This window comes from Bacteroidales bacterium (assembly GCA_016707785.1).
Lineage (GTDB): Bacteria > Bacteroidota > Bacteroidia > Bacteroidales > UBA4417 > UBA4417.
This window is the reverse complement of the sequence record JADJGZ010000002.1, coordinates 288,357-346,027: the sequence shown is the minus strand read 5'-3', so window position 1 is coordinate 346,027 and position 57,671 is coordinate 288,357. Positions and strand designations below refer to the sequence as shown.

Annotated in this window: 42 protein-coding genes and 5 pseudogenes (2 of these 47 cut by a window edge); 19 read left to right on the top strand and 28 right to left on the bottom strand. The window is 41.5% G+C overall.

Going from position 1 to position 57,671, the window contains the following annotated elements; genetic code table 11:
* Nucleotides 1-1,986: pseudogene (locus tag IPH84_03150) on the top strand (methylmalonyl-CoA mutase family protein); it begins 1,408 nt to the left of the window's first position.
* 367 nt (nucleotides 1,987-2,353) lie between these two features.
* Here IPH84_03150 and IPH84_03145 read toward each other — a convergent pair.
* The gene (locus IPH84_03145) at nucleotides 2,354-4,054 is read right to left on the bottom strand and encodes a hypothetical protein (protein MBK7172233.1); all 1,701 of its coding nucleotides are present in this window, start codon (nucleotides 4,052-4,054) and stop codon (nucleotides 2,354-2,356) included.
* Between the two features lie 340 nt (nucleotides 4,055-4,394).
* On the opposite strand from IPH84_03145, the gene buk reads away from it, so the two are divergent.
* Together buk and IPH84_03135 are read left to right on the top strand one after the other, a co-directional pair.
* Entirely contained in the window at nucleotides 4,395-5,468 is a 1,074-nt protein-coding gene (gene buk / locus IPH84_03140; protein ID MBK7172232.1) for a butyrate kinase, read from the top strand.
* Between the two features lie 225 nt (nucleotides 5,469-5,693).
* Nucleotides 5,694-6,101 (top strand): DUF1761 domain-containing protein, encoded by a 408-nt coding sequence (locus tag IPH84_03135; protein MBK7172231.1) that lies wholly within the window; start codon nucleotides 5,694-5,696, stop codon nucleotides 6,099-6,101.
* 252 nt (nucleotides 6,102-6,353) lie between these two features.
* Here IPH84_03135 and IPH84_03130 read toward each other — a convergent pair whose 3' ends face one another.
* From IPH84_03130 to IPH84_03085, 10 genes are all read right to left on the bottom strand, one after another.
* Nucleotides 6,354-7,364, bottom strand: a complete 1,011-nt coding sequence (locus IPH84_03130) for a pyruvate carboxyltransferase (GenBank protein MBK7172230.1) — start codon at nucleotides 7,362-7,364, stop codon at nucleotides 6,354-6,356.
* A gap of 137 nt (nucleotides 7,365-7,501) precedes the next feature.
* The gene (locus IPH84_03125) at nucleotides 7,502-8,155 is read right to left on the bottom strand and encodes a CoA transferase subunit B (protein ID MBK7172229.1); all 654 of its coding nucleotides are present in this window, start codon (nucleotides 8,153-8,155) and stop codon (nucleotides 7,502-7,504) included.
* An 86-nt stretch (nucleotides 8,156-8,241) separates the two neighbouring features.
* On the bottom strand, nucleotides 8,242-8,934 hold the full coding sequence (locus tag IPH84_03120; protein MBK7172228.1) for a CoA transferase subunit A: 693 nt from the start codon (nucleotides 8,932-8,934) through the stop codon (nucleotides 8,242-8,244).
* 50 nt (nucleotides 8,935-8,984) lie between these two features.
* On the bottom strand, nucleotides 8,985-9,839 hold the full coding sequence (locus tag IPH84_03115; protein MBK7172227.1) for a hydroxymethylglutaryl-CoA lyase: 855 nt from the start codon (nucleotides 9,837-9,839) through the stop codon (nucleotides 8,985-8,987).
* Nucleotides 9,840-10,211: 372 nt separating this feature from the next.
* Nucleotides 10,212-11,357 (bottom strand): acyl-CoA dehydrogenase family protein, encoded by a 1,146-nt coding sequence (locus IPH84_03110; protein ID MBK7172226.1) that lies wholly within the window; start codon nucleotides 11,355-11,357, stop codon nucleotides 10,212-10,214.
* Between the two features lie 285 nt (nucleotides 11,358-11,642).
* Entirely contained in the window at nucleotides 11,643-13,628 is a 1,986-nt protein-coding gene (locus tag IPH84_03105; protein MBK7172225.1) for an acetyl-CoA carboxylase biotin carboxylase subunit, read from the bottom strand.
* 258 nt (nucleotides 13,629-13,886) lie between these two features.
* On the bottom strand, nucleotides 13,887-14,690 hold the full coding sequence (locus IPH84_03100) for an enoyl-CoA hydratase/isomerase family protein (GenBank protein ID MBK7172224.1): 804 nt from the start codon (nucleotides 14,688-14,690) through the stop codon (nucleotides 13,887-13,889).
* A gap of 13 nt (nucleotides 14,691-14,703) precedes the next feature.
* Nucleotides 14,704-15,087 carry a hypothetical protein gene (locus tag IPH84_03095; GenBank protein ID MBK7172223.1) on the bottom strand — a complete coding sequence of 128 codons (384 nt, stop codon included), beginning with the start codon at nucleotides 15,085-15,087 and terminating at the stop codon, nucleotides 14,704-14,706.
* Between the two features lie 64 nt (nucleotides 15,088-15,151).
* Nucleotides 15,152-16,855 carry a methylcrotonoyl-CoA carboxylase gene (locus IPH84_03090; GenBank protein MBK7172222.1) on the bottom strand — a complete coding sequence of 568 codons (1,704 nt, stop codon included), beginning with the start codon at nucleotides 16,853-16,855 and terminating at the stop codon, nucleotides 15,152-15,154.
* Entirely contained in the window at nucleotides 16,806-17,681 is an 876-nt protein-coding gene (locus IPH84_03085) for an MBL fold metallo-hydrolase (protein MBK7172221.1), read from the bottom strand. The genes IPH84_03090 and IPH84_03085 overlap by 50 nt, the downstream gene beginning before the upstream one ends.
* 199 nt (nucleotides 17,682-17,880) lie before the next feature.
* Here IPH84_03085 and IPH84_03080 point away from each other — a divergent pair.
* The 3 genes and pseudogenes from IPH84_03080 (at nucleotide 17,881) to IPH84_03070 (ending at nucleotide 21,406) form a co-directional block, all read left to right on the top strand.
* Nucleotides 17,881-19,279, top strand: a pseudogene (locus IPH84_03080) (cation:dicarboxylase symporter family transporter).
* Nucleotides 19,280-19,321: 42 nt separating this feature from the next.
* On the top strand, nucleotides 19,322-20,155 hold the full coding sequence (locus tag IPH84_03075; protein ID MBK7172220.1) for an MBL fold metallo-hydrolase: 834 nt from the start codon (nucleotides 19,322-19,324) through the stop codon (nucleotides 20,153-20,155).
* Nucleotides 20,156-20,269: 114 nt separating this feature from the next.
* On the top strand, nucleotides 20,270-21,406 hold the full coding sequence (locus tag IPH84_03070; GenBank protein MBK7172219.1) for an AlkZ family DNA glycosylase: 1,137 nt from the start codon (nucleotides 20,270-20,272) through the stop codon (nucleotides 21,404-21,406).
* Between the two features lie 89 nt (nucleotides 21,407-21,495).
* Here IPH84_03070 and IPH84_03065 read toward each other — a convergent pair.
* Together IPH84_03065 and IPH84_03060 are read right to left on the bottom strand one after the other, a co-directional pair.
* Nucleotides 21,496-23,538: pseudogene (locus IPH84_03065) on the bottom strand (hypothetical protein).
* The gene (locus IPH84_03060; protein ID MBK7172218.1) at nucleotides 23,535-24,188 is read right to left on the bottom strand and encodes a nitroreductase family protein; all 654 of its coding nucleotides are present in this window, start codon (nucleotides 24,186-24,188) and stop codon (nucleotides 23,535-23,537) included. The pseudogene IPH84_03065 and the gene IPH84_03060 overlap by 4 nt, the downstream one beginning before the upstream one ends.
* 139 nt (nucleotides 24,189-24,327) lie before the next feature.
* On the opposite strand from IPH84_03060, the gene amrB reads away from it, so the two are divergent.
* Both amrB and IPH84_03050 read left to right on the top strand, forming a co-directional pair.
* Nucleotides 24,328-25,788, top strand: a complete 1,461-nt coding sequence (gene amrB / locus IPH84_03055; protein ID MBK7172217.1) for an AmmeMemoRadiSam system protein B — start codon at nucleotides 24,328-24,330, stop codon at nucleotides 25,786-25,788.
* 193 nt (nucleotides 25,789-25,981) lie between these two features.
* On the top strand, nucleotides 25,982-26,680 hold the full coding sequence (locus tag IPH84_03050) for a ComF family protein (GenBank protein ID MBK7172216.1): 699 nt from the start codon (nucleotides 25,982-25,984) through the stop codon (nucleotides 26,678-26,680).
* A 62-nt stretch (nucleotides 26,681-26,742) separates the two neighbouring features.
* Here IPH84_03050 and IPH84_03045 read toward each other — a convergent pair whose 3' ends face one another.
* Nucleotides 26,743-29,340: a lamin tail domain-containing protein gene (locus IPH84_03045; protein ID MBK7172215.1), complete on the bottom strand. Its 2,598-nt coding sequence runs from the start codon at nucleotides 29,338-29,340 to the stop codon at nucleotides 26,743-26,745.
* 69 nt (nucleotides 29,341-29,409) lie between these two features.
* Here IPH84_03045 and IPH84_03040 point away from each other — a divergent pair, with 69 nt between their 5' ends.
* Entirely contained in the window at nucleotides 29,410-30,417 is a 1,008-nt protein-coding gene (locus tag IPH84_03040) for an aspartate-semialdehyde dehydrogenase (protein MBK7172214.1), read from the top strand.
* A 30-nt stretch (nucleotides 30,418-30,447) separates the two neighbouring features.
* Nucleotides 30,448-31,389, top strand: coding sequence for a bifunctional riboflavin kinase/FAD synthetase (locus IPH84_03035; protein MBK7172213.1), 942 nt, complete (start codon nucleotides 30,448-30,450; stop codon nucleotides 31,387-31,389).
* Between the two features lie 47 nt (nucleotides 31,390-31,436).
* On the opposite strand, the gene IPH84_03030 is transcribed toward IPH84_03035, so the two are convergent.
* The 3 genes from IPH84_03030 to IPH84_03020 form a co-directional block, all read right to left on the bottom strand.
* Nucleotides 31,437-31,910: a hypothetical protein gene (locus IPH84_03030; protein MBK7172212.1), complete on the bottom strand. Its 474-nt coding sequence runs from the start codon at nucleotides 31,908-31,910 to the stop codon at nucleotides 31,437-31,439.
* 37 nt (nucleotides 31,911-31,947) lie between these two features.
* Nucleotides 31,948-33,012, bottom strand: coding sequence for a tRNA 2-thiouridine(34) synthase MnmA (mnmA, locus tag IPH84_03025; protein ID MBK7172211.1), 1,065 nt, complete (start codon nucleotides 33,010-33,012; stop codon nucleotides 31,948-31,950).
* A gap of 118 nt (nucleotides 33,013-33,130) precedes the next feature.
* The gene (locus IPH84_03020; protein MBK7172210.1) at nucleotides 33,131-34,093 is read right to left on the bottom strand and encodes an NAD-dependent epimerase/dehydratase family protein; all 963 of its coding nucleotides are present in this window, start codon (nucleotides 34,091-34,093) and stop codon (nucleotides 33,131-33,133) included.
* A gap of 299 nt (nucleotides 34,094-34,392) precedes the next feature.
* Between IPH84_03020 and kbl the strand changes: the two are divergent.
* From kbl to IPH84_02980, 8 genes and pseudogenes are all read left to right on the top strand, one after another.
* Nucleotides 34,393-35,582 (top strand): annotated as a pseudogene (gene kbl, locus IPH84_03015) (glycine C-acetyltransferase).
* Nucleotides 35,583-35,819: 237 nt separating this feature from the next.
* Nucleotides 35,820-37,220: an MBL fold metallo-hydrolase gene (locus IPH84_03010; GenBank protein ID MBK7172209.1), complete on the top strand. Its 1,401-nt coding sequence runs from the start codon at nucleotides 35,820-35,822 to the stop codon at nucleotides 37,218-37,220.
* 68 nt (nucleotides 37,221-37,288) lie between these two features.
* Complete coding sequence (locus IPH84_03005; GenBank protein MBK7172208.1) at nucleotides 37,289-37,810, top strand: hypothetical protein; 522 nt, start codon at nucleotides 37,289-37,291, stop codon at nucleotides 37,808-37,810.
* Between the two features lie 163 nt (nucleotides 37,811-37,973).
* A complete protein-coding gene (locus IPH84_03000) occupies nucleotides 37,974-39,404 on the top strand; it encodes a carbon starvation protein A (protein MBK7172207.1) in 1,431 nt (476 codons plus the stop codon).
* A gap of 303 nt (nucleotides 39,405-39,707) precedes the next feature.
* The gene (locus IPH84_02995; protein MBK7172206.1) at nucleotides 39,708-41,111 is read left to right on the top strand and encodes a tail fiber domain-containing protein; all 1,404 of its coding nucleotides are present in this window, start codon (nucleotides 39,708-39,710) and stop codon (nucleotides 41,109-41,111) included.
* 40 nt (nucleotides 41,112-41,151) lie between these two features.
* Complete coding sequence (locus IPH84_02990) at nucleotides 41,152-42,621, top strand: cysteine--tRNA ligase (GenBank protein MBK7172205.1); 1,470 nt, start codon at nucleotides 41,152-41,154, stop codon at nucleotides 42,619-42,621.
* 71 nt (nucleotides 42,622-42,692) lie between these two features.
* Entirely contained in the window at nucleotides 42,693-43,559 is an 867-nt protein-coding gene (locus IPH84_02985; protein MBK7172204.1) for a M2 family metallopeptidase, read from the top strand.
* A gap of 41 nt (nucleotides 43,560-43,600) precedes the next feature.
* On the top strand, nucleotides 43,601-44,374 hold the full coding sequence (locus IPH84_02980) for a M2 family metallopeptidase (GenBank protein MBK7172203.1): 774 nt from the start codon (nucleotides 43,601-43,603) through the stop codon (nucleotides 44,372-44,374).
* A 192-nt stretch (nucleotides 44,375-44,566) separates the two neighbouring features.
* Here IPH84_02980 and IPH84_02975 read toward each other — a convergent pair whose 3' ends face one another.
* The 11 genes from IPH84_02975 to IPH84_02925 form a co-directional block, all read right to left on the bottom strand.
* Nucleotides 44,567-45,010: a DUF4440 domain-containing protein gene (locus tag IPH84_02975; GenBank protein ID MBK7172202.1), complete on the bottom strand. Its 444-nt coding sequence runs from the start codon at nucleotides 45,008-45,010 to the stop codon at nucleotides 44,567-44,569.
* A 50-nt stretch (nucleotides 45,011-45,060) separates the two neighbouring features.
* Nucleotides 45,061-46,146: a T9SS type A sorting domain-containing protein gene (locus IPH84_02970; protein ID MBK7172201.1), complete on the bottom strand. Its 1,086-nt coding sequence runs from the start codon at nucleotides 46,144-46,146 to the stop codon at nucleotides 45,061-45,063.
* 132 nt (nucleotides 46,147-46,278) lie between these two features.
* The gene (locus IPH84_02965; protein ID MBK7172200.1) at nucleotides 46,279-46,911 is read right to left on the bottom strand and encodes a response regulator transcription factor; all 633 of its coding nucleotides are present in this window, start codon (nucleotides 46,909-46,911) and stop codon (nucleotides 46,279-46,281) included.
* Between the two features lie 81 nt (nucleotides 46,912-46,992).
* Nucleotides 46,993-48,060 carry a hypothetical protein gene (locus tag IPH84_02960; protein MBK7172199.1) on the bottom strand — a complete coding sequence of 356 codons (1,068 nt, stop codon included), beginning with the start codon at nucleotides 48,058-48,060 and terminating at the stop codon, nucleotides 46,993-46,995.
* Nucleotides 48,061-48,098: 38 nt separating this feature from the next.
* Nucleotides 48,099-48,680, bottom strand: coding sequence for a hypothetical protein (locus IPH84_02955; protein ID MBK7172198.1), 582 nt, complete (start codon nucleotides 48,678-48,680; stop codon nucleotides 48,099-48,101).
* A gap of 115 nt (nucleotides 48,681-48,795) precedes the next feature.
* Nucleotides 48,796-49,980 carry a hypothetical protein gene (locus tag IPH84_02950; protein MBK7172197.1) on the bottom strand — a complete coding sequence of 395 codons (1,185 nt, stop codon included), beginning with the start codon at nucleotides 49,978-49,980 and terminating at the stop codon, nucleotides 48,796-48,798.
* 110 nt (nucleotides 49,981-50,090) lie between these two features.
* Nucleotides 50,091-50,534 carry a T9SS type A sorting domain-containing protein gene (locus tag IPH84_02945; GenBank protein MBK7172196.1) on the bottom strand — a complete coding sequence of 148 codons (444 nt, stop codon included), beginning with the start codon at nucleotides 50,532-50,534 and terminating at the stop codon, nucleotides 50,091-50,093.
* A gap of 409 nt (nucleotides 50,535-50,943) precedes the next feature.
* Entirely contained in the window at nucleotides 50,944-53,319 is a 2,376-nt protein-coding gene (locus IPH84_02940) for an Ig-like domain-containing protein (GenBank protein MBK7172195.1), read from the bottom strand.
* Nucleotides 53,320-53,493: 174 nt separating this feature from the next.
* Entirely contained in the window at nucleotides 53,494-54,372 is an 879-nt protein-coding gene (locus IPH84_02935) for a hypothetical protein (protein MBK7172194.1), read from the bottom strand.
* Nucleotides 54,373-54,374: 2 nt separating this feature from the next.
* Entirely contained in the window at nucleotides 54,375-55,295 is a 921-nt protein-coding gene (locus tag IPH84_02930) for a tetratricopeptide repeat protein (GenBank protein MBK7172193.1), read from the bottom strand.
* 108 nt (nucleotides 55,296-55,403) lie between these two features.
* Nucleotides 55,404-56,681 (bottom strand): tyrosine--tRNA ligase, encoded by a 1,278-nt coding sequence (locus IPH84_02925; GenBank protein ID MBK7172192.1) that lies wholly within the window; start codon nucleotides 56,679-56,681, stop codon nucleotides 55,404-55,406.
* A gap of 136 nt (nucleotides 56,682-56,817) precedes the next feature.
* Between IPH84_02925 and IPH84_02920 the strand changes: the two are divergent.
* Nucleotides 56,818-57,671 (top strand): annotated as a pseudogene (locus IPH84_02920) (SMP-30/gluconolactonase/LRE family protein); it runs 18 nt beyond the window's last position.

Genomic DNA, 57,671 nt, shown 5'->3' with positions numbered 1-57,671 from the left:
AATAAGCCGGAATTACAGAAACAACTGCTTGAACAACTCCATGAAGAGGAGAAAAAGCTGGAAACTGAAAACCGAAAAATCCTTGAGGGCTGGGAACAGAAAGTGAAATCTTTTCATAAGGATTTCTATACATATAAAGTTCGTGACAAAGAAATCAAGGTACAAACCTACTTTGAAAGTCTTTCACACCTAAGGATTCCCAGGATCAGTCTGCCCAGGTATCGTGACTGGGGCGATATTTTAAAATGGAACCTTAGGGAAAATATGCCCGGAGAGTTTCCATATGCTGCCGGGGTTTATCCATTCAAACGTGAAAATGAAGATCCAACCCGCATGTTTGCCGGGGAAGGCGGACCAGAAAGAACTAATAAGAGGTTTCATTATGTTTCGTTGGGGATGCCGGCCAAGAGATTATCTACGGCTTTTGACTCCGTCACCCTATATGGGGCAGACCCGGATATCAGGCCTGATATCTATGGTAAAATAGGAAATGCAGGTGTTTCTGTTGCCAGCCTTGATGATGCTAAGAAGCTCTATTCCGGGTTCGATCTATGTGACCCGGCAACGTCGGTTTCAATGACAATCAACGGTCCGGCTCCGGCGATGCTGGCTTATTTCATGAATGCTGCCATCGACCAGCAATGTGAGTTATACATCAGGGAACACGGACTTGAAAAAGAGGTAGAAAAGAAACTGGCTTCCATTTGGGATAAAGCAGGCCTGCCCAGGCCAAAATATGATTCTACCCTTGCAGATGGCGGCAGGAAAAATTCATACCCTAAGGGAAATAATGGACTTGGTCTGATGCTTTTAGGAATAACAGGAGACCATGTTTTACCGGCAAAGGTTTATGAAAAAATCAAAGCTGATACCATCTCTAAAGTAAGAGGCACCTTGCAGGCAGATATTCTGAAGGAAGACCAGGCACAGAATACCTGCATTTTCAGCACCGAATTCTCTCTCCGTTTGATGGGTGACGTACAGCAATATTTCATCCAGAATAATGTCAGGAATTTTTATTCTGTCTCTATTTCCGGCTACCATATTGCCGAAGCCGGGGCAAACCCTATCACCCAGCTGGCACTCACCCTTGCCAATGGATTTACCTACGTGGAATATTATGCCTCCAGGGGCATGGAAATTGATGCTTTTGCTCCCAATCTTTCTTTCTTCTTCTCCAATGGACTGGATCCTGAATATTCAGTGATGGGCAGAGTGGCACGTATCATTTGGGCAAAGGCGATGAAAGGACTTTATAAGGCAGGACCCCGTTCGCAGATGCTGAAATATCATATTCAGACCTCCGGCCGTTCCCTTCATGCCCAGGAAATTGATTTCAACGACATCCGAACAACCTTACAGGCCTTATACGCCATTTATGACAATTGTAATTCATTGCACACAAACGCCTATGATGAAGCTATAACCACTCCAACCGAGGAATCGGTGCGTCGGGCTATGGCAATACAACTCATCATTAACCATGAATTAGGACTGGCAAAAAATCAGAATCCTTTACAGGGCTCATTTATTATTGAAGAGCTCACAGAACTTGTGGAAGAGGCTGTTCTTGCTGAATTTGACCGGATTACTGAGCGTGGAGGCGTATTGGGTGCCATGGAAACTATGTACCAACGAAGTAAAATACAGGAAGAATCATTGTATTATGAGCATCAAAAGCATTCCGGAAAACTCCCGATTATGGGAGTGAATACCTTTCTTTCTTCAAAAGGGTCACCGACGAATGTTCCGGGAGAAGTGATCCGTTCAACCGAAGCAGAGAAGCAATACCAGGTAGCCATGCTGGCCAACCTCCACAATGCCTGGCAGAAAGAGAGCCGTCAACATATGGAACGACTGAAAGAAGCTGCTATTTTGGGATCAAACCTTTTTGAAGCACTCATTGATGCTGCAAAATACTGTTCTCTGGGACAAATCTCCCAGGCCTTGTTTGAAGTGGGTGGCAGGTATAGGAGGAATATGTGATTGTGGAATGTCGGATGTTTGATGTTTGATGTCGGACCTGGCCGACTGAAAGCATATTCATTTTCGGGGGGGGGGGGTTCCTTCTGTAGTCGAAGGATGGCGGGAATTTTCATAAGAAAGATGTCTAATGTCGAATGCTGATCTTGCACCTTTCCGGCTTAAGCAATTAAAAAATCACATTGCAATGGAAAAACCCCACCCCCCCAAAACTTTTTCCCCCCCCACCAAACCCCTTGGGGGGGGGGGGGGTCCCCTAACCCCAGGAAATAATTGACAATGATAACAATTAAGGCCAGGAATTCCTGGCCTTAATTGTTGAAAAAATGGAGACGTTTTTTTATCTGTTGAATTTGTCTCTAGCAATAACTCAGGGAATAATCTTCCCTATAAACAGGGTTGAGTTATTGTTGACCATTACCATATCAGCAAAAGTAACATCTCCATCACCGTTAATGTCTGTGGGGAGATAACCCTGGGCGAAGGTTGCAGACTGATTGTCAACACTTATCATATCGGCTGCATCTATTAACCCATCCTGGTTTACATCACCAGTATAAATTACATACTTCCCGTTTATTTGTTTTAAATTATTTCCATAAGCCTGGTTTGCTGCCAAACTAAAATTATAATTGACCGTTCCTACGCCTAATGACAGAGGTGTTCCATTCCAGGTTTCAACACTATTCCTGTGTTTTACAACAATATAATAACTGGAATTCATTGAAACTGGCAAAGAAAGTGAAGCTGAACCATTTGTATTCAGGTTCACAATAAATGGTCCTGCGGCTAAGGTAAAAGGAGGAGATGAATTATGCAGTTCAATGGCAATCTTATCTGCTATTGGACCGGTGAATTGATTACCTGTTTCATCCTGGGCTTTGTTCATGGCTGTGCCAGCAAACAGGCTCTCCAGGAATACCGTAAGATTAAGTGTTGCGGGTAAATACCCATGAGGACCTGCAGCTGTAGGAACAGTGCCATGGCATACTTCACAACGGCGAAGCACTCCTGAAAAACCCTGCAGGGCAATATTCTGGACATTATCATTTGGCTGAATGGTGGGTTGAATTGCGTGGGGGGAACCATGGCAGGCACTGCAGTATAATCCACCATGTCCAACTGAATTCCTGAATAATTTTCCTGTTTCTTCCCCATAATTTGAGCCATGGCAGTTTGAAGCTCCACATGAAGGTTCTTCCAACCAGGGTTCCCGACCATTTTCAATACTAGATGAAACATTACTCATATTTCCATGACAGTTTTGGCAAGTCATTCCATCTGTGAACATTACATCACGAAAACATTGAGTATTAGGCCCAGGGTGGCATTTATAGCAGTCGTTTGTCTTATCCTTATGTTTATCATGAATAACAAAAGAAAAAGAAGGAACGCCTTGCTGACCCGGCATCCCAAGTGCATTATCTGAATGGCAATTAGCGCATAGAATGGGGGTGGCATTTGGATTAAAGCCTCCTTCCCGTGGATGTTCGTTTAAAATGGCTTGCTCACTTGAATGGCATCCAGCACTGACACAACTTAGCTCATTTGAAACCGGGATTACCGGCTGTGTTGATGCCAATAGAGTATTGGAACTGTTATAGACTTCAACTAAAGCTAATTGGTACGGATTCTCCGTCAACAGGTTATTGTCGGTATAGGGTGTGATCGGTACGCCCTCAACAGCATAGTGATTACTGAAAGGGTTCATGGTGCCAGTTAAACCAACTCCGGTAAGTCCGATATTGGGAGCTAAACTCACCCCAAATAATTGCTGAGAATAACTCCAGAAATTTGTCTTACCTACTGAATATGTATTCCCCGGGATTGAATAGTGAACGTTTAATCCTGTTGTAACAATTTCAGGCAGAGTCTCAGCAGTTCCTTTTCGAATTACCTGGGCCTTCAGATTATTATAAGGTGGAAGCACTGCAAGTTTTGAAAAGTCCTTATTGGAGCAATGCATCCCTAAATCATTCCAACTAAGTACAATGTATTCATCTCCACTAATATTTGCAAAAATGAAAGGTAACAGAAGGATAGAAATCACAATCGGCCATTTTGTTTTCATAATAAAGGAGTTTGGGTTTGGTATACAAAGATACAATATTTATTTGATATCTAGATATGTACATGTGTTCTATATGTAAATGCGAATGAAAATAAGTATACATATTTTCGATCCAGTGCAGGTTGAGTTGGTACTGAAAGTAATGGCGAGCCTATCATTGTGATAAACTTTAAAAGTGTACCATCTAAAACACCCAAATATTTCGACTAAAAACCCTCAAAAGAGAATACTCAACAAGACGAAAACTATCAAATTCTATCATCTAAACTTATAAATGGCTTTCGGGAGGAGATTTATCAAATATTTCTAACTTTGACAAACCAACAAAAACAAGCATTCCATGAAAAGCATTCTGGTCATCTATCCTGAAGTTGATATTACTAAGATTGCAGTTTATCGCAATACCAGTCTCATATTCCTCAAATCTATCCGCCACAAGGCTGAGGATCAGGCTGCCTTTGCTGATGTGATTGACCAATTGGAATACCGCACAAAACTTATTATGCAGGAGTTAAACAACAACCAGATTGAACTGGCGGAAATTACGGTGGTGATGGCTCGTGGTGGCCTCATCAAGCCGGTAAAATCCGGAATTTATGAAGTGAATGAAGCGATGAAGAAAGACCTTCGGACAGGCGTTATGGGACGGCATGCTACGAATCTCGGAGGCTTAATTGGAGATAGAATTGCTGGTATGCTTCCCAATGCTAAAGCTTACCTTGCTGATCCTGTGGTTGTTGATGAAATGGAGCCGATTGCTAGGGTTTCCGGGATACCACAAATTGAACGTACATCCATTTTTCACGCACTCAACCATAAAAATGTTTCGCGGGAATATGCCAAGAGTATTAATCGCAAATATGAGGATCTTAATCTTGTTGTAGCATATATCGGCAGTGGAGGTGTATCAGTTGGAGCTCATCATGGAGGAAAAGTTGTGGATGTGAACCAGGCTTTCGATGGTGATGGCCCTTTCTCTATGACCCGTTCAGGAAGTCTGCCGGTTGGTCAACTCATAGACCTTTGCTACAACGGAAAGTATACGCGGGAACAAATGCGTCAGTTGATTACTGAGAAAGGAGGCATTCTTGCCTACCTGGGAACAAAATCACTCAGCCAGGTCCTTTCAATGGTAGATGAAGGCGACGAACAAGCCACATTGATTATGGATGCAATGGCTTACCAGGTTGCAAAAGAAATCGGTTCTATGTCCACTGTCCTGGACTGTAAGGTAGATGCTATCCTCATTATGGGAGCAATTATGAATAGCAAATTCTTCACCACACAACTGATCAGGAGAATTGAAAAAATTGCCCCTGTTTCCATTTATCCAATAGTAAATGACCTGGATTCACTTGCCATGAATGGTGTCACAATTGTCAGAGGGGAAGCAGAGATCCTGCTTTACCAATAGTTTATATCACTATTAAACAATCATATTTCTGCTCACATATTTAACCCGGAATTTCCACACAGGAAAATCTTTCACTTCGTCGTGCTACACTGAACCATAATACAGAAGATTTGTTATAAAATCTGCACTGTTTCTCGATATGCTTCCCATTACTCTTCTATTGCATTAAAAAGGCAACAAATTGAGTTGATAATATTCTAATAATCAACAACTAACACCTTTGTTATGGATCCTTCAAACATTAACTGGCTGGCTGTTCTGGTATCAACCCTTTCTTTTTACGGAATTGGTGCTATTTGGTATTCCCCTTTACTTTTCGGGAAAATCTGGATGAAAGAACTTAATATGAGTCCGGATGCACCAAAGAACGCCAATATGGCTAAGATCATGTCATTTACCTTTATTTTATCACTGATCATGGTAACGAACCTGGCATTTTTCCTTGCCGACCCTAAGGTCGGTGCATCTGAAGGAGCACTGTATGGTTTCCTTACAGGATTCGGATGGGTAGCAATGGCAATGACACTGAATGCCTTATACGAAATGAAAGGCTGGCGATATATGCTAATCAATGCAGGCTATATGGTGGTTGGGTTCACCCTCTCCGGCTTTATACTGGGAGCGTGGAAATAACCGTTAAAGTTGCTGGCAATCAATTTTCTGTTAGTATAGCCTTTCACCTGCCAATCGCTGGTGTATCCGGAATTCCAAAAACTGTATACACTCTAATTCACTTTAGGCACAATAGTTCACTCCAGGCATGTTTGCACTTTCAGACAAAAATGGAACACGGATCCGCCGGCTGGCGGACGGATTTCACCACGGATTTTCGCAGATTCAATTGACAACTCTAGTTCACTTTAGCTCACTCTAGTTCACTTCTTTTCAGCCTTTCCCTGTCAGAGATTTAGGAATTCTTCCTGTTCTAACGGTTTCCGAACGAAGCCTTCTACCCACGATCCGTTCTACCATTGCACCGATTTCGAGGACTTTATCAACATCAAGGCCTGTTTCAATACCCATTTCATCCATCATAACCACAAGGTCCTCTGTTTGTACCAACCCGGTAATTCCAGGATCAGCATAATAATAGGCACCGGTTCCGGCAACCGGGACACCATCAACAAAGTTCGCCGGCTGGCCACCAATTCCACCCATTGTACTTTCATAATTGGTCATACCAGCCTGCAGAGCGGCTAATACATTAGCCAATCCCCATCCCCTGGTGGTATGGAAATGAACAATTTGTTTTTCAGGACGGCCAATCTTATCCATTAGCATTGAATAATATCGGTAAACCCTATCCGGGGAGGCAGAACCGTCATGATCGGCATGTTCTACATCGCTTGCACCAATATCAAACCATCGCTGAGCAAAATCAACAGCTTTCTCCATTTTTGTAGGGCCTTCAATCGGGCAACCCCAAATAGTACTGACTGTACCATTCACCTTAAGCCCGGCATCTTTGGCTAAAGGAATATACTTTTCTGCCATTTTCCAATACTCATCAAGTGATAGCCCGGAGTTTTTCGTATGATGTGACTCACTGGTTGATACCATTAAAAGAATCCTGTCGGGGCCCCAGCCTTCCTGACGGGCTTGTATTGCTCGCTCAATAGCCTTTTCACGAATAGTAACGGCTGTAATACTCACCTGGGGTAAAAGATGTGCAACCGTTTTACTTGCGCGGAGTTTTTTCAGTATCTCATCAGCATCCTTGAATTGAGGCATGCCTGAAGGATTACCCAGGTTAGTAACTTCAATATGCCTGAAACCTGCAAGGATCAGTTGTTCCGATAACCATAATTTTGCAGGTGTTGGGATATATTTCTCTTCATGTTGGAAACCATCACGTACTGTAATATCTCCGATTGTTACTTTTTTTGGATAGTTCATAGGACGTTAATTTTTTATGGAATCCTTTCAATTATAAACGTTTACGACCAAATTTGTTTCTTTTCAGAACAAATATGGTACAGTAAAGTTAGTTTTCATTTATGCTGTTAGAATCAGTTCTTATTTAAAGTCAATGGCTAAAACTGCATTTCAGGTATTTCTCCTTCAATGATCAACCGGCCTGCTGTGGCTGAACGTATTTCTTCAACAGTAACTCCCGGCGCACGTTCCAACAATCTGAAACCGTCACCAGTTACCTCGATAACAGCCATATCGGTCACAATCTTTTTTACACAATTTACCCCTGTGAGAGGCAAGGAGCATTTGGGTAAAAGCTTGGACCCTTCTTTGCTGGTATGCTGCATAGCAACAATAATATTCTTTGCAGAAGCAACAAGATCCATTGCTCCGCCCATTCCCTTCACCATTTTCCCGGGAATTTTCCAGGAGGCTATATCACCTTTCTCAGAAACCTCAAATGCTCCAAGCACAGTAAGATCTACATGTCCGCCCCGGATCATTGCAAAGCTGAGAGAAGAGTCAAAAAAACTGGCACCTTCAACAACCGTTACCGTTTGTTTCCCTGCATTAATTAGATCTGCATCCACCTCTTCTGCGAATGGAAACGGTCCCATCCCCAGGATTCCATTTTCTGATTGCAAGGTAACCTGCATCCCTTCCGGTATGTAATTAGCAACCAGGGTAGGAATTCCTATACCAAGGTTCACATAATATCCATCCTTAAGTTCCCGGGCAATACGTTGTGCGATTTGTTCTTTTGTGAGTGGCATTATAGGGGGATTTTTGATTGCGGATTGCAGATTGCGGACTGAAGATTGGCAGAATAAATCCGAAATCAACAATCCGAAATCCGAAATTATTCTCTAACGGTTTTTCTTTCAATACGCTTTTCATATCCCCTTCCCTGGAAAATCCTTTGGACAAATATTCCCGGGGTATGAATATAATTGGGGTCAAGAGTCCCGGCGGGCACCAGTTCTTCAACCTCAGCAATGGTAATTTTTCCAGCCATTGCCATTGATTGGTTAAAATTATTGGCCGTATTCCGGTAGACAAGGTTTCCATGGGTGTCACCTCTCCATGCTTTGACAATTGCAAAATCAGCATTTAGGGCAAGTTCCAATAAATGTGGTTTCCCGTTAAATTCTCTGATCTCTTTCCCTTCAGCTACTTCAGTTCCATAGCCGGCAGGTACGAAAAATGCCGGAATTCCTGAACCACCCGCACGACAACGTTCGGCCAGGGTTCCTTGTGGAATGAGTTCTACTTCCAATTCTCCACTGAGCAGTTGACGCTCAAATTCAGCATTCTCACCAACATAGGAGGATATCATCTTATGAATCTGGTGATTCTTCAATAATAAGCCCAAACCAAAATCATCAACGCCTGCATTGTTGGATATACAAGTCAAACCTTTGATGCCACTGGCAGCCAACGCTGTTATACAGTTTTCAGGGATTCCACATAAACCGAATCCACCTACCATCAACGTCATCCCATCGGATATACCCTTGATCGCTTCAATTGCGCCATTTACCACTTTATTCATATTCCGGAATTTGCATATGAAAATATTAAAAATACCATTACTCTGATCATTTAACGAAATATTTTGTCAGAGAAGATCTTACTTTCGTTTAATATACCAGGATCAACTCCATGATTGATTCCTTTTCGGTTGCACCAATCTAATAAATTCAGGGTATCCAGGTTTGCCAAAAGCTCATATCCGGTCATCGGACAACCACCATGCCCCCCAATGGCACCTTCGAACCATCGGAATCCAGCTTGCCAGGCCGCTTCTACCTTAATTTCCCAGTCCATCTGTCCGACATGAAGATGAATTCCCAGGGTGAGTTGCTCAAATTCTTTGATTAATTTTGAACAGAGCCGGCTTATGACTTCCACTGTAGCCACACCAGTTATATCGGAGAAAACTATGTCGTTAAATCCAGCTTTCCCGAGTCTTTCCACCTCCACTACCACTTGCTCTTCACTCCATGGATCGCCATATGGATTTCCAAATGCCATGGAAACATATACCCTTATTTTCTTACCCGAATCCTTTGCCATTTGATGAATTATATTTAGTTCATCCCATGCTTGTTCCGGACTTGAATTGATGTTTCTCTTTAAAAAAGTGGGGGAAGTTGAATATGGGAAACCAATAAGATGAATCCTCTCAAAGGTGCAGGCTTCACTGCCACCTCTATGATTCCCAACAACCACCATGAGCTGTGTATTGGTATGACCTGGGTTCAGATTTGATATAACTTCCCGGGTATCTGCCATTTGTGGAACAGCACGGCGAGATACAAGGCTACCCACATCTACAGTGTGAAAACCTGCTGTTAAGAGCATATTTATATACTCCAGCTTATCACGCGTTGAAATGATTGTCTCCCAACCTTGCATCGCATCCCTTGGTGTTTCAGTAATATGAATGCTTTCCATATGATTAGTTTTGGCAAAGGAGAGGTGATTATTAAGACGTGCTAAAGGCATCCCTTCGGAACATCAGAAGCGGAAATCCAAGACAAAGCTCGCCTGCGGAGAAATGCAAAATCCATCCGCCAGCTGGCGGACCAAGTTTCAAGCTCTAAAATCCAAAATCCGCTTAACAGGAGGAATATTGCTGGTTTAAAATTGTTTCAGACATTAACATTGACATCTGAAATTAACCCGCCTGACTGAGGCAATATTAATCCAAAACGATTAAGATTTCAGTCGGGCAGGTCCCAAATCAAACATCCGACATCAAACATCCGACATCCCACATCCTAACATCCGACATCAAACATCCGACATTAGACATCAGACATTCCATCAACACCCTATGTACCTGGAAATCACCATTCTTTGTATTTCAGAGGTCCCTTCACCGATTTGAAGCAACCTTTGGTCACGATAAAACCTCTCAACATCATAATCTTTCATCAATCCATATCCCCCATGAATTTGAACTGCTTCATCAGCAACTTCTTTAGCGATTTCTGAGCAATACAATTTCGACATAGCGGCTTCTTTAGCAAAAGGAAGGTGGTTATCCTTTAACCAACAGGCTTTATAGAGCAGGTTCCGGGCTAATTCAATTTTCGTAGCCATATCGGCCAGTTTGAATGCGATAGCCTGGAATTTTGATATTGGCTGTCCAAACTGTTTGCGTTCTTTGGCATAATTTAATGCAAGTTCAAAGGCACCTTGTGCGCAACCCAGTCCCATGGCGGCAATTGAAAGGCGCCCATTGTCAAGGGTGGAAAGCATTATTTTTGATCCTTCACCAATTTTCCCCAACAGGTTCGCTTCTGGGACTTTACAGTCATCGAAAAACAATTCTGCTGTGTCACTGGCCCGCCACATCATTTTACCATGCATAGTTCTGCGTGTAAAACCAGGAGTCCCTTTCTCAACGATGATTGTAGAGAATTGCTTTTTCCCATCAACTTCCCCGGTAACAGCCTGAACTGTTGCTCCAATTGAAATCTCTGCAGAACCATTGGTAATAAAGATTTTAGAACCATTTACCACCCAATTTCCATTATCCAGATAGGCATTTGTTCGCGTTCCCCTGGAATCGGATCCAGCATCTGGTTCTGTTAGGCCGAACGCCCACAGAGCTTCACCTGTGCATAAAGCGGGCAAATATTTATGCTTTTGTTCTTCTGTTCCATAGTAGTACAGCGGTCCAATTCCAAGTGAATTATGTGCTGCAATGGTTGCTGCCTGTGAACCATCAACCCTGGCAAGCTCCTCAACAGCAATAATATATGAGAGAGTATCCATTCCATGTCCACCATATTCAACAGGAACTGAAATCCCGAATAATCCCAACTCCCCCATTTTCCTGGTGAGTTCAGGAGAAAACCGGGCTGATTCATCCAGTTCTTTAGCAACAGGCCGGATTTCACGTTCTGCAAAATCCCTTACGGTTTGCCGGATTAATGATTGTTCTTCTGTAAGCTGATAGTCCATAGTGCGTAAAGATCAAATAATGTATTTGTTACAGGCTAAAATAATAAAAAGCATAAGCCCTTTTCATCCTTGCCCGGAATCTACCCCCGATAAGATGCAAAAGCTTTGCTGGCAGTAATTATCTGATTCACAATCAGATTGTTCTGGTTTTTATACTGTTATTCCTAATATCAATAAACAATTAAATTCCTGTTTTGATTACAAGTGAAATCTGTCTGAGAAATGATATACTTCCTGATTGAGAAAACATAAAGCACTTTCATTATCTCTCCAAATGAAAGCCTATTACTCGTTTTCCTTCACATGTATGAGTTTCGTATTCCCATCGACGAGCTCTCCTACTGACACATTAATGCGATCCACTATCCCTTCACCTGGACAAACAATGTTGTTTTCCATCTTCATAGCTTCTACTACAAGCAGCAGGTCTCCTTTAGTAACGGCCTGGCCTTCTGTAACACAAATCTTTATTACCTTCCCTGGCATGGGAGAAATAATATTCTCAAGATTTGATGCTCCCATTCCTTCTGAACCGGAAAATTCAGGCTGAGGAGGCAGTAGGTCCAACCTGGTTACCTCAAATGTAATGCCGGAAGAATTTACCAGGATTTTTCCAGGCTCTGGTTGCGACAACCATGTAAGATGATGCTGGTTTCCAACGATAAGTTCTGTTTTACCATCAGGAAAGCAATGATAATCAACAACAGTTTCCTCGCTATTCCATATTAGTTTTAATTGATGCCTTGAGAACTCCCTGATTATTAATTTATGGATAACCGTTCCAATCTGAAGGCTTAGATGCATAAAAATTCTCCAATATCCGATCTTATCCCAGGTATTAGAATCTGCTTGTACTGCTTTCTGTAAACTACCTATTAATCCGGCAAACAAGGGAATCCGGATATCAACATCCAGCATCTTTTGCTTAATCTCTTCTATTAGGATGGTAGTATATTCATCGCAATATTTAGTAGAAATCTGATTGTCAATAAATTCTTTATGTTCAAGAATAGCATGAAGAAAGGAGATATTGTTTTTGATACCATGAATGACATAATTATTCAATGCATCAATCATCCCATGCCTTGCTGATTCCCGATCTTCACCGAATACAATCAGCTTGGAAATCATAGGGTCAAAGAAAGATTGAATAACGGGCTTACCGGCTATTCCTGAATCAACGCGGATATTAGCCCCAGATGGCTCATGGTAAAGATTCATTTTTCCTGGAGAAGGAAGAAATCCATTTTCAGGGTCTTCTGCATATATACGACATTCAATGGCGTGGCCCTTTTGTTTAAGGTCTTCCTGTTTGAACCTGAGTGGTTCACCGGAAGCGATTCTTATTTGCTCCTCCACGATATCAATTCCCGTAGTCATCTCAGTTACAGGATGTTCCACCTGAATCCTGGTATTCATTTCAAGGAAATAAAACTGCAAGCTGGCATCAACCAGGAACTCAATTGTTCCGGCACCCTGGTATCCAATAGCTTTCCCAATGGCTACAGCAGCATCTCCCATTTGTGATCGCACAGCAGGATTAAGAGTTGGAGAGGGGGCTTCTTCAATAATTTTCTGATACCTTCTCTGTATAGAGCATTCCCTTTCAAAAAGATGAATCACATTCCCATGCTGATCCCCGATAAGCTGAATCTCAATATGACGAGGGTTTTCGACAAATTTCTCTACATATACCGTCCCATCTGCAAAATAATTGGCTGCTTCCCTGGAAGTTGATTCTAATGCTTTTATAAGATTTTCTTTTGAACGAACAATTCGCATCCCTTTTCCACCTCCTTCGGCAGCAGTTTTAACAAGCAGAGGAAAGCCAATCTCATCAGCATGTTCAAGGATCGAAGAAGGAGTTCCTGTGAGGCCCGAGGTAATAGGAATCCCAATAGAGGCAGCAAAATTCCTGGCTTCAATCTTATTCCCCATTACATGCATCACATTGCTATCGGGACCAATAAAAATAAGTCCGGCATTCTGGCAGGCAGTAACAAAGGATGGGTTTTCAGAAAGAAATCCATAGCCAGGATGGATGGCATCACAAAAGGAATCCTTTGCGACAGCAATAATTTTTGCAGTATTAAGGTATGTATCAGCTAATGCTGAATGTCCAAGACAGTAAGCTTCATCGGCCATTTCGACATGTCGGCTATCAATATCGACTTCAGAATATATAGCAACAGTCTTGATTCCCAGCCTTCTGGCTGTTTTCATGATTCTAACCGCAATTTCGCCGCGATTGGCAATAAGAACCTTCGTAATTTTCATCAAACAGGATATTTACATTAAAACAGCATGCTTTATTGCTGTGGAACGCTATAATTCAAACGTTCCTGTTTCGTTTCAGGATTTGCAAATTGGTGGATAAAAAGTCCCCGGTATAATAGATATTGGAAAAGCATCCCATTCTATTCTGCCGGGTTTTCAACTCCAACATTGATTTTCACAACATGAAATGTACTGGAACTAAAACAAATCCAAGATACTAATTCCCGGAATACCTGACAAATGACTTGAAAATTAATTGATTTCTGATTCGTTGATCCAGTTAGGGCGGCGTTTTTCAAGAAAAGCGGCCATTCCTTCCTGTCCTTCTGATGAGGCTCTGATTTCAGCAATCATATGGGCTGTATAGGACAATGCTTCATCCAATGTTATATTATTGGTTACCTCATCGATCAGTTTTTTGCATTGTGCAATTGCTTTCGGGCCGCTGGATTTGAGCAAATCAGTAATATTCCGGCAATAGCTCTCCAGTTCAGAGGATGGCAAGGACTTATTTACAAGTTTATATTTTTCTGCTTCCGGCCCATTGATTCTTCGGCCAGTAAGCATAAGTTCCCTTGCTCCATACTCACCAACGCGTTTTATCACATATGGAGAAATGCAAGCCGGAACAATTCCAATTTTTACCTCACTGAGCGAAAAAACTGTTTCGTTATCACAGAGGGCGATATCGCATGCAGCCAGTAATCCGTTGGCTCCCCCGATTGCAGCTCCGTGTACAAGCGCAATGGTAGGTTTAGGAGAAGTATAGATGGTATAAAAACATTGTGATAATCGATAACTCTCTTCGTAATTCTGTTCAAACGTATATTTCGAAACATTTCGCATCCAGTTCAGATCAGCACCTGCACAAAATGATTTCCCTTCACCTCTGAGAATAATAGCCCTGATGGATTCCACTTTTTCAATTTCACGGAAAGCATCAGTAATTTCCGAGATCATAACTTCATTGAATGCATTCCTGATATCAGGGCGATTCAGGGCAATGGTTGCTATATCATCTTCAATTACAAGTGAAAGTGTGGAGCAATGTTTCATTTCAGTAAAATTATTATTCAGATTTTTCCCGGGGTTGTTCAACAACACGGGATTGAAACTTATTGGATACTACTTTCCAATCATCACCTATATATCTCCTGGTCGCAATACTACCTTCAGGAAGATGAGCAATTTCTCCAACGGATGGATCTATAATCAGTATTTCCTGAAGTGAAACCAGGATCGCCTGTTCATTTGGGTTTGACTTATCCTCCTTTGAAAAGAACTTCCAGTTTCCATCATTGATATCATGTATCACAATGGTAATAGATTTCCCGTGATTAATGACCTGACGGTTAGTGTAAACCGCGGTTGATAAGCTACATCTGAAACTGTTTTTAACCATAGTCTTACGAAATAGAACTTGTAAACTAGTAATGATTCTGAATGATGGCATTTAAATACCATCCTGGTTAAGTCACAATTAGTGGTAGATTCTTTCAAAAACCGGGTATTCAGATTTACATCCTGAACACACCAAATTTTGTTTCATCCCATAGTTTGTTTAGCGATGCAGAGATTCCCATTGCCAGTATCTTCCTGGTATCAACGGGGTCAATTATTCCATCATCCCATAGTCGGGAAGTGCTATAATAAGCTGATCCTTCTTCCTCATACTTCTTCAGAATGTTAGCCCTCATTGCTTCCTTCTCTGATTCCGACAATATTTTTCCTTTTGCTTTCAGTTGGTCTTCCTTAACCGTAATGAGTACACCAGCTGCCTGCTCGCCACCCATCACACTTATCTTGGCATTCGGCCACATAAATAATAGCCTGGGTTCATAGGCACGTCCGGCCATTGCATAATTTCCCGCCCCAAATGAGCCCCCAAATACTACTGTAAATTTGGGCACCATTGCATTGGCAACAGCATGCACCAGTTTTGCACCATCACGGGCAATACCCCTTCTTTCATACTCTTTCCCAACTATAAAGCCAGTGATATTCTGTAGAAATATTATAGGGACGTTCCTACTGGTGCATAATTCAATAAAATGAGCACCTTTAAGGGCCGTCTCAGAAAAGAGGACTCCGTTATTTGCAATAATCCCAACAGGGAAACCCATGATTCTGGCAAAACCAGTTACCAAAGTTGGTGCATATCGGGCCTTAAATTCATGGAACCTGCTTCCATCGACAATCCTGGCAATGATCTCATGAGAATCAACAGGTTTTCGCAGATCAACCGGTGCAATACCATACAACTCTCTTGGATCATAAAAGGGTTCCTCCACAGGAGCTAAATCAAGAACTTGCCTTGCAGGCTTTTTCATAGTCAGGAAAATGTCCCTGCAGATCTGTAAGGCATGGCGGTCGTTTTCTGCAAGGTGGTCGGCCACTCCCGAGATACTGGTGTGAACATCAGCTCCACCGAGTTCCTCTGCACTTACTTCCTCTCCTGTAGCCGCTTTTACAAGAGGTGGGCCCCCAATAAAAATCGTACCCTGGTTGCGCACAATAATCGTTTCATCGCTCATCGCCGGAACATAGGCTCCACCTGCAGTGCATGAACCCATTACAATTGCAATCTGAGGAATGCCAAGAGCAGACATCCTTGCCTGGTTGAAGAAAAATCGTCCGAAATCATACTTGTCAGGAAAAACCCGGGCTTGCTCAGGTAGAAACACGCCTCCTGAATCCACCATATAAACACAGGGTAAATGATTCTCCATGGCAATTTCCTGAGCCCTCACATGTTTCTTTATGGATTGCTCTATATAGGTACCCCCTTTTACTGTCGCATCATTAGCAACAATGATCGTTTCACGGCCATGAATAACACCAATACCGGTAATAATACCTGCACTTGGAAATTCATTGTTATACATACCATATGCTGCCAGTGGAGATAATTCAAGAAAAGGTGTATTGGGATCAATGAGAAGATCAATCCTCTCCCTTGCCAATAATTTCCCCCGTTCCTTGTGTTTTCTGATAGCTTCTTCCGGAACAGAGTTCAGCACACCATCATACAATGACTTATGCCTGGATAATAAATCCAGGAAACCGGCTTCTCCTGTTTTAAATTCAGCAGAAGTAGTCCTTACTTTTGATTCAATACGGTACAAATGATCAGGGATAGTGTGAAAGAGTAAATTTATAGAAATAAATCCTTTAATTTGAAGCAGGAGCAATAATTTTTCTTCCTTTTTCGATAAAATCATTGAGCGCAAAGCTTTTAGAACACTTATACCCCTTCTCTGTAAGCTCAACAGTGCAGCATTCAGTGAAAGCATCATGTTCAAAAAATAGTATATATCCATTTTTTACTGCTGCTTCCAGGAACTCTTCCTTCTCTTTTAAGCTGATAAGCGGCTGCGTATCATAACTCATGATATATGGAAGCGGAATATGGGCAGAAGTAGGGATGGTATCAGCCATAAATACAATGGTATTGCCCCGATACTGGATAAAAGGAATGGCTTGTCCTACTGTATGACCATTAAAGATGGCTATTTCGACACCGGGTATAAGTTCGAAGGGTCCGTCAAACAGGCGCAATTTGCCGGAATCAGCAATTGGCAAAATATTTTCCCTGAGAAAAGATGCTTTCTCCCTTGGATTTGCATTGACAGCCCATTCCCATTGGGGACGACTGATCCAATATGTAGCATTCGGGAAAGTGAGCTTGTAATTTTCCTGCGAATCCTTGCTGATACTACCTCCGGCATGATCAAAATGGAGATGGGTAAGAAACATATCAGTGATATCTTCTCTGGTTAGCCCAATCCCGGCCAAAGATTTATCCAAACTGTCATCACCATGTAGATAATAGTGTTTGAAAAATTTTTCATCCTGTTTATTCCCAATCCCATTATCAATCAGGATTTTACGGTCCCGGTCAACAATTAACAAACACCTCATGGCTAATGGAATCAGGTTATTTTCATCGGCGGCATACACTTTATTCCAGATAGATTTGGGCACTACTCCGAACATAGCCCCTCCATCCAGTTTGAAATTTCCTGTTGGAATTGAAAATAGTTCCATAATTGAATTGCTAAAATTATTCTAAGACAACAATCATTCACCTTGTATGTTTGGAATACATAGGATAATGATTTCCAGATTAGTCTGAATCTGAATGAAATAGCGATAGAATAACTGTGCTCAGATGCTGATATTGCTGCAATCAGTGAGAGTTGGCGATATTCAAATAAAAAAAGGGAAAATCACTACATTTGCCTAAATGAGCATTTCAAATAAATCTTTCTTACAGATTCTATTATCGGGTATAAGCCTGGTGATCATACTTGAAACAGGACAATTTCTAAATGCCTGGAGTCTTGGATTATCCTTATTGACTATCTTCCGCTGGCTTGCCCTTGCATTATTGGTGTGGTATGCTTTTCGCAAGAAATCCCTCACCACATGGATTCTCATCAGCATGGTGCTGGGGGTGGAATTCGGGCACGATTTCCCTTCTGTGGCAATCCACCTGAATCTTTTCAGCAAGATTTTCCTCAGGATGGTAAAGACCATCATTGCTCCCTTATTATTTGCAACGCTGGTTGTTGGCATTGCCGGTCACTCCAGTCTTAAGCAAGTAGGAAGGATGGGCTGGAAATCAATAGTTTATTTTGAAATTGTTTCCACCCTCGCATTATTCATCGGTCTGCTCGCTATCAACCTGAGTAAGGCTGGAATGGGTGTGAGCATTCCACCTGATTTTGCCCAGCAAAATGTTCCCGAAGTGAAAGCGCAGACATTGGAAGAAATCATCCTCCACATCTTCCCCGAAAATATTGCAAAAGCAATTTATGAAGGACAAGTTCTGCAGATTGTTGTTTTCAGCATCTTCTTTGGAATTGCTGTGGCCATGCTGAAAGAAAACCATAGGAAAAGAATGGTAAATTTTGCTGAAAGTTTATCAGAAGCCATGTTCAAGTTTACCAACCTGGTGATGTTTCTTGCCCCGATAGCTGTTTTTGCTGCAATTGCTTACTCAGTAGGGCATATGGGGACTAGGCATACTGGCAAATCTATTTAAGTTGCTGGCAACCCTGTATGTCGCTCTCATTGCTTTTGTGATGCTGGTATTCATTCCAATTATGGTTATTCTTAAAATTCCCATTCGGAATTTTATAAGAGCTATATCAGAACCGGCAACTATTGCATTTGCAACCACGAGCTCCGAATCGGCTTTGCCCAGAGCCATGGAGGCTATGGAGAAATTTGGTGTTCCCAGGAAAATTGTTGCCTTTGTAATACCAACAGGCTATAGTTTTAACCTGGATGGTACAACTTTATACCTATCATTAGCTTCAATCTTTGTAGCCCAGGTCGCAGGAATCCACCTGAGCATTGAAAAACAACTGCTGATTGTGTTTACTCTCATGCTTACCAGCAAAGGTGTTGCCGGGGTGCCCAGGGCATCATTGGTCATTTTGCTGGGTACTGCTGCCAGTTTTGGATTACCGCTCTGGCCCATATTTATTATACTTGGAATCGATGAACTAATGGATATGGCAAGAACAGCAGTGAATGTGATTGGTAACTGCCTTGCAACCGTAGTTATTGCCAAATGGGAAGGGGAATTTGACCAGGAAGCGGCTAATAGCTTTAAAACAGAACTACTGGATAATTAAGTAGTTATAATCTTTTTGAATAACATTCTCAACTACCTCATTATGAAGCTCAAAAAGATACTATTTTACCTGGGAGGAGTCATCCTTGTAATGATGATGGCACTCATCATCTATCTCTACCCGTTTTACACCTTTTTCTTTACTGATAATTCCACAATTATCGATGAAAAACTGACGATGATCAGTGGGGCAGGGAATAGCTGTATCCTGGAAACAGATAGTGCTATTGTTGTGATCGACACAAAGATGGGAAAAATGGGAAAAAATCTCGAAGTACTTGCCCGGGGAAAAGCCAATAACAAGAAAATCATTGTGATCAATACACATATCCATGGCGACCATATCTATGGAAACAGGAATTTTAAGAATTGCGACATTTACATGGGCGCTTATGACTCTATTTTTGCGAAAGATAATATTGAGCCTGAAGATTATCCCACCCATTTTGTAAAAGATAGTATTGTGCTTAAACTGGGAGATGAAACCCTTGTCCTTTATAACATTGGCCAGGCTCACACCTTCGCTGATATGGTGATTTATATGAAAACCAGGAAGCTGCTGGTATCTGGAGACCTTATCTTTAACCAGATTCATCCGGCACTCATTCGAGAAGATGGCACAAATATTGAAAAATGGAGCCGCGCCCTGGATATTCTGCCGGGATTGTGGGAGATCCAAACGATTATTCCCGGCCATGGCAACCCAGGTGGAATCGATCTGCTGCTGGATCTCAAAACCTATTTTATAGATCTGAAAAAAGCTTCACTTTCTGAAAAGACTTCTGAAGAGATCTTATTGAAATACAAATCCTGGATGAAGATGCCACTTATGTCTTCTCCGGGAATGACAATGGATTATATCAGAGAAAATCCATAAACATATAATCCCTCATTTATTACTGATTGTCTTCAACCTTTTGAAGCCATTGTAGCAAAGGTTATTCACCGAAAATCTGAGTATTAACCAGCTCTGATCCAATCGCTATATCAAGTGATAGAACAGAATTCTGAATTTGTTGTTTTCATTGAACGTAATTCCAAGATATTGATATCAGCACAAGACATAAGGAAAATCAGGCTATGGAATCAGCATTTAGCCGGTGGGCATTGTAACACCCCTTTAGAGCTGGTAAAATGGATGGGAGCTCTCCAGGCCCAGGATAAAAGCATGGTAAAGTGGGCAATAGGAATCAGGCTGGCAGATGCAGGATTATCTTTTGTTGATGAAGCCCTTGATAAAGGGGATATCCTTAGAACGCATGTCCTTCGTCCAACCTGGCACCTGGTCCCTGCAAAGGATATTGGATGGATGATTGCATTGACAGGCCCAAGGATCAGGTCATCCATGAAATCAAGGCTTCAGCAACTTGAATTAAGCCCTGAAATATTAAAACTTAGCATTGATCTCATATGCAAGGCTTTGGATGACTCCGGGCATATGAGCCGGGAAGGTTTAATGGAACACTTGCGAAAGCATGGCATCTTAACTGATGAGAACCGATCATCACACATCCTTATGAATGCTGAACTGGAAGGGATGATTTGCAGTGGCCCCAATCTTTCAGGTAAACAAACCTATGCACTATTGGCAAAAAGAGTACCTAAAAGAATAACTCTTACAAAGGAAGAAAGTCTTTATGAACTGGCGAGAAGATATTTTTCAAGCCATGGTCCGGCTACCCTGGCAGACTTTTGCTGGTGGTCGGGCCTGGGAACCCGTGACGCAACGATCGGCATCAATTTAAACATTAACGGTATGATACGGGAAACGAACGGTACTAATGATTATTGGTTTTTTGAACCCCAAAAACCCTGTTTTGACCTGCCTCCCCAGGTTATTCTTCTTCCAGCTTTTGATGAATTCCTGATTAGCTATAAAGATCGCAAGGAAATAATACCAGTGTCAATTCAACGAAAAGCCGTTTCGAATAACGGTATTTTTTATCCCATTGTATTATATAATGGAGAGGTAATTGGAACATGGACAAGAAAACAAGGTCCTCGCCAACTATCAATCAATATCAGTTACTTTAGCAAGCCAGGTCTGGCCGTTCAGGAGCAGGTTAACCTTCGGGCTGAAGAGTTTGGGGTTTTCTACGGACAAAATGTGAAAATTTCCCATGAATAAACCTCCGAATTCATTGTTTTACAACTCCTACTGAATAATAAAAGGCGGACAATCATCCGCCTTTCATATAAATTATGCGTATCCGTTTCTTATTTTATCATTTTCAAGGCTTCATCAACAGCTCTCAGCATAGGTTCAACGGCAATTGGTTTCCCTACAGCACCTTTCATCCATGCCTGTGGGACAAGACGTCCCTGCTGGTACATGCGATCTACCTCATCAGCAAATTTCCTGTCTTTAATAAAACCATCGATTTGAAAGTCGATAAGATGACCAACAGGATAGTTTGAAAGATAAAGTGGGTTATCGATCATATGTGAATAGATGGCAAGAATAGGTTCATCTTTAGTTCCAAAAACCGGAGCATAGTACTTATTCCAGACTTCCTTGGCAATACTGATTACTGATGCTTTCAATTCTGCAGGAGTAGCTTTAGGATTTTCGTACATCCACTTCCATACCTGCATATCTACCAGAGAAACACCCATTATTTCGTAGCTTGACCATAGGGCATCCAGTGCTGCATTGTATTCCTTATTGGGATCATTATCATTAATGCCAAGAAGGGAAAGATCTCTTTTTTGGAAAAGGAAAGCCAGGGCTTCTGTAAATGCAGTGTTTGGCACCCCGGATAACATGTAATAATCAATATCGTAAAGGTCAATGGTCTGTTCAACATTATGCCCAAATTCATGAGTGGCAATATTATACCCCTTGTAATTCATTCCCTGGGGAGAGAGGCGGGTTCTTAACCTTGCCTTATCACCTTTCATATAGGCGCCGGCAGCATGGCCGGAACCTCTTGCCGGGTCTACCTGGATTTTCGATGCAATGTAGTCGGCACGTTCCGGGGCCCAACCCAGTTTCCTAAGCATCAAAGGCATATCCTTTTCAAAGGCTTTGGCATCAGGGTAAAGACCGGTAGTTTTGGCAGTGAGTTCATCTTCATTGATACTGCTTCTGGCTTTAAATCCATCGTACCAGATGTCAAAAGGCTGTAAATCGCGGCCAAGCCGACGGCTGATCAGTTTTCCAACTTCGCTTACCTGAGAAGAGGTAATCAAGGTGATAAAGAGTTGCTCCACATCTTTTTCAGGGATTTCCATACTCAGTTCGAATGCTCTCTGGCTGTAAGTTGGATATGCCGGGTAATAAGGGTCCACAGCTTTCATGGCTTTAAAGTTGTTGAGCAGCATTTCATAACGTCTGTCGGGTTCCGGAGTAGCTGTTACCTCTTTAGCATCTTTAAACAACTTGTTATCAATAGGATTCCATTTGAATTCAGGGTTATTGATCACATTTTCAGGGATACTCTGATCGATAATTCTTTTCATTACCGCATATACCATCTTTTGTTTTTCAAGTCCATCTGGTTTACCGTAATGAGATTTCAACTCATCTCTTAACCCCCAATGTGAGATCAATTTCATCTCCGAAGGGAAATAGGTTTTGCCGGATGCGTCCACCAGGTTGCCCATCATGATATTGTATTCCGAAATATACAAATCAGATTTGCTCAAGGCTTCTGTAACCTTTTGATTCAGTGCTGCAGGTACTCTGGAAGTGAATACATCTCCCATACGGGCATAAGCCCATTGTTTTCTTGTCCAGGATGCTCCTAATTCTGTCTTTTCAGTAAGGGTATAGAAAGGAAAATTTAAAGCTGTAATAAATGCTATTTTATTTTGAAAGGTCATCTGTTAAATGGGCTGAAGGAGAAATGAAGCAAACATTTCATCAATGGGAGTTAAAGCCGGACCATCCATATCAACAGGTAGGCGAAGATCCATTCCCATTTTATTAAAATTGCCATATAACACTTCAAAAGCATCCTGCAGCTTTAGGAAAAGGGTGTTTAATGCAGCCGTGTCATTTACAAAATGCTGTTCGCAAAATGCAGTAAATTCCTCAGAAGAACCGTCTTCCTTTTGCCAGAGGGATGCTACTTGTTTAACCCCTCTTTCAATCCTGAACTTTGCTGTTTCTCCGCAGGAATCCGTTAGTTGTTTGATTACTTTATCCATGGTTGCCTGTTTGATAAAGGTTACCGATGCCCCGGATTTCCCGGACGGTTGTTTACAACCTGCTATAACTAAAAGAAGGAAAGCAGGTAAAAGGAAAATTTTTCTCATCTCAGTTTGTGTTGAATGTGAGTGGTAGAATGGTGTAAATGTATATAGTTTTTTGAATGGACGACAATCACTGTTTTCAATTTAAAACTGACTATCTGGAAATCGTCAGAATGAATTGTAACTGGAAATTTCTTCAATTGATTTTCGGATTTTTTTCGTGTTGGATAACCCTCTTCGGCATATCCAAGGCTAATTACAAGAGAAACCGTTTTATCGGAGGGTATATTTAGTAATTTTCTCAACTGCTTCTCATCATACCATCCCATCATGCAGCTGCCTAATCCTTCTTCTGCTGCCTGCAAACAAAAGTGCTCCGCTGTAATTCCCACATCAATTAACCGCCACTCCTTCTTTTTAAGAATCATGGCAAACCTGTTAAGCAGCCTTGGTTTAGTCATTACCAGTACTACTAATACCGGAGCCTGTAACGCGAATTTATTGAACTTCACTGAACCGGAAAAAGTCGCTTTTGCTACTTCTGTCCGAAGCGGCTCTTTGTCAACAATAATGAAATGCCAGGGCTGTGAATTACTTGCTGAGGGTGCAAGACGGGCTGCTTCAAGACAACGGCCTAGTTTTTCTGCTTCCACAGGCCTGTTTGAATACTTCCTGACACTTTGCCTTTGGGCAACCAGGGAAAGAAAAGACATTGAATTGTTTTTTTGAGTAACTTTATAATGAAATAGCTTCTTGCACGCTATGATACCATCAAAAATACAACTTTTAGCCTCAGTCATACTAATGAGCTTCCAGGCAAGTTGCTGTTTAAGAAATAATCAAGCAGAATTTATGAATCCTCCTGACTCCATCCTGATTGATAGAAAGCCAGCAGTAGCCGGCCAGTTTTATCCTGCAGAGGCAAAAAAACTGGAATTAATGGTGGCCGGTTATTTAAAAAAAATAAACATACCTTCTGATGCAGTTACAACCCAGGCTATTATTACCCCTCATGCAGGCTTTGTATTTTCCGGCCAGGTTGCTGCAGCCGCATTCAGGCAGATTGATCCCAATAAGGCATATAAAACAGTGTTCCTCATCGGGTGTAGTCATCGGTCCTCCTTTGCCGGGGGCTCTGTTTATACAGAGGGTAATTTCATAACTCCATTAGGCAAAGTGGAGGTAGATCTGGAATTGAGCAGACGTTTGGCTAAAGACAACCCATTTCTCTCCTTCAATCCTGCCTACCATAATGAAGAACACTGCCTTGAAGTACAATTACCCTTTTTACAACAAACCCTCTTAAAGCCTTTCAGGATTGTCCCTATTTTATTGGGGACCAGAGACAAATTAATTTGTAAGCGTATCGCAGAAACTTTAAAACCCTATTTCAGGGAGGAGAACCTGTTTATCATCAGCAGCGATTTCTCACATTATCCTTCCTATTCTGATGCCAACAAAGTGGATAAAGTGCTGGCTGATGCCATTCAAAGTAATGATCCGTCGGGATTTATCCTGGCCGAAGAATCCTGCCTGACAAAATCTATTCCCAACCTTGCCACAGGCTGTTGCTCATGGCCGGCTATACTGACATTGCTATACATGACCGAAAATGACACATCCATCGTTTATAAGCAAATTATGTATAGAAACTCGGGGGATTCTGATTATGGTGATCATGAAAAAGTTGTCGGATACCATGCCATCAGCATAAAACGTATGCCTAAAGATACCGGGTTCTCGCTGTCGAAAGAGGAACAACAAATGTTGCTTTCTATCGCACGCAATACCATTAAAGAGTATTTGAACAGTGAGAAAATCCTGAAAATTGATACAAGTTCCCTTTTGCCCGGATTAAAACAACTAGCCGGAGCCTTTGTAACTTTAAGGAAAAATGGATCGCTGCGAGGTTGTATTGGTCGGTTTGAATTCGACAAACCGCTTTTCCACATCGTTCAGGAAATGTCCGTTGCAGCTTCTGTAAGTGATTACCGCTTCTCACCCCTTGAACCTGAAGAGTTAGAAAGTACAGAACTGGAGATATCCGTTCTCACTCCTTTGAAAAAAATTCGCTCAATTAGTGAAATTCAGTTGGGACGAGATGGAATCTATATAAAAAAGGGAAATCTCTCAGGCACTTTTTTGCCCTCCGTTGCCACTGATACAAAATGGTCCCTGGAAGAATTCCTGGGTCATTGCTCCAGGGATAAAGCCGGAATTGGCTGGGATGGCTGGAAAGACAGAGATACTGAGATTTTCATTTACCAGGCTTTTAGTTTTGGGGGAAGGCAAATCTTTATAAGAAAAGCTTAAACCTTACTATACCAGAACTATTCGCTTATAAAATTTTGAGGCAGTGCTGAGTTACCTATCATTGCAATTCAGTATATTTGACTCTGTTTTTCAATTTGTCAATTCAAAATATTCAATTTTTATACCACTGTAATTCGCTGATTTATAATTTGTTTCTTTTCTATACCTGTTCAATTATTAAACTTTTCATCCGATGAAGCTAATCTCTTATGTTTCAGATTTTTTCTCATTACTCTATCCAAGGTTATGCCTTGCTTGTGGAAACTCTCTTTTTAAACACGAACAGGTACTATGCACTCAATGCCTTTTCGATCTTCCAAAGACAAATTACCATAAAGTCCTAGATAATCCATTGGACAAGATTTTCTGGGGCAGAGTACCTGTTTTCAGAACCGCAGCATTATACTTCTTTGTGAAAGGCGGTAAGGTTCAGCATTTAGTTCACCAACTTAAATACAAAGGAATGAAGGAAGCCGGAATTTATCCGGGAAAACTCCTTGGTAAAGAATTAATGCTGGAACAGGATTTTAAAAACATCGATGCGATAATTCCTGTACCACTTCACTGGAAAAAGTTTAAAAAAAGAGGATATAATCAAAGCGAACAATTTGCCATTGGACTGTCGGAGTCCACAGGAATACCAATAGATACAACATCTTTTATCCGAAGCGTTGCTACTGAAACACAGACCAGGAAAACCCGTTTTGCCCGTTTTGAAAATGTAAAAGAAATCTTTAAAGTCACAGATGTTTCAAAGTTGAGCAATAAACACATCTTGCTTGTTGATGATGTGATTACAACTGGATCCACTCTGGAATCCTGTGCCAATATTCTTCTGACAGTTCCGGGACTTAAAGTTAGCATCGCAGCCATTGCCTATGCTGTCGAATAATTCCTGAATTTATAAACCCGCTACCGCTAATGAGTTCTTTCCCGGGTATGATCTGGAAATTCTTATAAATATCCTGCCAGAACAGCTGTGCGGTTAAATTTTTTCAAATTCCCGCTCATATCAAATACTTCTACATGAACAATATAACGACCAATAATAGCTTTTTGCCTCCTGTTATCAATTCCATCCCAGGTCCAGCTTCCTTGTGAGCCACAAAGTTCATTGATAACCAGGTTCCTCACCAGAACTCCGCTGGCATCATAAATGGTCACAGTTGCATTATTTCCGGGAGACTCAAATGAATATGCAATTATGAGGTTGTCATCGCGACCATCATTATCAGGAGAGAAAATATTGGGCTCAAGAACGATAACATCCTTCATTTCAGGCAATTTCCCATATTGGGAATTCTGCAAAGCCGGAGTTGCAAATCCAGCACTTTCTGCTGCTGAATGCCAGTTCCTGCTATCAGATCCTGGTCGTTCAGGGTGTATCCTTTCCAGTGAAACGCCTTCATTATCAACCAGGAGCGGGTAGTGCATCTCTTCTGAATAGCACATCCAATCAATTAATTCACCTGTTTCCCTTAGCAGGGAAATTGCCCCCTCATCATTCCCCATAGCGGGGAGTGATTCAACCTGGATAAGCCCGGCCGGGTTCCTGGAGGAGTGACATCGCTGAAGAGTAGACGTATCCGTTGTAAATACAATATATTCCCCTGGGAAAATCAACCTGGATTCTACCTGTAATTCTGACACACCTGATGAAATTCCAGACAATGTATCATACTCACCCAGTGTTAGTTCCGAGAGATCCAACACTTTTTGGGAACGGTTAAAAATTTCAATAAAATCACTGCAACCTTCTGCAGGATTAAAAAGTATTTCATTGATAACAAGGTCATTGCCTGATGTTTTTTCAGGTAAGGCAAACCGGGTCACCAAACCTGTATCCATGCGATTGCCGGAACAATCCTCAAAGAATCCCTGGAAGGTGATGGTATAAATTTTCCCTCTGCTGATTACTTCAGGCAGGTTCAACACAACCTGTTTGAATTCCGGACTCACAGCTACTGCAGATATTGGATAACCTATACCCTGATCTATACTATAATTCATGGTTTGCGAGAGTACCAGGCTATCCATGCTTTCAGAAAACCTGACGGAGACATTAAGGGAATCCATGATTCCTACAGCCGAGACTGTCGGATTCTGTAAATCAGGATTAGGCCGGGAAACAGAATTTATCTCCCCGGGCGTCCCTCCCCGGTCATCAGTGGAAGCCATCCAGTTTCTATCTGCACCACAGGGATTCAAAGGATCTATTTGTTCCAATGACCACCCCCCTTGTTGCTTAAAATCATTCTTATACCAATGATCCTGATAAGAAACTGAATGAATCGTTGCATTGTAAGGACTCCTCAGCGTTATTTCAGCCCCTGTATTTGACAACGAGAATGATGTAAAGCCATTAACCATTGCAAAAGGTGCCAGTTCAGCAGAGGCTCCGTCGTCGCATAGAAGAATAAATCCTTTTGGAGATATTGTTTTCGTAGATAGTTCCTTAACGGTATTTCCAATACTGATACTCCAGCCGGTCAGATCAATTTTAAAATCCGAATTGTTGAAAAGTTCAATATACTCATAGCCCGGCAATCCCACAGGAGGATCCGGGTCAGCCATGATTTCATTAATCAGCAAATCAAATCGGTGCGGTACATGCCATGTGAAATTAAGCATAGTGTCCTCCATATAGTTGCCATAAAGGTCAGTAATGCCCTTTGCACTAAGAACATAGACGGAATCCTCCTTGAATGCCTTGCTGAATGCAAGAAAAAGCTGCGCATGATCATAGGGATCTCGTTCAGCAAGGATGGGACTTCCCATTCCTTTATCAACATTGAACATGGAAAGTTCATTCATGTTAACAGGACTGATCGGTTCACTGAAAATCAATTTCAGGCTGTTGGATGAAAGAGCGGTAACCTCATAAAGCAAAGGAGGAACATCGTCTAACAGGATATTTCCAGCATAGAAGTCATCAAATACAAACTTTGTACTATTACTGGAAGTGTATTTGCAAAGCAGACCAAACCAATTTCCATTGATGAAAGAGGTATCAGTCGCTGATGCTTCGGGAAGATATTCCTCGCCTCCGGATGGATCTGCAAAAATTGACCATTTGCCATTATTTTCATGAATGACTTTGATCTTAATAGTAAAAGAAGATGCCAGTAATCCGACACTTCCCCGGCATAAGGAAACGGATTGACTCCCTGATTGACGGAAAAGTTCGATCGCGTCACCAGATCCTGATTCTCCTAACTTCAGGTAATAGCCGTTAACATCAGATTCAAGATTGGGCTGATCAGAAATAAGGTAAACTTTACAATAATTATTATCACTGGGACTAAAGCTCATTTTCACCCAAAATGACCATTCCATCTCCTGGTTTGTTATACATTCAGAAGAAAGATGAGATACACCCTCTCCGGAAGCATTTATTTGTAGTTGCATACTGCTGTTGACTTTGAAGTCAGTGGAGTCGCCCACCCAAACAGGCTGGGATGTAAAATTACCATCGCCGAATGAATCATTCCATTGGGCTTTCATCATCCCCGGAAACAGGATGAGAAACAATAAAACACAAGTGTTCTTCATTTTAAGGCTCCTTACGATTAATTTAAATATCCTAAATTTGCAATCTGAAAAAAAATATCCCTAGTCAATATGAAAATAGCAGTAGTTGGAGCAACAGGCTTAGTAGGTGGAGTGATGTTGAAGGTACTTGAGGAAGGCAGATACCTTCCATTTGATAAAATTACGGAAATTATTCCAGTTGCATCAGAAAAATCTGTTGGGAAGGAGATTCATTTCAACAATATGCCTTATAAAATAGTTGACATGAAGGAAGCTATTTCGAGGAAACCTGACATTGCTATCTTTTCCGCCGGCGGATCTATTTCAAGGGAATTTGCCCCTGCTTTTGCCAAAGTGGGTACCACTGTTATTGATAATAGCTCAGCCTGGAGGATGGATGCTGATATTCCACTGATTGTGCCGGAAATAAATGCATCTATTTTAAAAGCTTCTGATAAAATTATTGCCAATCCGAACTGCTCAACCATCCAGATGGTATTGGCCCTGGCCCCTTTACACCGGGCATTTGGGATCAAAAGAGTGGTGGTTTCTACCTATCAATCAGTTACAGGAACCGGTCAAAAAGCTGTTCAACAACTTAAAAATGAACGTTCGGGGGTAAATGGTGAACGCGTATATCCCCATCCTATCGACCTGAATCTATTTCCTCATGGAGGTACCTTTGAAGCCAATGGATATACTTCGGAGGAGACGAAACTTGTAAATGAAACCCGGAAAATTCTCGGTGACAACAATATAGGAGTAACTGCAACAGTTGTGAGGGTCCCTGTAACCGGGGGGCACTCCGAAGCTGTAAATGTTGAGTTTGAAAAGGAATTTGAAATAGCATCCATTCTAAAACTCCTTTCATCTTCAAAGGGTATTATTGTCCAGGATGAACCTGATAAATCGATTTACCCTATGCCCAAATATGCAGAGAACAGGGATGAGGTATTTGTTGGAAGAATCCGGCGTGATGAATCCCGGCCTAACACTATCAATCTTTGGATAGTAGCTGATAACCTGAGGAAAGGTGCTGCAACCAATGCAGTACAAATTGCTGCATACCTGGTAGATAATGAGTTGGTCAATGGTTAGTGTCCCATAAACCCCAGAACCTGATTTCTTGTGAGGATTTATACTTCCATTTCTGATTTTCATTCTCATTGCCGTCCGGTAGTGACAGTAGGAGTTTTCGACGGTGTACATAAGGGGCATCTTGAGATTCTTAACAGGCTCATTACTTCAGCATCTGAAAATCATTGTGAATCCGCTGTGATTACTTTTGAACCACATCCAAGGCTGGTACTGGGGAATGTATCCGATGTTCGTTTGCTGCAATCCCTGGATGAAAAAATTGAGCGCTTTCGTGAGGCAGGAATCGATATCCTTCTGGTAATTCCTTTCGATACAGCATTTTCAACACTTACACCTTCCGATTTTATTAAAAATGTCCTTGTAGATAAAATCATGATTAGTAAGGTGATCATGGGGTATGATCATTTTTTTGGACGCGACCGAATGGGTGATTTTACGCTTCTTGAAGAAATGGGAGCACAATATGATTTCACGGTTGAACAGGTTGAACCAATAGAACATTGTCATCAGATAGTGAGTTCATCTGCTATCCGTGAAGCTCTGTTGGAAGGAAACGTAGCCAGGGCTAACTGTCTGCTGGGTTATAAATATTCAATCAGGGGCCGTGTTGTAAGGGGAAACCAAATAGGCAAACTTATCGGGTTTCCAACAGCCAATATTCAACCCTATGATAAACACAAACTCATTCCCTCTCTCGGAGTTTATGCTTCTCAGATTAAGTGGAACGGAAACGTATACCAGGGAATGAGCAATATAGGCATTCGTCCGACCATAGATGCAAATCGCCTGACTGTTGAAGTAAATATTTTCAATTTTAGTGAGGAGATATACTCAGAAGCGATCAGCCTCTATTTCCTCGAGAGAATCCGGGATGAAAAACGGTTTGGGGGGTTGGAACAATTAAAGGAACAACTTTTCAAAGATCAGATTGAGGTTGCAAGGTTCTTCGAAAACCTTGGGTCAAAAAATTAATTTTGTCACAAACCGGGGAAAGATTTCCTTCAAAAGAGGTCGCAATTTTAATGCTCAACCTTTTCCACAATAACACCAATTTCAGCGATTCCCTGGGTTTGGATTTTGGGGATCATGTTTTCAATGCTAAGCTTGCAGCTACCTTTTCCTGACATTCTCAGTTCTTTCCACAACACCGATTTGATAATCAGTGGTTTTCCTTCTTCCTTGCCGATAAATTTATTGTCTTGCTTTACCGGGATCTTAATTTCATTCATCCGCTCTTCACCAGAAGGTGTAGTAATAATCACATACACTGGCATGGTGGAATATTCATACTTTTCAGTGGGTTTAAGAATCAGGGAGATCGAATAATCCGATTCTTCCGGTTCCATCGGAATAGTGAAAACCACCTGGTTAAACCGGTCCCAGGTATTATTATCAAATTTATGATACTTCTCAAATACAGGGCCCTTATTAGCGCATGAAGCAATGATCAGGACGAATCCAATGAGAAGCCCTATAAATCCTGTTCTTTTCATAAAGAGATGTTTTCTTGTTTACAATTATAATACTTAGTTAATCAATAACTCCGCTTCCCAGGCAGATTTCATGCTCCTTGTCGTAGATTACACCAAATTGTCCGGCAGCGATTCCTGCGACAGGTTTTTCAGATTGCAGGATCCAATGATCTCCATGATAAGTTAAACTACCTTTAGAGAACTCGGGTGTGTGCCTGATTTTAAAGGTAACCGGATGGGGGCCAGATTGATTGAGCCATGGATTTGATGTGATAAAGTTCAAATCAACCAGCCTGATCTTGTCACCATATTGGGATAAAGGATCGTATCCGTTTGAAACATAGATAATATTCTCATCGATATCCTTTTTGACAACAAACCAGGGTCCCTGGCCGAGACCCAATCCTTTTCTTTGTCCGATGGTATGAAACCAGAATCCCTTGTGTTTTCCCAAAAATTTCCCGGTTTCGAGCTCTATGATCTTTCCTTCCTTTTCTCCAATATATTTCCTTAGAAAATCAACATAATTTACTTTTCCCAGGAAGCATATTCCCTGGCTGTCGCGGCGGTGGGCGCTGGGCATTCCCACTTCATGGGCAATAGCTCTTACTTCCTGTTTTAGTAGATTACCAACCGGGAACATCAATTTTTTGACCTGGTTATAGGTAATCTGGGCAAGGAAATCTGTCTGGTCCTTGATCGGGTCTTTGGCTGTCCCTAACCAGGAAAGACCTTCCTTTTCAACAATTGTGGCATAATGCCCTGTTGAGATTTTGTCGAAATCTTTTCCCCAATGATTTTCAAACTCCCCAAACTTGATAAGCCGATTGCACATCACATCAGGGTTTGGGGTTAACCCTTTCCTTACAGCATCAAGGGTATAGGCCATTACATTATCCCAATACTCCTTGTGCAAAGGCACAACCTCCATTTTTAGTCCAAAATGCCTTGCTAACCAGGTAGTGAGTTCAATATCTTCTTCTGATGCGCAATCCATAAAGCCTTCCTCTTCCTTCATACCAATCCGGATATAAAAGATCGTAGGTTCATACCCCATTTCCTTCAACAGGTACAACATTACGGAGCTGTCGACTCCACCCGATACCAGGGCGGCAATTTGCATATTTCAGATTTTGGCTGCAAAATTACTCCAAATACTCACAAAAAATAAAGTTCATTCAAGGCAAGGGCATTAAAATAAAGAAGCCCGGAAAACCGGGCTCCTGTATTCAACTGGCAGATTATATTAAACCTTTTTCTTTCTTTTCATTGATTGCGCGAATCATATCAATGGTCATTTTCTCAAGATTCCACTGAGGATTCCAGCCCCATTCTTTTCGGGCACAGCTATCATCCATACTATTTGGCCAGGAATTGGCAATTCCTTGTTTCATAGGGTCAACCTGGTAATCCATTGTGAAGGACGGGATATGTTTCCTGATTTCTTTAGCAATGATTTCCGGATCAAAACTCATGGCAGTAACATTGAAGGCATTGCGATGAACCAGTTTTGAAGGATCGGCTTCCATAAGATCTATTGCTGCATTGATTGCATCAGGCATATACATCATATCGAGGAATGTTCCGGCTCCAAGTGGACAGGTGTATTTCTGGGATTTTATTGCTTCATAATAAATTTCAACGGCATAATCAGTAGTACCTCCACCTGGTAAAGTAACATTGGAAATAATTCCGGGATAACGGACCGAACGGGTATCTACTCCAAATCTTTTGTAATAATAATCGCTGAGTAATTCACCGGCAACTTTGGAAACACCGTACATTGTACCAGGACGCATAATGGTATCTTGTGGTGTATTGTCCAATGGAGTACTGGATCCGAAGGCTCCGATTGAGCTAGGTGTAGAAACTGCACAATTGAATTCCCTGGCTACTTCAAGGCAGTTCATTAATCCGCCAATTCCAGTATTCCAGGCAACGAGAGGTTTACTTTCACCAACAGCCGATAAAATTGCTGCAAGGTTATAAATAGTATCAATTTTGTACTTCTTGACGATATCGGCAATTTGCTGTGCATTGGTAGCATCCACGATTTCTGCCGGGCCAGATTCCAATAGCTCACCAGTAGGCTTTGTTGATCTGAAGCCTGCCACTACATTTGCATTTCCATAACGTTTACGAAGCTCCATGGTGAGCTCTGAACCTATTTGTCCTACTGAACCGATGACAAGAATGTTTTTCATGAGAATTAATTTGTATGGTTTATTGTTATATGATTCACAATGCGGGGCAAAATTAATGAAATTTGGATTGCTTCAACCTAATTATCCAATCTCTTGAGAAATATTGTAATATGCTATTTATAAGATACTTATAAAACACAATTCTAATTATGAAGAAGAATTTCAGGGCTAATATCCGACAAGATTTTTATTATGATCAATTTAACTTTAATACCCCGGCAGATAATAACAAATATTTATCTTTGCGCCACTGTTAATCAATAAACAATAGAGTTTAACCCCATAAAAAAGACATTGTTATGTACGATCGCATGCAATCCCATCTTCAGAAAGAGCTTACCGACATTAAGGAAGCTGGTTTATTTAAAAACGAAAGAGTAATTACCTCCCACAGGGTGCTGAGATTACCGTCAATTCCGGAGCTGAAGTACTGAATTTTTGTGCCAATAATTACCTTGGTTTGTCAAATAACCCCAAATTGATTGCAGCGGCTAAGGAAGCTCTTGATTCACACGGATATGGGTTGTCATCTGTCCGTTTTATCTGTGGAACCCAGGATTTGCATAAAAAACTGGAAGCCAAGATTGCAGAATTTTTTGGCACAGAAGATACTATTCTTTATGCTGCCTGTTTTGATGCTAACGGTGGCGTTTTTGAACCCCTGCTTGGAGAAGAAGATGCAATTATTTCAGATGCTCTGAACCATGCTTCAATTATTGATGGAGTGCGTTTATGCAAGGCTGTACGGTACCGTTATGCCAATGCTGACATGGCAGACCTTGAAGAACAACTCAAACAGGCTCAGGCTCAACGATTCAGGCTTATCGTTACCGATGGTGTCTTTTCAATGGATGGCAATGTAGCTAAAATGGATAAAATCTATGAACTGGCACAGAAATACGATGCTATGATCATGGTAGATGAGTGCCATTCGGCAGGTGTAGTTGGACAAACAGGTCGTGGGGTTACTGAACTTCATAACCTTCGCGGTAAAATCGAAATTATCACAGGTACCCTGGGTAAAGCTTTCGGTGGTGCAATTGGTGGATTTACAACAGGCAAGAAGGAAATTATTGACCTTTTACGCCAGCGTTCACGCCCATATCTTTTCTCAAACTCTATCCCTCCAATGGTAGCAGCCGCCGGGATAAAGATGTTTGATATGATGAGTGAAACCAATGAACTCCAGGATAAACTGCATACCAATACTGCATATTTTTCAACCAAAATGGTTGAAGCCGGATTTGATGTTAAACCTACACAAAGTGCAATCTGCGCTGTAATGCTCTATGATGCAAAACTTAGCCAGGAAATGGCCGCTAAACTCCTAAACGAGGGGATCTATGTAATTGGATTCTACTATCCTGTTGTACCTAAAGGGCAAGCACGAATCCGGGTTCAGATATCTGCAGCTCACGAACGTGAACATCTTGATAAATGTATTGCTGCATTTACTAAAGTCGGAAAAGAATTAGGCGTATTAAAATAATCTGACGAGTAATCCATTTACAATTCAGGTGCTCGCATAACCAACCGCAAGTTAAGTGTGAGAAAGCTGCTTTTTGGCAGCTTTCTCTGTTTTCCGGTTAAAACAAGTGCATTGTGAGCCGGGAACTTTAGACCTGATAAACCATATTCATGGAACAATAGATGGGGTATGCTGATTTTAAGTAAGTTTGAATACGATAAACTCTTATAATTTTTCCCAATAAACAGAATTACTACTATGAAAATCAAATTTCTGGGTGCAGCAAGAGAAGTAACAGGAAGTAAACATCTTATCACAACCGGGCAAGGCAAAAAAATACTCCTGGATTGCGGGATGTTCCAGGGGAAGGGAATGGAAACTGATGCCATGAACAGGAATCTCGGGTTTGACCCTTCCGAAATTGATCATATTATTCTAACACATGCACATATTGATCATTCCGGGCTTATTCCTTTTGTTTATAAATTGGGATTCAGGGGGTCAGTAATTTGCACAAATGCTACCAGGGATTTATGCGCTATCATGCTAGCCGATAGTGGTCATATCCAGGAACATGATGTAAAATGGTTCAATAAAAGAAGAACCGACAAGGGATTAGACCCTGTTGAGCCAATTTATACTGAAAGCGAAGCAAAGCTATGCATGGAATTATTTATCGGGATCGCTTACAACCGAAAACTGAAAATTGATGAGAATACCACTGTAAAGTTTATCAATACCGGCCATATGCTTGGAAGTGGTGTTGCTTTTTTAGAAATTACAGAAAATGGCATCACCACACGACTGGCATATACAGGTGATATTGGACGTCCTGAAAACAGGATATTAAAATCACCTCAACCTTTTCCGCAATGCGACTACCTGATAACTGAGTCCACTTATGGCAACAGACTTCACCCAAAGATGCAGGAAGCAGAAACGGAGTTGCTTCGTGTAATCAGGGAAACATGCGTAGAAAAGGGCGGGAAGGTCATCATTCCATCATTTGCTATCGGAAGAACTCAGGAAGTTGTTTATGCTTTGAATAACTTTTTCAATGAGGGGAAACTGCCTAAAATCAACATCTATGTGGACAGCCCACTTGCGGTAAATGCAACAGAAATCTTCCGGATGCATACTGACAACCTGAATGATGATGTACATGATGTGATGATTCACGACTCAGATCCTTTTGGTTTTGGCTCATTATTTTACCTGAAACGCCCGGAAGAGTCGAAACGGCTCAATTCAAATAAAAATCCATGTGTAATCATCTCTGCATCAGGAATGATGGAAGCCGGCCGGATCAAACATCATTTAGCCAATAATATAGAAAATCCTTTAAACACCATTCTTGCCGTAGGGTATTGTTCTCCTTCAACCCTGGGAGCAAGGATTTTATCCGGTACAGATATGGTTTCCATTTTTGGAGTCAAACATCCGGTGAGAGCAACTGTTGAGCGCATTGAAGCCTTCTCCGGTCATGGTGATTACCAGGAAATGATCGATTATTTAGGTTGCCAGGATCCCAAACAGATCAAACAGGTATTCCTGGTCCATGGAGAGTATGAATCCCAGGAATTCTACAGCAGAAAATTATACGAAAACGGATTCCGGCAAATCACAATACCAGCTGCCGGTACCGAAATAAATCTATAAACTTCATCAGGCCAGTAAGTTGCTTTCAGGATGTTTTTTTTGTACCTTTAGAAAAACAACTGAATCTCATGAGATCATTAACCCAATTAGTTGGCTTGCCTTTACAATGGCGGCAGCCTCACCTGATGGCACCGGCATTTGAACTCAAATATAGCGAAGAGGTTCTGGCCACTTTAGTTTTCAAAAACAGTTTTGGATCCCTGGCTGAAGGTACGATTGCTGAAGGCACCTGGACATTCAAGCGAGAGGGATTCCTTAATACTCACGTCACTGTCAGGTTGAAAGATAACCCCACGAATATGGGAATCTTTAGAAATAATACCTGGAGTGGTGGGGGTACGCTTCAACTGGCCGACGGCAGGCTTTTTCAGGCTAACTCAAACTTCTGGCATTCACAATTTGAATTTACCAATGAAGCCGGTATGGCTCTCATTCGTTACACAAACATTAGTGGATTTAAACTTCATTCCCAATTAGATATTCTGAAACCCGCTGCAGAAACACCGGAAATGCCCTGGATGGTGGTTTTGGGATGGTACCTGGCTGTAATGACCAGTCGTGACGGGGAGATGGTTGCTGCTTTATTCTAATTTTCCCAGTTATCTTTATTCAACCCGGGAATCTGTCAGCTATTCCCTTAAACAGCTGTTTTCTTATAAACCAACGGTTGGTAACTATTGTTCCAGCCCATTCTACCATTAAACAGAATTATTATTTTTGAGGTAAAATCGCGAATTTAATAGGGCCCTGTTAATGATTACATTCTTTTTTTCAATCTTTCTTTTGATTGCCGGCTACTTCCTTTATGGAAAATTTATTGAGCGAGTGTTTGGCATTAATACCAGCCGTAAAACACCCGCTGAAACCATGAATGATGGCGTGGATTTTGTCCCTATGAAGTGGGGTAAAATCTTCCTTATCCAATTTCTCAATATAGCAGGTCTTGGACCTATTTTTGGCGCAATAGCAGGTGCTGCATGGGGTCCTGTTGCTTTCCTTTGGATTGTACTGGGATGCATTTTTGCCGGAGCGGCGCATGATTATTTCTCGGGAATGATGTCGTTAAGAATGAATGGCCTCAGTATCCCTGAAATCGTTGGGAAAATCATGGGGAATGGCACAAAACAGTTTATGAGGGTTTTTACTGTAGCGATGATGATATTAGTTGGAGCGGTTTTCATTATAGGCCCGGCTAAAATCCTGACTGGGCTTACTCCGGGATTCATGGATGTGACAAAATGGGCTGTCCTGATTTTTATCTATTATGTCCTGGCTACTTTGATCCCTATTGATAAACTTATAGGAAGGATCTATCCTTTTTTTGGGTTTGCCATGTTATTCATGGCTGTCGGTATTGCCGGAACAATGATATTCAATGGCTTACCTATTCCAGAACTCTCTCTTAAAAATATGAATGCCCAGGCAGAAACATTCCCAATTTTCCCAATGCTGTTTGTCACCATCGCCTGCGGGGCCATTTCAGGCTTTCACTCCACACAGTCACCATTGATGGCAAGGTGCATAACCAATGAGAAATATGGCAGAAGAGTGTTTTATGGTGCTATGATCACTGAAGGCCTGGTGGCGCTTATTTGGGCTGCAGTTGCCATGAGTTTCTTTGGAGGGGTAAGGCAATTAAACGGGGTGCTGGCCGAACATCATGGAAATGCAGCCTGGATTGTTAATGAAATCTCAAATTCACTATTGGGTAAATTTGGTGGCGTTTTAGCTATCATTGGGGTAGTTGCCGCACCCATAACATCCGGGGATACTGCTTTCAGGTCTGCACGTCTCATTGTAGCCGATTTCATAAACCTGCGCCAGGATATCATCAGGAACAGGTTATACATTACAGTCCCCCTGTTTATCTTAGGTTTTTTACTCACTCAGGTGGATTTCTCCATCATCTGGAGGTACATGGCATGGTCAAACCAAACTTTGGCAACGATTGTACTATGGACAATCACTGTTTATCTTTTCAAAGAGAGAAAGCTATACTGGGTAATGCTAATTCCGGCAGTTTTTATGACGGCTGTTGTAACCTCTTATATTGTAGTTGCTCCGGAAGGCTTATCACTAAAACCGGCAATTGGTAATATCACGGGGGCTTCGATTGCTTTTCTTAGCCTAATGGCATTTATTATGTATGTAACTAAGAGCAAGACCTCCCTTGAAAAGAAATAACTAAAACACTGATTGAAAGCGTTTCCGGTTAAACCTGCTGGACCGTGACCCCTAGCAGATCAATTCCAGGTCAGTGCAGAAAAAAGTAAAATTACTCAGCCTTTAAGTGGTTCAGTAATATTTGTCTGCCATTTTAATAGCTTTTCGCATTTCTAAGGACTCCGAACAACTTAATCGGTTCTCTGTTAATATCAAGTCAGAGAATAACAGGAAAAACAGCATTATACTATATCACTGTATATGATTGTCATTTCTGAAAAATCATCTCCATCATTTATTGGCTATAACCTTAAACCCTTTATCATGAAGAAGATTTTCGCTTTAATTTTAATATTGACAGGTTTCAGCGCTTTTTCCCAGGTAGCCATTAATCTGGACGGCAGTCTTCCGTCAGCCTCGGCTATGTTCGACATTAAAAGCACTAATAAAGGCCTTTTAATTCCGAGAATGACAACCGCACAACGGACTGCCATTGCAGCTCCTGCCGAAGGGCTAATGGTTTATGACCTAACTACCGGAACATTCTGGTTCTATAAATCTGCAACATGGACCGAGCTTACCTCATCACCTTCATACTGGCAACCCTCGGGAAGTAATATTTACTATTCAACAGGTAATGTTGGCATTGGAGATGCTACGCCTGCTTCTCTTTTTACAGTCGGCAATGGAGAAAAGTTCCAGGTGGAAGGAACAAAGGGGACCGTCAGCTTCACCGATGATGAAGCCAGTATTCGTTTCCCGGCAACAGCCGGCATAAATAGCCCAATGATTTATATGTTTTCATCCGGAACACAAAACACTGACAGGATGGTAATTAGCCATTCACCTGGTTTCCCTTCATGGGGAATTGAGTATAAGGATACTACCGATGTAATGTATTTCAGATCCTCTTCAGGTAGAAAGTTTGCCTTTGAACTGAGTTCCGGCCATATGGGAATTGGCCTTGAAAATCCTTCCTTCCCCCTTGACATTGTTGGAAGAGCTCGATTTAGGTCAGATGGGAATATCAATAATTCACCCGGAATGTGGTTTTCTGCCCTGGATAACGAATTTGACAGGGCTTTCCTTGGAATGTCAAAACCTGACTCTACCCTCGGTATTTATAGTCAGAATCTTGGAAAATGGGGGATTGAATTCGAGGTAATGCGTGAGCCACGAATTGGAATTAACAATGTGGCTATCGGACATCCTCCCAGGGCTGAATTGCATGTTGTTCATACTAACTTTGGTGGCAGTAATGATGGGGTGAGAATTCAAAATGAAGGCGCTAATGGCCATTATTGGAATCTGTATTCAGCCAACACTACAGGATTCTTTGAGTTTTATCACACCGGCATTAAACGTGCTACCATTGACCCAGCTTCCGGCGCCTATACTGCAGTATCAGACGAAAGTCTTAAAACCAATATTAACACCCTTGGGACTGTATTGTCCTCAGTGAAAAAACTCCAGGCAAAAACCTACCAGTTTAAAGATGTGGAATCTGATAAGAGCTACACCGGCTTTATCGCTCAGGAATTGCAGGAGCTGTTTCCTCAATTTGTTTACTATGGTGGCGACAATCAGGTTCTATATACTGTGGACTACGCCGGTATGAGTGTTATAGCTTTGAAAGCTGTTCAGGAACAACAGGAAATAATTGAATCCCTGCAGGCGCAAATCGAAGACCTCAAGGCTAAACTCAACAATTTACAGACAGCTCGCTAAATAGTCGTATTTTGATACCTTTGCACTCTATTTCAGAGTCATGGAAAATACGCTCTTTTTATACAATACTTTAAGCCGCACAAAGGAAAAGTTTGTCCCGATTCATGAAGGACATGTTGGAATGTATGTTTGCGGTCCAACCGTTTATGGGGATGCTCATTTAGGTCACTCACGTCCGGCAGTCACCTTTGATATTGTCTTCCGCTATTTGCTTCACCTTGGTTATAAGGTAAGGTATGTAAGAAACATTACCGATGTTGGGCATCTTGAGAATGATGCCGATGAAGGGGAAGATAAAATTGCAAAAAAAGCGCGGCTTGAAGAACTCGAACCGATGGAAGTGGTGCAGTTTTATAGCGACAGGTATCATGAATTTATTGAAAAGCTGAATGTTAAAAAGCCCAGTATCGAGCCCAGGGCTTCAGGGCATATCATTGAACAGATTGCAATGATTCAACAAATTCTGGATGCCGGATTTGCCTATGAAAGCAAGGGTTCTGTTTATTTTGATGTTGCAAAGTATAATAAAGAAAACAGATATGGGATTCTGAGTGGCAGGATACTAGAAGACTTGCTCTCTAATACCCGCGACTTGGATGGTCAGGACGAAAAACGCAATAGTTTCGATTTTGCCCTCTGGAAAAAAGCACAACCGGAGCATATTATGCGCTGGCCTTCACCCTGGAGTGACGGATTTCCCGGTTGGCATATGGAATGTTCAGCAATGAGTGCCAAATACCTGGGAGAGCAATTCGATATTCACGGAGGAGGTATGGATTTACTTTTCCCGCATCACGAATCAGAAATCGCACAAAGTACCGTTTGCCATCATAAAACCCCGGCCCGATACTGGCTGCATAACAATATGATTACCATTAACGGGCAGAAGATGGGAAAATCACTGGGGAATTTCATTACCCTGGAAGAATTCTTCTCCGGCACACATCCCTCCCTGGAAAAGGCTTACAGCCCAATGACCATCAGGTTTTTTATCCTAATGGCTCATTACCGCAGTCCCCTTGACTTCAGTAATGAGGCATTGCAGGCAGCCGAAAAAGGATTCTCTAAAATGATGAAGGCATTGCTTCTCCTGAAAAAACTGGCTCCTTCCGACACATCATCCGTTAATGTCGATGATTTGGCGAGCAAGTGCTATGAAGCAATGAATGATGACCTTAACACACCCATTGTAATTGCCAATCTATTTGAAGGGGTAAGAATTATCAATTCAGTCAATGATAAGAAGGAAATGCTGACAGCAAGTGATATTGAAAAACTGACAAGCCTACTGACTTCCTTCATCTTCGATATCCTGGGACTGATTCCTGAAACCGACAACTCAGCAAGTAATGAATTGGTTGATGGTTTAATGAAACTTATCCTTGAAATAAGGGCTAATGCCCGTACAAACAAGGACTGGCCTACCAGCGACCAAATCAGGGACAGCCTGGTCGGATTAAAAATTTCCGTAAAAGACACCAAGGAGGGAGTAACCTGGAGTGTGGAATAGTTAAAAAATCTTTCAGTAGCATAATTTTCTATAGGACTCACAGATCATCAATTCACCCTAACCTTTAAAAGATGAAATCATTAAACTGGATTGTGGCTGTCATACTCATTGTATCGATAACCAGCTCATGTACCAACAAAAAGGAACAAATGGAAAAAGATCTCAAAGCCTTCATTACCCGCTTCGACTCAACAGTTCAGCCTCTAATGAAAGAGTCGAACCTCGCTTATTGGAATGCATCATTAAGCGGGAAATCAGAAGACTGGAAAAAATCAGAAGACCTCAGCATTGAACTCACCAAGGTTTTTGCCAATAAAGAAGATTTTGCTGTTCTGAAAAAAATTAAAGAGTCAAACACCATTAATGATGAGCTTTTAAAACGTCAATTAGAGGTTCTTTACAATGGTTATCTAAGCAACCAGGTGGATACCAGTTTGTTGAATGAGGTGATTAAAATGCAGACAGCCATTGAACAGAAATATTCCAATTTCAGAGCTGAATTGAATGGGAAAAAGCTTTCTGATAATGATGTGGAAGAGGTTCTCAAGACCTCAACGAACTCAGAAGAATTACAGAAAGCCTGGGAAGGCCATAAAGCAATTGGAACCGTGGTTTCTGATGACATCAAAAACCTGGTTAAAAAACGCAATGAAATTGCCAAAGAACTGGGATTCAATAATTACCATGAGATGAGTTTGAAACTCAGTGAACAGGACCCGGATGAAATAAGTAAAATTTTTGATGAACTTGATATCCTTACTAAAGATGCTTTTGCCGGTTTAAAAGGTGAAATTGATGAATACCTGACAAAGAGATTAAATGTTGCAAAAGAAAACCTGATGCCCTGGCATTACCAAAACCGTTTCTTCCAGGAAGCCCCGAAATTTATAGTGTTGAACTGGATAAATACTATAAAGGCAAAAACATTGAGAATCTGACAACGGATTATTTTACCAGTATCGGGTTGGATATTTCTGATATGATAAAGAACAGTGATCTCTATGAAAAACCAGGTAAGAATCAACATGCCTATTGTATAGATGTCGACAACAAAGGAGATGTAAGAGTTTTATGCAATATCAAGCCAAATTACAATTGGATGGGGACCATGCTTCACGAGTTTGGCCATGCGAATTATGATAAATACATTGATCAGCAATTACCGTTTGTATTGCGCAACCCGGCTCATACTTTTACAACCGAAGCCATTGCCATGTTTTTCGGCAGAATGGCAAGCAACCCTCAGTTTTTGCTTGACATGAAACTGGCTGATGAATCTGAATCCAAAAAGGTAGCAGATGAAAGCTTCAAAGTTTTGCGTCTTGAACAGCTCACATTCAGTCGTTGGGCACAGGTGATGTATCGGTTCGAAAAAAGTTTATATGATAATCCTGATCAGGACCTGAATAAACTTTGGTGGGATCTTGTGGAGAAATACCAGATGCTTAAACGTCCTGAAGGCCGTAACCAACCTGATTGGGCAAGTAAAATTCATATCGCAACGTCTCCTTGCTACTACCACAACTACCTCCTGGGTGAGCTTCTGGCCTCTCAATTAAATCATTATGTCGCTGCAACTGTATTGAAGTCAACTGATTTCAAACAGAGTTATTATGGAAAAACCGAAGTTGGCAAATATCTTACTGACAATGTATTTATGCCGGGAGCCCGCTGGAATTGGAATGAAATGATTGAGAAAGCCACCGGTGAAAAGTTAACAGCTAAATACTATTCAGATCAGTTCGTTAAATAGTTCTACGAAGGATTTCCCAATTTAAAAGCCCGTCAAATAATCCTGACGGGCTTTCATTTTATACCGTTGCTGAATCATTTTGCGAAACTATGATACCTGTGCGCCCCGGTATAACTCAATCTGCAAGAATCTTGCTTTGCAAATTCATTGCGATTGAGTATAATTGATCAGGGAAGATCTTGTGTGAACTTATTAATGAATGTGGATATTTGAGATTTTCCAGGATTGATCTGATTGCCTTGCCCATACCAGTGAATAATATCCTTTCTGATTACCAACAATGGAATCGTTCCTGGTCCAATCATGCGAATAGGATCCGGATTGACAAGCTAAATCTTCCGAAATAGCCTCTGCTATCTTTACGCAATGCAGGTTTCTGAGTATGGCCACTGAAGGAACCACAAAATCCTTCTCTAAATTGCTTTTTCCGGAATAAACTGTATCCATAAACAAATGAATATCATCAGTAAACAGAGCCATAACGGTTGCTGCATCAGCTGAATTCCATGCATTATCCCATTGCAGTATCAAACTATCGGTATTCTGCAAAGCAGAAGGTTCTTCCTTGCTATTTCCGCATGATGATATAATCAGAAATACAAGCGAATACATGATTACTCTTTGGAATGATTTCATTTTGATTGGATTTAGTGATTGGTGGATGATAGGTTAATTATACTGATTCTCTATAGCTTAGAGAATTTCATGAAGGAAGTCCCTGATTGGTTATAAATTTTCAGGATATACATGCCTGGAATAAGTTCAGACACATTAATATCAGAAGAGTGGGCTTCTTTGATTCTCAATCCTCCCGACATGTCAAAAACCTCAACTTTTTCTATATTCCCTGCACCCCTGATATGTAAAAAGTCATTTGATGGCACTGGATAGATCCGTATTGAGGAATTGTTTTTCATTTCTTCCATGCCTACGATGGTCGAGGATTTATAAAATGAGAAATTACCTCCGCCTTTTGATCCATTTTCCAGTATTGATCCTACTTCACCAATCCCTTCAGCAAACCATCGGTAATTATTCCACTCCGAATAACCGACTTCTTCAAAATTCCAGCCCATTCCGGGGGTATAACTGTATACTGTATCATACCCGAAAACATGTTCATGTACTCTTAGGGCATCAAAAGATCCTGTGGGTGTAATAATGATACCGGAACCATCAACTTCCTGGTGCACGGTGAGATGGGCTACCATCAATGATGTATCATATTGCACGCCGCCACTTAGTCCGGCATTATAGGTCGACCAGGTGAACTCCTGGTCATAACTGAGACCGTAAAACATAGGGAGGTGACACATATGAGCAGCCGGGGTAATCATTGTATGCCAGATCCAGGACAATCCCCAGAAATTTATCCTGAGTTCCTGACCATGGTCGAACCACCCATCTAATGTAGTTTCACGAAAAATATAGTTATAAGATCCATCGTAAGTTGCTCCAATATTCATCGCTTTCTCAACAATATTTGAGCCCGGGTGATTTTCGGCACCAGGCAAGCCTGCGGGAGAAATGTACAATGTGGAATCTGTATAAGATGTGGTAAGATTGCTGAAATCCCAAACTCTGTTTAAACCTGCCTGTCCGGGCAACAGAGCAGATGTGGAATCAACATCTCTGACAACCAGCATGCCAATCGTTGGGAAATCGTTAGCATTAATTACGATTTGTGCACCGAGATTCCAGGGAATGAATATACCAATCTGGAAAACTATCAATAGTGCTTTTCGGAAGAATTGAGTAAAATAATGACTCATTGTACAAGGGCTTTTAGTGGAAACAAAAGAAGAAGGATAAACTCCAGGCTATACCTGACAAATTTCCATGAATTGGAAAGCCTCCGCAATCACCCTTTGATGTGATTTTGTCAATTATAAAAAACAGCGATTTTACAGGTTCATGCTTTTCAAAAGCATTTCGGTACGGGTTCTCACCTGCAGTTTCTGATAGATTTTCCGGATATGAGTTCTAACAGTCTCAATACTAATAAAAAGTTCAGCAGCAATTTCTTTATATAAAAACCCTTTCTCCAGGTAGGAAAGTATTTCCTCCTCCCGGTGGGTAAGATTAGCCTCGGGGAAATGTTTCAGCACAGGTTTATGAAAGGTCTGCACAACTTTACGGGCGATTTCCCCATTCATTGGTGAGCCTCCGTTAGCAAGGTCAGAAATGGCTTCCAGCAATTTGGCCGGTGGTGTCTTTTTTAACATATAACCTGTGGCTCCTGCAGATAAAGATTTAAAGATATCGTCAGTATTATCAAATACTGTAAGCATCATTACCTGGATTTCAGGGTAAGTGCTTTTAATACAAATAACACACTCTATCCCGTTCATACCGGGAAGGTTAATATCCATGAGAACCACCTCCGGTTTGTGAATCGGGATTGAGGCAAGTGCATCTTCTGCTGAAGCGCAACTGCATATACAGGAATAACCATCCGAACCATCTATCAGTGCTGATAAACCTTCCCTGACGGCTTTATCATCCTCAACAACCATAACATTAATTCCTGCTGACATTTCAATCTGTTTATGACATCGTACTTCACAAATTTACTGACTGTAATTACAAAAAACATCACCCTTTAGTATGATTCCATATCAGGTAAGCGGGATACTGAAATGAATACCTGTTCCTTCGCCAGGAGTAGAATTCAGAGTAAATTTCCCTCCCGATTCATCTATTCTCTTCTGCATATTTATTAAACCATTACCACTTTCTGATAAAGAATGAATGTCAAACCCCTTTCCATTATCTCTTATTTCAATCCTTAATTCCCCACCTGAATAATCAAGAGAAACAGAAACCATGTCAGCGGAAGAGTGCTTAACCAGGTTATGTAAGGCCTCTTTGCAGGTCAGAAAAATGTTTCTTCTTAATTCAGCTGACATTTTAACAAGCGGAAGATCATCGGCAAAACTCAACTTCCCGGGTATTTCGGCAGACTCCAGGTAAGTTGAAGCATAATGTCTGAAATAGGAAGAAAAGCTCTGAAGATTATCGTTTTTGGGATTAATTGCCCAGATTATTTCACTCATTTCATCCACCACACTCCCTGCTATTTCATTGATTTGCTGTACAATCTGGACAGCTTTGGGTGGTTCCTGAACCTGCTTCTTCCCCAGTTCACTTAGGATTGAAATTCTTGTAAGACTGGCTCCTATCTCATCATGCATGTCTTTTGAAATCCTTAATCGTTCTTTATTAATAGCATTTTGATACTCTAGCTCTCTTAATTTATTGCCATATCTAATCTCTTGTATTTTCCTGACAATCAACACGGTAGTAGTAATTATTGTAAGGGTTAACAAGGTGAGAAACCACCATGTTTTCCAAAAAGGTGGCTTAATCAGGATCTTCATTAAACATACTGGGTTCCCTTCATTTTTATTTGAATCCCAGCATTTCACCCAGAGCTGATATTCACCAGGAGTTAAGTTCCTGTAGGTGAACAAGGAATTGAATGAGGGCTTGCTCCATTCTTCCTGAAATCCTTTAAGAAAGAATGAAAACTCCTGCATTCCGACCTGCATATAATTGGTTGAAAATACTTTCCCACTGATATGTGCTTTAGTCCTGTCTAATTCCAATTCAAGATATCCGGGAGGAATTCCTTCAGAATACTCCTCGTCAGAAACCATTAGTGAAAACAACCTTGCCTGTGGCACTTTGTCTCCCGGTTTAAATATGGCTGGATTAATACCATTTATCCATTGATCCCTCCAAAATACAATAGACCTTTATTGTCCTCATAAAATGCATTATGGTTAAATTCAAGGGATTGTAGATTATTATCAATTCCAAACATAACCACTTTTGTATGGTCTGCTGAAATACAGCCAATTCCTTTATTTCCTGAAAACCAGACGCGTTTATGAGCATCCTTTCCTAATGCATAAACAATATTATTCTGCAGTCCTTGAAGCCGGCCAGGCAGTGGTATATTGACACCCTCCAGATTAAAGAAATCTAAGCCGTTTTCGTTGGCCACCCAGACTAATGAATCAACTTGCATAATTGAAAAGACTGGTTTAGATAGAAATTCCTTCCTTTTATCAAATAAACTGAGACTCGGTGTGGTAGAAATAGCAGGTATCCTGTATAATCCAAAAGGATATCCAATCCAGTTCCAACCGTATAAAGTAATTATCCCTCTGATGAACGGATAATATTCTTTTCCAATCAATACCGGAAGATCTTCGTCGCTGAAGTTCAAGATATAACTATCGGTAGAAAGCGATATCTGATGATTATTGATTGGCAAAAATTTAGCATTATCGGTTTTCAATGTCTTGCTAAAAACAACATTTCCTGATGCATCTGTAACAAACAGCCGTGTGGTGGTAGCAATCCATAGCCTGTTTTTGGAATCAGCAGTCAGATCGAGAAAGTAAAGATCATTACTAAATAATGCCGGATTTATCCTTTATTGAGCCTGATAAATCAGGTTTCATTTTCCATAATCCATTATGGAAGGTGCCGGCATAAATAAATTCTCCTATCCTTGTTATACACCTTGTAAAACCTACAGCTGCAGAGGAAAACATCAACAGATCAGGTGAATAAAGAAGAGCTCCTTCTCCATCAGTTCCAAACCAGATATTACCGTCCTTATCTTCAAAAATATTTTTAACTGAGGGGGCTATAGTATCTATTAATTTCCCTTCAGTAGTTAATAATACCACTTCTTCTAGATGCCTGTCAGCTACCTTGTAAAGCTTGCGATGAGAACGGTCAGAGATCCACAGGTTGTCTTTGCTGTCAGCAAATAAGTTGATACCTGTTACTGGCCGGATATCCTGAAAAGGAACAATTCCGGAACCTTTCATATACTGTAAAATTTCTGATCCGCTGAGGCAATAAACCTCGCCAGATTTGCTTATGGTTATTGATTGGCATCCATGATCCAGGGCATACCATTTCCCTTTGTAAACAGTTTCATTGTTCTGCACTGAAATCTGCAATTCCAGAATTCCCTTATTAGTGGAAATTAGTAATGTACCATCAGGAAGCCATAATGCAGAATTGGGATTTGATTTTAGCGAAGTTAAATCTCCTCCCTCAAAAATGATCCTGATGGGCTTTTGGTGGTCACTATCTATGATCTGGTAACCTGTTTCCGGCCACCAGCAAAGTTCCTTACCTTTGATATTGGCATGGATAAGGAAAGGATATTGACCAGGCTTTTGTCCTATCAGATTGAACTTGCCATTTTCTGAATTGAATGAATAAATGGAAGAAGACGTCGAAACCAGCATTTTTCCGTCACTGTCGATAATAAGTTCTCTCATGGTTTGATCTGATCGCACCGGACCGGCAGCAACAGGTACTTTAAAAACCCTGAAGTCTTCTCCATTGAAACAATTCAGACCGTCTCCGGTAGTCATCCAGATTAAGCCCCGGTTATCTTGTACAATCCGACTAACCATGCTTTGGCTAAGGCCCTGTTCTAGCCCGAACTGGGTTACATAGATATAACCCACTTTTTGCTGATTCTGTGAAATAGCCAGATCTTCCCTGAAAAAAAACAGGGTAAATAATATTAAACCAAGGAATACCCGTGGTTTGATACGGGTTTTAGCGGTCATAATGGAAAGTAACTTGATCGGGTTAAAGGTATTGTTTCTGTAAATATTACAGGTGCCTTTAAAGAAAAAGAGGCTGCAAAACTGCAGCCTCTCCAATTAAAACCGGCTATTTATCTGGCAATCAAAATCTTTCGGTATGAAACCTGCTGTTCATGATTTAATTTCAGAAGATAAAGGCCTTCTTCCACCCGGCTAAGGTCAATTTCCTTTTTGTAGTTTCCACTAATCTCTATCAGGGGATTTGTCCATACAACCTGTCCTAGTTCATTCAAAATTTCGATTTCACAAAGTAAGGGGGTTTCTGATTTTAAGGTAAGCGTAAACACTCCGAAGGAAGGAACCGGATAGATGCTGATGTTGATGGTGGGTTTTAATTCCAGGGTTGAAACAGGAAGGATTAATATAGCGTTTGATACTGCGGAACTGCATTCATTGATGGTAACAATCACAGTATAATTTCCTGAAATTGAGGCTATATACTCTTTTTCGGTAGCACCTGGAATAAGGACTCCTTCGAGATACCATTGATTTCCTTCATCTGGCACTACTAACAAGGTGTGTCGCCATGATGGGTTATCACCGGGGTTACGGGCGTAGGATCAACAGTTACAGCAAAAGCCGGTGAGGGTTCACCTATGCAATTTCCATTTGAGGGAGTTACTGAAATATTTCCTGATACAGCATTGGTTGTAAAATGAACTGTAATTTGAGGAGTATTGACACCAGCAGTGATTGATGCACCAGCAGGCAGTGTCCATGAATAGCCAAATCCATTTGTCACAGGTTCTACTGAATAAACGACCCCGGAAGCCTCTTTACAAATATGGACGGGACCATTAATTGAACCGGGAGTACCTGGTAATGGATTAACACTTACAGGCAAAGGATTTGATGCAGTCCCATTCCCACAGTCATTTGATCCAGAAACCGTTATATTTCCAGAGATGGATCCTGGTTCAAAATCTACAATGATTGTTGTTGTATTTTGTCCAGATACAATAACAGCACCTGTGGGTACTGTCCAGGTATAATCGGATACTCCCGGTATAGCCGGTACTGAATACTGGACACCCCGGTCGCCTCGCATACTACCTGAACGCCAGAAATAGGCCCGGCTTGTATAGGAAGCGGGATTACAGTAACAGCAAGGGCTTGGGAAGGCAGACTATTACAGGTTCCGTCTGTAGCATAAACACTGATTTCACCCGATACAGCAGAAGTTGAATAGGTGACAGTTATACTGTTGGTATTGGCTCCTGAAGTAATGGTGGCTCCTTGCGGCAATGTCCAGATGTAGGATGTGGCTGCGGGAAAAGGATCAACAGAATAGGTAACTCCCACTGTACCTGCACATAAGGTGCTAAGACCTGAAACGGGGCTAATAGTGCCGGCCATGAGACAGAGAGTTGTAAATGTGAGATCCTGCCCATAACTGTTTCCACCACTATTTGAAGCTACACAACGGAAATGATAGGTTGTTCCGGGCAATAATCCTGACAACGGTGATGATACAGCAGTAGCTGTATTCCCTGAAACCTGGTTCGGTGTGGCACTAACTGTGTTACCGTAAGCATTGGTTAGCCCCCATTCAAATGAGGCTGTACTTATAAAAAAGTTGGCATTTACACTTCCGTTTAACTGGGCTGCATCGAGACTGATCCCACTTGCTGACAGTGTTATAACAGTTGGAGGTAATGCTACCTGGTTGGTTAAAGTGATCTGTATGGAATCTGAAAGTGTCAGATCCTGCACAGAGGTGGCTTTTGCCCAAACCGTTCCATTACTTATCCCTGTTACCAGACCGGTTGCCGATATGCTGGCTGCGCCTGTCACCGGTAAAATACTCCAGGTTACACTCTGATTGGCTGTAACAGGATAAACTGTAGCCATCAGTTGAAGACTCCCTCCGGCAATCGTAATGGTTGCCGGTACTCCACCCTGGGTGGCAACATCAAGGGCAATTAAACCACCCGGAGTAATTCCCTGCGCATAACCCATATCTCCCCCACCCCTGTCTTCTGTCCAAACTACTGCACATCGTCCATCGCTAATTTTTGTAAATCCGAATCTTCCTTTAGCAGTACCCGAGGTTGAACTTAATTCAACGCGGCTACCAGGCCAAACAAAGTTTCCATTATTATCAAGGCGTGTTGCAAAAATCTTGTAATCACTATTGTAACTGGCAAACATGGGGTTGTCGTCAATGATGGCGATTTCTCCTGCCCTCATATCGCGATTTGAAGAGACGGGGTAAACCATTTTACCCATATCAGTAAATTGCCTTGCTCCGGTAGATTTCAGGAATTTCTGCACATACACCCCGTAGTTTGTCTGATTAGGATCACAAAATGAAGCTACTGACCAGATATATTGTGAACCGGGCTCAAGTCCGATGCTTGTCTCCATCTGGTAATTATCGGATCCGCTGGTATAAGTATTGAAAGCAGCCCCGTTCATTCCATAAGGGATGGTTCCGCCGGGATTGATCCTTTGAACAAAAGAATTGAAACGAAATCCGGTTGAACTGTAATACCCGAAATAGGTGGTATCGGCTTCAGCAGTAATTGAATAATACCGGTATGGAGCGGTAGTCTGGCTGCAAATCTGCAATGGCGCATATAAGGCTGTTCCACTGCTGTTAAACATCTGGGCGTATAGGTTGGTAGAAATTCCGCCTGCATTTTTCTGGTAGACAATTGTGAATTTATTGTCTGTATTGGCGATTAACTGTCCTCGGGTAGTAGTGGTTGAACCCACAAGTAATGAAACAGCATTTGCCCAGGCAAATGTACCAGCAGCAGTAATTTTTTGGAGTTTTAAGGTATTACCTGTGTCAGAATTCCAGGCTACTGCAATCTCGTTATTGGTTAATGCTGTCATATTGGGTACCATACCGGCTCCAAGAATAACCCCTGTAGAGTTCCATAAATGGCTCCCAGAAGGAGAAATTTTATATACTACCGCTTGCAATGTACCTGCCCGTTCATCCTGGCATCCGATAATCAGATTGTTACTGTTATCAACACAAGCATTAAAGACAAAAGTAGCTGTCCCTGAAGGCTGATTGCTGACCAGTACACCATCATTGCCCAGAAGTTTGAAACCATCCTCATCGATTAATTGCGCCCTCATATCATAATTTCCGGTGTTCTCATGGTAAAAAGCGATCCATGTTTTACCATCAGAGGTTGGGACAGAGACCATATCGGCTATGGGCAATCCTGAAATTTCCAGATTTACGGAAGTGTTGGTATTCCATTGAGCCATTAATGTTGTTGGAGCAAGGGTAAGACTTACCATGCAAAACACCAGGAGAAATGATTGAAGAATTCTTTTCATTGACAAAGGTTTATGAATAAAGATTATAGGCAAATTACATCACACTTGATATAAACAAATGTAATCACAAGCTGGAAGAGTTTTATACATCTTATGTTTGATACACTACGGCAAAAAAGAGATATGCCGATATTTTACTACTGCATTACATGATAATAATTTGATATTCAGATATTAAAACTGCGCAAGAAAATTGGTAATATTTACATCTGTTGAAATTCCCAGTTTTTTACGAAGCCGGTTTCTTGCCGACTCAACACTTCTTAATTCGCGAAAAGTAATGGATGCAATATCCTTCGTTGACAAACCCAGTTTTAGTAAGGCACAGATTTTCTTGTCGTTAGGGGATAAATCCGGGAAGGCTGCTGTTAAGTTTTTTTCGAATGACTGATGTACTTCCTGGAAATATAGCCTGAACTCTTCCCAATCGTTACCGGTGGAATATTGCTGAAGTGTAGATAAGAGGTTTCTGATACGTTTTGAGCGTTCTTTATCCCTGGCACTCATCCCCAATAGAATAAGTTTCAGCTCTTCAGAGGTTTTCTGGATCAGCTCATTATTCCGTGACAGGTTGAGGGCATGGGAAGTAAGCTGCCTGTTTTTATAATCCAGTTCGAGCTCCAGCGAATGTTCCTTTTCCAGCAACATCTCCTTTTCCCTTTGATGGAGTGCTTCTGATTTCTGCGACAAAGCTTCATTGTTTGCGCGCTCCCTCCTGCGGTTCTTTAGCAGGGAGAAGAAGAAATAAGCCAGCAGGATAAATATCACTGAAACAGCAAGCAATATGATCCGTTGACGCTGGATCGCAAGTTGTTGCAAGTTAATCTTTTGCTGAAGAATCTGGTTATCCTTCTCTTTGTTGATCACTTCGTAAACTGCTTGTATCTGCTCAATTTTCATAAGACTATTTAAAGATTCCAGGGAGTCATTCAGACTTTTGTACTCAGCATAATAGTCTGACGATAGTTTGAATTGTCCGGTTTCATGAAAGAAACGGGCTGCATCCTGCAAAACTACCAGCGTTTGAGAGGGGTTCCCGATTTTTTCGGCCAATATCAACGATTTCCTGATATATGATTCCGCAGAATCTGCCCTGATTCATTTCTTGGTAAGCTGAAGAAACTGATAAGATAGGATCGTATCAGGGCAATCTGGAATGATTGGCTTTCCTGTATTTCGATCGCTTTCTTGTAGTAAGAAAGGGAAACAGGGTGGTTACCAAGGTCCTGGTATAAATTACCAATATTTGAATAAACCAGTGCAAGGTCATAGAAATCTCTTTCCTGGTCTAACTGATTCAAGGCAATCAGGGCATAATCCAGGGCCTTTTTTGTGTCATTCTTTAGTTTATAAACACCTGCAAGATTATTGTAGTTAATAAATAATTCCGGACGGATATTGAGTTCTTTGTTGATCTGAATGGCCTTCAGGAAAAGGTCTTCGGCTTTTTTCAGCTCCATCCTGTTGAAGTAAAGCTTGCCAATATTGTTGTAAACCTTTGCTTTCCCCGGATTGAAGCCAATTTCATTACAAATCTGCAACGAATTCATATAAAAGTCGAGAGCGCCATTCCATAGTCCGGTTTCTTCATAAATAGCCCCAATGATGTTATATACAGCAGATAGACGTTTTTTCCTGTCAAGGTCAAGGGGTTGGTTTTCATCCAGATATGACTTGACACTATTAAAAATATCCAGCGCTTGCGGGTGCTTCCCCTGCTCCAGAAAGTATAATCCTATTTCCCAGGATAATTTATAGGCTGACTCAAAACCCAGACTTTCGGATTTCCTGAACTGATTGGTGTCAATAGGCCTTCCTTCGGTTGTCCTTTTTTCTATTCCCGACTGATCTGCTCTGTAATAAGATACCGCTTTGGAGAAAAACGAAAATTTCCCGGGAAATTCATTACCGGCTGTCGATTCCAATGAAATGACAAGAAATACTAAAACAGAAAATATCGCATACTGGGCTTTCATATCACAATCCGAAGGCAGGCTTAACAAATATACAAAGCCTTTGATTCACAAAGGAAGTGACAAGAATAAAAGTGCGATTGCAAGAAATTTCCTAAGGTCGGATTTTATCTAAACAGCTTTTACCAGGAAGTAGTTCTTCTTCCCTTTCTGAGCAAGGATATAGCGGTCGTTGAGGAGATGAGCAGATGAAACGATAAACTCCTCCGCCACTTTAGCCTTATTGATCATTACCCCTCCGTCTTTCAACATTCTCCGGGCTTCTCCTTTACTTGGGAAGATGGCTGTTTTGTCGGCAAGGAAGTCTACCAGGCCAATTCCATTTTCAAGCTCAGTCCTGGATATTTCGAACTGTGGCACTCCTTCAAATACATTCAGCAGCGTTCTTTCATCCAGTTGTTGCAAGGTTTCCGTGGTACCTTTTCCAAAAAGAATTTCCGATGCTTCAACTGCCTGGTTATATTCGGCTTCTCCATGCACCCGAATGGTAAGGTCTTTGGCAAGGGCTTTCTGCAATATCCTGAGATGTGGGGCTGCATCCTGTTCTGATTCGAGAGCTTCTATATCGCTTTTTGAAAAGAGGGTGAAAATCCTGATATATTTCTTGCTGTCTTCATCCGAACAATTCAGCCAGAACTGGAAGAAGGCATAGGGTGATGTTTTTTCAGGATCAAGCCAGATATTGCCTTTTTCAGTCTTCCCGAATTTACCTCCATCCGCTTTGGTGATTAGCGGACAAGTCAGGGCAAATGCTTCTCCCCCGGTTTTCCTGCGGATAAGTTCTGTCCCGGTGGTGATATTTCCCCATTGGTCGGAACCACCCATCTGGAGCCTGCATCCTTCTTTTTCATAGAGATGCAGAAAATCATAACCCTGAACCAGCTGATAGGTGAATTCAGTGAAAGAGATGCCTGTTTCGAGTCGTTTCTGGACCGAATCCTTGGCCATCATGTAGTTAATCGATAAATGCTTGCCAACTTCACGGAGGAATCCCAGGAATGAAAACTCCTTCATCCAGTCGTAATTATTCACAATTTTGGCAGCATTGGCGTGTTTCGGGTCAAAGTCGAGAAAACGCAGCAGTTGCTGATGGATACACTCCTGGTTATGCCTGAGTAAATCCTCTGAAAGAAGGTTTCGCTCTTCACTTTTCCCTGAAGGATCCCCGATCATCCCTGTTGCTCCCCCCACTAAAGCCAGCGGACGATGGCCGGCAATCTGGAAATGCTTGAGCATCATAATACTAACAAGGTGGCCAATATGCAGGGAGTCGGCTGTCGGGTCAATTCCAACATAGGCCGTAGCCATTCCTTTTTCGAGCATTTCCCCGGTACCGGGCATACAGTCATGGATCATTCCGCGCCAGCGGAGCTCTTCAACAAAATTCATAAAATCAGCTTTGGGAGCACAAAGATAGGAAAAAGCGGGAATCCCATTCTTGCGTTCTAAGGCGGGTAATCTGCTAATGGGCTGGCAATATTTGGTTTTGGTTCGAATTAGTTCCGATCTTTGAAAAAAACATATGATGAAAAAGACCATCCTCATTCTGTTACTCATATCTACGGGTATTTCAATTTTTGCACAGGACTATTATGTTTGCTCGGATCTAACGGATGAACAGCTATTTACGCATAATTGCGAAGGCCCTGCCGTGGATGCCCTTGGTAACCTGTATGCGGTGAATTTTCAGAAGGATGGGACTATAGCGATCATTGCTCCCGGAAAATCCCCGGAGGTTTTTCTGCAACTGCCTGATGGTTCGGTGGGTAACGGGATTCGGTTTAACAGCAAAAATGAAATGTTTGTAGCCGATTTTATCAATCATAATGTGATAAAAGTAGATTTGAAAAACCGCTCAGCAGAGGTCTTTGTGCACGATACAAGAATGAACCAGCCAAACGACCTGGCCATCAGCAATAAAGGGATACTCTTTTTAAGTGATCCCGATTGGGCTAAGAATACAGGGCAGATATGGAAAGTGATGCCTGGTGGCACTTTATCCCTTCTCGAAACCGGCATGGGTACGACCAATGGGATAGAAGTAGCACCTGATGATGACAAGCTCTATGTAAATGAGAGTATTCAAAAACGGATATGGGTTTATGACCTGGATGAAAATGGAAACATCACCAATAAGCGCCTTTTTGTTGAGTTTGAAGATTTTGGACTTGACGGGATGCGTTGTGATGCCAAGGAAACCTCTTTGTAACCCGGTATGACAAGGGTGTGGTCTGCATCATCAGTCCGGAGGGTAAAATCCTGAGAGAAGTAAAGACTAAAGGAAAGAAAACCTCTAATGTTACATTTGGCGGTACCGATGGTAAAACGGTATTTGTCACCCTCCAGGACAGGGGATGTATTGAGTGGTTCCGTTCAGAA

Coding starts and splice junctions, on each gene's coding strand:
- IPH84_03145 (MBK7172233.1), bottom strand. CDS start 4,054: ATGAAAACAAAATGGCCGATTGTGATTTCTATCCTTCTGTTACCTTTC.
- IPH84_03030 (MBK7172212.1), bottom strand. CDS start 31,910: ATGAAAAGAACAGGATTTATAGGGCTTCTCATTGGATTCGTCCTGATC.
- buk (MBK7172232.1), top strand. CDS start 4,395: ATGAAAAGCATTCTGGTCATCTATCCTGAAGTTGATATTACTAAGATT.
- IPH84_02965 (MBK7172200.1), bottom strand. CDS start 46,911: ATGTCAGCAGGAATTAATGTTATGGTTGTTGAGGATGATAAAGCCGTC.
- IPH84_03110 (MBK7172226.1), bottom strand. CDS start 11,357: ATGGACTATCAGCTTACAGAAGAACAATCATTAATCCGGCAAACCGTA.
- amrB (MBK7172217.1), top strand. CDS start 24,328: ATGAATCCTCCTGACTCCATCCTGATTGATAGAAAGCCAGCAGTAGCC.
- IPH84_02995 (MBK7172206.1), top strand. CDS start 39,708: ATGAAGAAGATTTTCGCTTTAATTTTAATATTGACAGGTTTCAGCGCT.
- IPH84_03005 (MBK7172208.1), top strand. CDS start 37,289: ATGAGATCATTAACCCAATTAGTTGGCTTGCCTTTACAATGGCGGCAG.
- IPH84_02975 (MBK7172202.1), bottom strand. CDS start 45,010: ATGAAATCATTCCAAAGAGTAATCATGTATTCGCTTGTATTTCTGATT.
- IPH84_03100 (MBK7172224.1), bottom strand. CDS start 14,690: ATGAAACATTGCTCCACACTTTCACTTGTAATTGAAGATGATATAGCA.
- mnmA (MBK7172211.1), bottom strand. CDS start 33,012: ATGCAAATTGCCGCCCTGGTATCGGGTGGAGTCGACAGCTCCGTAATG.
- IPH84_03075 (MBK7172220.1), top strand. CDS start 19,322: ATGAAGCTCAAAAAGATACTATTTTACCTGGGAGGAGTCATCCTTGTA.
- IPH84_02990 (MBK7172205.1), top strand. CDS start 41,152: ATGGAAAATACGCTCTTTTTATACAATACTTTAAGCCGCACAAAGGAA.
- IPH84_02940 (MBK7172195.1), bottom strand. CDS start 53,319: ATGAAAAGAATTCTTCAATCATTTCTCCTGGTGTTTTGCATGGTAAGT.
- IPH84_02970 (MBK7172201.1), bottom strand. CDS start 46,146: ATGAGTCATTATTTTACTCAATTCTTCCGAAAAGCACTATTGATAGTT.
- IPH84_03060 (MBK7172218.1), bottom strand. CDS start 24,188: ATGTCTTTTCTTTCCCTGGTTGCCCAAAGGCAAAGTGTCAGGAAGTAT.
- IPH84_02985 (MBK7172204.1), top strand. CDS start 42,693: ATGAAATCATTAAACTGGATTGTGGCTGTCATACTCATTGTATCGATA.
- IPH84_03045 (MBK7172215.1), bottom strand. CDS start 29,340: ATGAAGAACACTTGTGTTTTATTGTTTCTCATCCTGTTTCCGGGGATG.
- IPH84_02925 (MBK7172192.1), bottom strand. CDS start 56,681: ATGAATTTTGTTGAAGAGCTCCGCTGGCGCGGAATGATCCATGACTGT.
- IPH84_03095 (MBK7172223.1), bottom strand. CDS start 15,087: ATGCCATCATTCAGAATCATTACTAGTTTACAAGTTCTATTTCGTAAG.
- IPH84_03085 (MBK7172221.1), bottom strand. CDS start 17,681: ATGGAACTATTTTCAATTCCAACAGGAAATTTCAAACTGGATGGAGGG.
- IPH84_02980 (MBK7172203.1), top strand. CDS start 43,601: ATGATAAAGAACAGTGATCTCTATGAAAAACCAGGTAAGAATCAACAT.
- IPH84_03090 (MBK7172222.1), bottom strand. CDS start 16,855: ATGATTTTATCGAAAAAGGAAGAAAAATTATTGCTCCTGCTTCAAATT.
- IPH84_03020 (MBK7172210.1), bottom strand. CDS start 34,093: ATGAAAAACATTCTTGTCATCGGTTCAGTAGGACAAATAGGTTCAGAG.
- IPH84_02930 (MBK7172193.1), bottom strand. CDS start 55,295: ATGAAAGCCCAGTATGCGATATTTTCTGTTTTAGTATTTCTTGTCATT.
- IPH84_03125 (MBK7172229.1), bottom strand. CDS start 8,155: ATGCCACTCACAAAAGAACAAATCGCACAACGTATTGCCCGGGAACTT.
- IPH84_03040 (MBK7172214.1), top strand. CDS start 29,410: ATGAAAATAGCAGTAGTTGGAGCAACAGGCTTAGTAGGTGGAGTGATG.
- IPH84_02950 (MBK7172197.1), bottom strand. CDS start 49,980: ATGACCGCTAAAACCCGTATCAAACCACGGGTATTCCTTGGTTTAATA.
- IPH84_03135 (MBK7172231.1), top strand. CDS start 5,694: ATGGATCCTTCAAACATTAACTGGCTGGCTGTTCTGGTATCAACCCTT.
- IPH84_03115 (MBK7172227.1), bottom strand. CDS start 9,839: ATGGAAAGCATTCATATTACTGAAACACCAAGGGATGCGATGCAAGGT.
- IPH84_03010 (MBK7172209.1), top strand. CDS start 35,820: ATGAAAATCAAATTTCTGGGTGCAGCAAGAGAAGTAACAGGAAGTAAA.
- IPH84_03120 (MBK7172228.1), bottom strand. CDS start 8,934: ATGAATAAAGTGGTAAATGGCGCAATTGAAGCGATCAAGGGTATATCC.
- IPH84_03130 (MBK7172230.1), bottom strand. CDS start 7,364: ATGAACTATCCAAAAAAAGTAACAATCGGAGATATTACAGTACGTGAT.
- IPH84_03050 (MBK7172216.1), top strand. CDS start 25,982: ATGAAGCTAATCTCTTATGTTTCAGATTTTTTCTCATTACTCTATCCA.
- IPH84_03000 (MBK7172207.1), top strand. CDS start 37,974: ATGATTACATTCTTTTTTTCAATCTTTCTTTTGATTGCCGGCTACTTC.